The organism is Vibrio sp. 1-1(7) (assembly GCF_013048485.1).
GTDB classification, from domain to species: Bacteria; Pseudomonadota; Gammaproteobacteria; order Enterobacterales; family Vibrionaceae; genus Vibrio; species Vibrio fujianensis.
Genome location: NZ_VHSP01000003.1, coordinates 115,343 through 173,013, shown reverse-complemented (window position 1 = coordinate 173,013; position 57,671 = coordinate 115,343). Strand labels below are relative to the sequence as shown.

The 57,671-nt window shown below is 42.1% G+C and carries 45 protein-coding genes (2 of these 45 running past the window's edge); 10 read left to right on the top strand and 35 right to left on the bottom strand.

Annotated features, from left to right (window positions below):
- The 4 genes from uhpT to FKN05_RS12290 form a co-directional block, all read left to right on the top strand.
- Nucleotides 1-480, top strand: the 3' end of a protein-coding gene (uhpT, locus tag FKN05_RS12305; protein WP_099610766.1) for a hexose-6-phosphate:phosphate antiporter UhpT. The gene continues 921 nt to the left of window position 1, outside the view; 480 of the gene's 1,401 nt are visible here — the last part of the coding sequence; the start codon falls outside the window, past its left edge; its stop codon occupies nucleotides 478-480.
- Between the two features lie 188 nt (nucleotides 481-668).
- Nucleotides 669-1,277, top strand: a complete 609-nt coding sequence (gene uhpA, locus FKN05_RS12300) for a response regulator transcription factor UhpA (RefSeq protein WP_099610767.1) — start codon at nucleotides 669-671, stop codon at nucleotides 1,275-1,277.
- Nucleotides 1,277-2,776 carry a signal transduction histidine-protein kinase/phosphatase UhpB gene (gene uhpB, locus FKN05_RS12295; RefSeq protein WP_170887661.1) on the top strand — a complete coding sequence of 500 codons (1,500 nt, stop codon included), beginning with the start codon at nucleotides 1,277-1,279 and terminating at the stop codon, nucleotides 2,774-2,776. The genes uhpA and uhpB overlap by 1 nt, the downstream gene beginning before the upstream one ends.
- Nucleotides 2,777-2,784: 8 nt before the next feature.
- Complete coding sequence (locus FKN05_RS12290) at nucleotides 2,785-4,125, top strand: MFS transporter (protein ID WP_170887660.1); 1,341 nt, start codon at nucleotides 2,785-2,787, stop codon at nucleotides 4,123-4,125.
- A 192-nt stretch (nucleotides 4,126-4,317) separates the two neighbouring features.
- Here the strand turns inward: FKN05_RS12290 and FKN05_RS12285 are convergent, their stop codons facing one another.
- From FKN05_RS12285 to FKN05_RS12225, 13 genes are all read right to left on the bottom strand, one after another.
- Nucleotides 4,318-6,240 (bottom strand): methyl-accepting chemotaxis protein, encoded by a 1,923-nt coding sequence (locus tag FKN05_RS12285; RefSeq protein ID WP_170887659.1) that lies wholly within the window; start codon nucleotides 6,238-6,240, stop codon nucleotides 4,318-4,320.
- Between the two features lie 192 nt (nucleotides 6,241-6,432).
- Nucleotides 6,433-7,773 (bottom strand): transglycosylase SLT domain-containing protein, encoded by a 1,341-nt coding sequence (locus FKN05_RS12280; RefSeq protein ID WP_099610769.1) that lies wholly within the window; start codon nucleotides 7,771-7,773, stop codon nucleotides 6,433-6,435.
- A gap of 80 nt (nucleotides 7,774-7,853) precedes the next feature.
- Nucleotides 7,854-8,450 carry an LPP20 family lipoprotein gene (locus FKN05_RS12275; RefSeq protein ID WP_099610770.1) on the bottom strand — a complete coding sequence of 199 codons (597 nt, stop codon included), beginning with the start codon at nucleotides 8,448-8,450 and terminating at the stop codon, nucleotides 7,854-7,856.
- 35 nt (nucleotides 8,451-8,485) lie between these two features.
- Nucleotides 8,486-9,481, bottom strand: a complete 996-nt coding sequence (locus FKN05_RS12270) for a hypothetical protein (RefSeq protein WP_099610771.1) — start codon at nucleotides 9,479-9,481, stop codon at nucleotides 8,486-8,488.
- Between the two features lie 22 nt (nucleotides 9,482-9,503).
- Nucleotides 9,504-10,475 (bottom strand): LPP20 family lipoprotein, encoded by a 972-nt coding sequence (locus tag FKN05_RS12265; protein WP_170887657.1) that lies wholly within the window; start codon nucleotides 10,473-10,475, stop codon nucleotides 9,504-9,506.
- A gap of 126 nt (nucleotides 10,476-10,601) precedes the next feature.
- Nucleotides 10,602-11,675, bottom strand: a complete 1,074-nt coding sequence (locus tag FKN05_RS12260; RefSeq protein ID WP_099610773.1) for a hypothetical protein — start codon at nucleotides 11,673-11,675, stop codon at nucleotides 10,602-10,604.
- Nucleotides 11,676-11,734: 59 nt separating this feature from the next.
- On the bottom strand, nucleotides 11,735-14,050 hold the full coding sequence (locus tag FKN05_RS12255; protein WP_170887656.1) for a hypothetical protein: 2,316 nt from the start codon (nucleotides 14,048-14,050) through the stop codon (nucleotides 11,735-11,737).
- Between the two features lie 356 nt (nucleotides 14,051-14,406).
- Entirely contained in the window at nucleotides 14,407-18,408 is a 4,002-nt protein-coding gene (pulA, locus tag FKN05_RS12250) for a pullulanase-type alpha-1,6-glucosidase (RefSeq protein ID WP_170887655.1), read from the bottom strand.
- Nucleotides 18,409-18,914: 506 nt separating this feature from the next.
- Nucleotides 18,915-19,919 (bottom strand): NAD-dependent epimerase, encoded by a 1,005-nt coding sequence (locus tag FKN05_RS12245; protein WP_099610775.1) that lies wholly within the window; start codon nucleotides 19,917-19,919, stop codon nucleotides 18,915-18,917.
- 353 nt (nucleotides 19,920-20,272) lie between these two features.
- Complete coding sequence (locus FKN05_RS12240) at nucleotides 20,273-22,138, bottom strand: M48 family metallopeptidase (protein ID WP_170887654.1); 1,866 nt, start codon at nucleotides 22,136-22,138, stop codon at nucleotides 20,273-20,275.
- Nucleotides 22,139-22,394: 256 nt separating this feature from the next.
- Entirely contained in the window at nucleotides 22,395-22,994 is a 600-nt protein-coding gene (locus FKN05_RS12235) for a LemA family protein (RefSeq protein WP_170887653.1), read from the bottom strand.
- A 526-nt stretch (nucleotides 22,995-23,520) separates the two neighbouring features.
- The gene (locus tag FKN05_RS12230) at nucleotides 23,521-23,931 is read right to left on the bottom strand and encodes an endonuclease domain-containing protein (protein WP_212752284.1); all 411 of its coding nucleotides are present in this window, start codon (nucleotides 23,929-23,931) and stop codon (nucleotides 23,521-23,523) included.
- A 702-nt stretch (nucleotides 23,932-24,633) separates the two neighbouring features.
- On the bottom strand, nucleotides 24,634-25,332 hold the full coding sequence (locus tag FKN05_RS12225) for a GntR family transcriptional regulator (protein WP_170887652.1): 699 nt from the start codon (nucleotides 25,330-25,332) through the stop codon (nucleotides 24,634-24,636).
- Between the two features lie 302 nt (nucleotides 25,333-25,634).
- Between FKN05_RS12225 and FKN05_RS12220 the strand changes: the two genes are divergently transcribed.
- The 5 genes from FKN05_RS12220 to galE all read left to right on the top strand — a co-directional run bounded on the left by FKN05_RS12220 (nucleotide 25,635) and on the right by galE (nucleotide 33,812).
- Nucleotides 25,635-27,251, top strand: coding sequence for an alpha-glucoside-specific PTS transporter subunit IIBC (locus tag FKN05_RS12220; RefSeq protein ID WP_099610777.1), 1,617 nt, complete (start codon nucleotides 25,635-25,637; stop codon nucleotides 27,249-27,251).
- 159 nt (nucleotides 27,252-27,410) lie between these two features.
- Nucleotides 27,411-28,748, top strand: coding sequence for a 6-phospho-alpha-glucosidase (locus FKN05_RS12215; protein WP_161433921.1), 1,338 nt, complete (start codon nucleotides 27,411-27,413; stop codon nucleotides 28,746-28,748).
- 476 nt (nucleotides 28,749-29,224) lie between these two features.
- Nucleotides 29,225-31,741 carry an ExeM/NucH family extracellular endonuclease gene (locus FKN05_RS12210; RefSeq protein ID WP_170887651.1) on the top strand — a complete coding sequence of 839 codons (2,517 nt, stop codon included), beginning with the start codon at nucleotides 29,225-29,227 and terminating at the stop codon, nucleotides 31,739-31,741.
- Nucleotides 31,742-31,765: 24 nt separating this feature from the next.
- A complete protein-coding gene (locus tag FKN05_RS12205) occupies nucleotides 31,766-32,674 on the top strand; it encodes an endonuclease I family protein (RefSeq protein WP_170887650.1) in 909 nt (302 codons plus the stop codon).
- Between the two features lie 121 nt (nucleotides 32,675-32,795).
- Complete coding sequence (galE, locus tag FKN05_RS12200; protein WP_170887649.1) at nucleotides 32,796-33,812, top strand: UDP-glucose 4-epimerase GalE; 1,017 nt, start codon at nucleotides 32,796-32,798, stop codon at nucleotides 33,810-33,812.
- A gap of 594 nt (nucleotides 33,813-34,406) precedes the next feature.
- Here galE and FKN05_RS12195 read toward each other — a convergent pair.
- Complete coding sequence (locus tag FKN05_RS12195; protein ID WP_099610780.1) at nucleotides 34,407-34,847, bottom strand: TM2 domain-containing protein; 441 nt, start codon at nucleotides 34,845-34,847, stop codon at nucleotides 34,407-34,409.
- Between the two features lie 249 nt (nucleotides 34,848-35,096).
- Between FKN05_RS12195 and FKN05_RS12190 the strand changes: the two genes are divergently transcribed.
- The gene (locus tag FKN05_RS12190; RefSeq protein ID WP_170887648.1) at nucleotides 35,097-36,104 is read left to right on the top strand and encodes a sugar transferase; all 1,008 of its coding nucleotides are present in this window, start codon (nucleotides 35,097-35,099) and stop codon (nucleotides 36,102-36,104) included.
- A 24-nt stretch (nucleotides 36,105-36,128) separates the two neighbouring features.
- On the opposite strand, the gene FKN05_RS12185 is transcribed toward FKN05_RS12190, so the two are convergent.
- From FKN05_RS12185 to FKN05_RS12085, 21 genes are all read right to left on the bottom strand, one after another.
- On the bottom strand, nucleotides 36,129-37,460 hold the full coding sequence (locus FKN05_RS12185; RefSeq protein ID WP_170887647.1) for an MBL fold metallo-hydrolase: 1,332 nt from the start codon (nucleotides 37,458-37,460) through the stop codon (nucleotides 36,129-36,131).
- A gap of 293 nt (nucleotides 37,461-37,753) precedes the next feature.
- A complete protein-coding gene (locus tag FKN05_RS12180; RefSeq protein ID WP_170887646.1) occupies nucleotides 37,754-38,884 on the bottom strand; it encodes an ISAs1 family transposase in 1,131 nt (376 codons plus the stop codon).
- Nucleotides 38,885-39,171: 287 nt separating this feature from the next.
- The gene (locus tag FKN05_RS12175) at nucleotides 39,172-39,924 is read right to left on the bottom strand and encodes a glycosyltransferase family 2 protein (RefSeq protein WP_170887645.1); all 753 of its coding nucleotides are present in this window, start codon (nucleotides 39,922-39,924) and stop codon (nucleotides 39,172-39,174) included.
- Complete coding sequence (locus FKN05_RS12170) at nucleotides 39,921-41,138, bottom strand: glycosyltransferase (RefSeq protein WP_170887644.1); 1,218 nt, start codon at nucleotides 41,136-41,138, stop codon at nucleotides 39,921-39,923. The genes FKN05_RS12175 and FKN05_RS12170 overlap by 4 nt, the downstream gene beginning before the upstream one ends.
- 1 nt (nucleotide 41,139) lies before the next feature.
- Nucleotides 41,140-42,522 carry a hypothetical protein gene (locus FKN05_RS12165; RefSeq protein WP_170887643.1) on the bottom strand — a complete coding sequence of 461 codons (1,383 nt, stop codon included), beginning with the start codon at nucleotides 42,520-42,522 and terminating at the stop codon, nucleotides 41,140-41,142.
- Nucleotides 42,515-42,847 carry an ISAs1 family transposase gene (locus tag FKN05_RS12160; protein ID WP_346656359.1) on the bottom strand — a complete coding sequence of 111 codons (333 nt, stop codon included), beginning with the start codon at nucleotides 42,845-42,847 and terminating at the stop codon, nucleotides 42,515-42,517. The genes FKN05_RS12165 and FKN05_RS12160 overlap by 8 nt, the downstream gene beginning before the upstream one ends.
- Nucleotides 42,848-43,015: 168 nt before the next feature.
- A complete protein-coding gene (locus FKN05_RS12155; RefSeq protein WP_170887642.1) occupies nucleotides 43,016-44,116 on the bottom strand; it encodes a glycosyltransferase family 4 protein in 1,101 nt (366 codons plus the stop codon).
- Complete coding sequence (locus tag FKN05_RS12150; RefSeq protein WP_170887641.1) at nucleotides 44,113-45,147, bottom strand: polysaccharide pyruvyl transferase family protein; 1,035 nt, start codon at nucleotides 45,145-45,147, stop codon at nucleotides 44,113-44,115. The genes FKN05_RS12155 and FKN05_RS12150 overlap by 4 nt, the downstream gene beginning before the upstream one ends.
- 301 nt (nucleotides 45,148-45,448) lie before the next feature.
- Nucleotides 45,449-46,234 (bottom strand): glycosyltransferase, encoded by a 786-nt coding sequence (locus FKN05_RS12145; protein ID WP_170887640.1) that lies wholly within the window; start codon nucleotides 46,232-46,234, stop codon nucleotides 45,449-45,451.
- Nucleotides 46,235-46,236: 2 nt separating this feature from the next.
- Nucleotides 46,237-47,481, bottom strand: coding sequence for an O-antigen translocase (locus tag FKN05_RS12140; RefSeq protein ID WP_170887639.1), 1,245 nt, complete (start codon nucleotides 47,479-47,481; stop codon nucleotides 46,237-46,239).
- Nucleotides 47,478-48,047 carry a DapH/DapD/GlmU-related protein gene (locus FKN05_RS12135; protein ID WP_170887638.1) on the bottom strand — a complete coding sequence of 190 codons (570 nt, stop codon included), beginning with the start codon at nucleotides 48,045-48,047 and terminating at the stop codon, nucleotides 47,478-47,480. Before FKN05_RS12135 ends, FKN05_RS12140 begins: the two co-directional genes overlap by 4 nt.
- A complete protein-coding gene (locus tag FKN05_RS12130; protein ID WP_170887637.1) occupies nucleotides 48,044-49,147 on the bottom strand; it encodes a DegT/DnrJ/EryC1/StrS family aminotransferase in 1,104 nt (367 codons plus the stop codon). The genes FKN05_RS12135 and FKN05_RS12130 overlap by 4 nt, the downstream gene beginning before the upstream one ends.
- A complete protein-coding gene (locus tag FKN05_RS16835; protein WP_170887636.1) occupies nucleotides 49,140-50,081 on the bottom strand; it encodes a GNAT family N-acetyltransferase in 942 nt (313 codons plus the stop codon). Before FKN05_RS16835 ends, FKN05_RS12130 begins: the two co-directional genes overlap by 8 nt.
- Complete coding sequence (locus FKN05_RS12120) at nucleotides 50,078-50,914, bottom strand: formyltransferase family protein (RefSeq protein WP_170887635.1); 837 nt, start codon at nucleotides 50,912-50,914, stop codon at nucleotides 50,078-50,080. Before FKN05_RS12120 ends, FKN05_RS16835 begins: the two co-directional genes overlap by 4 nt.
- Complete coding sequence (locus FKN05_RS12115; protein WP_170887634.1) at nucleotides 50,907-51,320, bottom strand: sugar 3,4-ketoisomerase; 414 nt, start codon at nucleotides 51,318-51,320, stop codon at nucleotides 50,907-50,909. Before FKN05_RS12115 ends, FKN05_RS12120 begins: the two co-directional genes overlap by 8 nt.
- Nucleotides 51,317-52,243: a glucose-1-phosphate thymidylyltransferase RfbA gene (rfbA, locus tag FKN05_RS12110; RefSeq protein ID WP_170887633.1), complete on the bottom strand. Its 927-nt coding sequence runs from the start codon at nucleotides 52,241-52,243 to the stop codon at nucleotides 51,317-51,319. Before rfbA ends, FKN05_RS12115 begins: the two co-directional genes overlap by 4 nt.
- A 62-nt stretch (nucleotides 52,244-52,305) precedes the next feature.
- On the bottom strand, nucleotides 52,306-52,671 hold the full coding sequence (locus FKN05_RS12105) for a four helix bundle protein (RefSeq protein WP_170887632.1): 366 nt from the start codon (nucleotides 52,669-52,671) through the stop codon (nucleotides 52,306-52,308).
- 63 nt (nucleotides 52,672-52,734) lie between these two features.
- Nucleotides 52,735-53,883 (bottom strand): dTDP-glucose 4,6-dehydratase, encoded by a 1,149-nt coding sequence (locus tag FKN05_RS12100; RefSeq protein ID WP_170887631.1) that lies wholly within the window; start codon nucleotides 53,881-53,883, stop codon nucleotides 52,735-52,737.
- Between the two features lie 29 nt (nucleotides 53,884-53,912).
- A complete protein-coding gene (locus FKN05_RS12095) occupies nucleotides 53,913-54,908 on the bottom strand; it encodes a Wzz/FepE/Etk N-terminal domain-containing protein (RefSeq protein WP_170887630.1) in 996 nt (331 codons plus the stop codon).
- A 247-nt stretch (nucleotides 54,909-55,155) separates the two neighbouring features.
- A complete protein-coding gene (locus FKN05_RS12090; RefSeq protein ID WP_170887629.1) occupies nucleotides 55,156-55,554 on the bottom strand; it encodes a four helix bundle protein in 399 nt (132 codons plus the stop codon).
- An 85-nt stretch (nucleotides 55,555-55,639) separates the two neighbouring features.
- Nucleotides 55,640-57,671: the 3' portion of an SLBB domain-containing protein gene (locus FKN05_RS12085; RefSeq protein WP_170887628.1), read on the bottom strand. 533 nt of this gene lie beyond the right edge of the window; only the last 2,032 of its 2,565 coding nucleotides appear in the window; its start codon lies off the right edge, out of view; the stop codon is at nucleotides 55,640-55,642.

Genomic DNA, 57,671 nt, shown 5'->3' with positions numbered 1-57,671 from the left:
GCACTCATTGGCACCTTGATGTGGGGGTATTTATCTGATCTCGCCAATGGTCGCCGCGCATTAGTCGCCTGTGTATCACTTGCCTTAATCATTATGACGCTGGAGTTCTACCAACACGCCAGCAGCGAATTTATGTATCTGGCCTCCCTTTTTGCTCTTGGCTTCTTGGTGTTTGGCCCGCAACTTCTCATTGGTGTTGCTGCGGTTGGCTTCGTACCGAAAAAAGCCATCTCGGTCGCAGATGGGGTCAAAGGCACCTTCGCCTACTTAATCGGGGATAGTTTTGCGAAACTGGGCCTCGGCATGATTGCTGATGGAACACCAATTTTTGGTCTTACCGGTTGGAAAGGTACCTTTGCTGCGCTGGATACCTCTGCATTTCTTTGTATTACCTTACTCGCTTTTGTGGCGATAGCTGAAGAGCGAAAAATTCGTAAAGAGAAAAAACGCCTGCTGCAGCTTGCAAGCAATCAAGCTTAATGATTCTCTCCCCACCGAAGAGCGACCTCGTCGACCAGTAGGATGGGGATAGCTGCCAAGTGGCAGGCCTATCATGACCTAGCCTGCCACTATTGCCCTCATCAATATTGTATTTATCCAATTACTCATTGCCAGCATCCTATTTTGGCGTTAATTTACCCAATTGGTTCTTCTAATCGATTCTGCTCATGTATAACGTCGTCTTAGTTGATGATCATATGATTGTCCGCTCCGGTTTCGCTCAGCTACTAAACCTTGATCCCGAGATCCAAGTCGCGGGAGAATTTGGCACCATTGATGACGCCACACGAGGCCTACCAGGCTGTCATGCGGATGTGGTGATCTTAGATATTTCCATGACCAATGAGAGTGGTTTTACGCTATTAGAAGCATTACCTTCAGGTATTGCGGCCATCATGTTAAGCGTACATGACTCTCCAGCCATGGTAGAAAAAGCGTTCGAGTTAGGCGCGAAAGGTTATTTGAGTAAACGATGCAGTCCTGATGAATTGATTCAGGCGGTCAAAACCTGTGCTCAAGGTGGCTGTTACCTGACCCCCGAAATCGCGAGTCGTTTGGTTATGCCAAAACAAACCCACTCACCTTTAGCCTCTCTCACCCCTCGAGAACGCGAAGTGTGTCAATTATTAGCAGAAGGCATTGACGTAAAAGCCATCGCCCAACAACTTGGCCTAAGCCCAAAAACGGTGCATGTGCACCGCGCAAATGGTATGGATAAACTGGGAGTCACGAATAATGTCGCGTTAGCCAAACTGATCACGAACGAGCTTAACTAATGCGCCTGCACCCATTTACAGCGCTCTGCAGCATGATGGTCACTGCTTGTGCGTGGTTCTGCTTATGGGTCATTGGGGTCTATTTTGTCAACGACTCGGAACTGGCTATATTATTTTTTCCTTTTGCTTTGCGATTGGGAATTACTCTGCACTGCGCGCCTCGCTACTGGTTAATTATTTACCTTACCGAATGGGCACTGACCATCAGTTTGGCGTTATTACTGGCTCAGCCACAATGGTTAACCATTTTAATTGCCAGTGTATTAAGCCTTCCTATCACTGCCGTGGCCTATCATTATTATACTGGCGAGCAATGGCGCAGGCTGATGGTGATGGGCACACTGATTACCCTAAGTGCGACCCTCAATGCCGCTTCTGTCAGCCTGCACGTCCCCTCCATTTATCTCACTTGGTTGGTCAGCTTAACGGGGGGGCTGATGGTGGTTCCGACCTGCTATTTATTATGGAACTACCTGTTCCAGACCCATTGGATCCCGCTGTCAGTACAACTGATTCGGCGAACACCACGCTTTAATATCAAAGCGATCTCGCTGTGTAGCCTGCTATTTTTTATTAGCATTATCTTACAAACCAGCTTACCGGAAGAGTTACGCCGCTTTGCCCCTTTCTGCCTCGCGATTCCGATCATTTTATTAGCATTACGCTATGGCTGGCAGGGCGCGTTACTCGCGACTCTCCTTAATAGTATTGCCTTAATTGCCGCCCGAAGCGATGTCACGAACCTAGAAATCACCGACTTATTACTCTCTATCTCAGCACAAAGTTTAACCGGGCTATTTCTCGGGGTTGCCGTACAAAGACAGCAAGATCTCAACAGCCAATTACGCCAAGAATTGAGGCGTAATCAATCATTATCTCAGCAACTGGTCAAAGCAGAAGAGTCCGTTCGAAAAGAAGTCGCGCGCGAGTTACATGATGAGATAGGCCAGAGCATTACCGCCATTCGTACTCAAGCCAGTATCATTAAACGTGCAGAGCAAACCCAAATAAAAGAGGCTTGCGCTCATACCATTGAACAACTGTCACTGAATGTTTACGACACGACCAAACGGCTGCTGAGTAAATTACGGCCACGATCGTTAGATGATTTACGCCTCTTAGAAGCCATTCAGCAACTGATCCGAGAGATGGAGTTTGCCCGTAATGGCATTCAAGTCAACTTAACCGTGCAAGGTGAAGTGGAAACCCTCAGCGATACACTGCAAGTCACCCTATTTCGATTGTGTCAAGAGGCATTAAATAACGCACGTAAGTATGCTCAAGCGAACAATATTGACATTTCATTCGTGGTGGCAGAAAAAATCACTTTATGCATCCAAGACGATGGTATTGGTTTTAGCCAAATCGATAGCCTGCAAGGGATGGGGCTCAAAGGCATGAAAGAGCGAGTACAAGCATTAGGTGGGCGGTTTTCTCTCCAGTCACAAAGTTCATCACCGAGCGGCACACAATTGTATGCTCAATTACCCATAGTGTAGCAGTAGCCATGTTGAGTTTTTTATATCGTTCCCATACCCCTTCACCCTTGACCGATCCCGCAACGATCAATGCGACCTATCGCTACTGGCGTTTACACATCATGCTTGGTATGTATCTAGGCTACGCGGGGTTCTACTTTACACGGCGAACACTCAACTATGCGGCCCCTAGCTTGCTGACGGATTTAGGATTAGATAAAGGCGACTTTGGCTTATTAGGAACGTTATTTTACATCACGTACGGTTGCTCTAAATTTATTTCTGGGACAATTTCTGATCGCTCAAACCCGCGCTATTTTATGGGTATCGGCTTGATTGCTACTGGCTTTATCAACATTGCTTTTGGCTTTTCCAGTTCGATCAGCGCCTTTATTTTACTCTGGGTTCTTAATGCTTGGTTTCAAGGATGGGGTTGGCCGGCTTGCTCCAAATTATTAACGACTTGGTATTCTCGCTCTGAACGAGGTTGGTACTGGGCCATTTGGAACACGGCGCACAATGTTGGTGGGGCATTGATTCCGATCATGGTTGGCTACCTAACACTGCACTTTGGTTGGCGACATGGTTTTATTTGGCCGGGCGTGATTGGGGTACTTATTGGGTTGATTCTCTGCTGGCGATTGCGAGATAAACCCATTACTCAAGGTTTACCTAAAGTGGGTAACTGGAGGAACGATCCACTAGAACAGGCTCAAGAAAATGAAGGGCAAGGATTAAGTTACCAACAAATACTCGCCCAGTATGTCTTCACTAATCGCTATATTTGGTTACTCGCTGCCAGTTATATTTTAGTTTATATCGTACGCACCGCCATTAACGACTGGGGAAACTTGTACTTAACCGAGCAGCATCACTACAGCCTAATCAACGCCAATGCCGCGCTGTCTTTATTCGAAGTAGGTGGATTTATTGGCTCACTGGTAGCAGGTTGGGGATCGGATAAATTATTTGCTGGTAACCGCGGCCCGATGAACCTCCTATTCGCGATTGGTATCTTCTTATCGGTTGCCGCGTTATGGCTCATGCCTATGACGCACTTTATATTTCAGTCAGCGGCCTTATTTTGTATCGGTTTTTTTGTGTTTGGGCCACAAATGTTAATTGGTATGGCGGCGGCAGAATGCTCCCATAAAGACTCTGCAGGGGCGGCAACCGGCTTTGTTGGGCTTTTTGCCTACATGGGCGCAGCACTGGCAGGCTATCCGTTGGCCATCATTTTGGAACACTACCAGTGGAATGGTTTCTTTATCACCATTGCTCTCTGCGCTGGAGTCATCGGCTTACTGCTGTTGCCTTTTCTTTTGGCTCAATTGCCGATTAAAAGTCAGCGCCACATCACACACCATTGAGCAGCAATTTCGAACAAAATGTCATCGCGAAAGGTCAACAGCCCGTAATGACCTCTCACTATGCCCAAACAACTTGGAGTTGCAGGTAGGCGGCAAGTGAGTTCATCCCCATAAGCATAGACAGGCTATATGATTACGGTCAACGAACGTAGCCCCCGGCAGGTTCAAGTAAGAAGGGGATTATAAGCGGTGCTACTGATGCACTTTAAAATGGCTCATATGCTGGCTCAACTGTTGTGCCAACGCTTTCAACTCCAGGCTGGCATGTTCTGATTGCTCACAGGCATTGACCGTCTGGGCAACCGCATCATTAATATTAGCGATGTTGCGGTTAATTTCATCAGAAACAGAAACCTGCTCACTGGCGGCACTGGCGATCTGAATATTCATCGCGTTAATCGTTTCAACGGTGATGGTAATTTCATGCAACGCGGTACCGGCTTGTTCGGCCTGCTGAACAGAATGTCCCGAGCTATCAATACTATGCTGCATCACATTGACGGCCTGTTTTGAACCTTGCTGCAGCCGCTCGATCATGGTTTGGATTTCTTCGGTCGACTGCTGAGTTCGGCTTGCTAAAGCTCTGACTTCATCAGCAACCACAGCAAAACCTCGCCCTTGCTCACCGGCACGGGCCGCTTCAATCGCGGCATTTAACGCTAATAAGTTTGTCTGCTCGGCAATACTACGAATCACCTCAAGCACGGCATCAATATCACGACTCTGCTGCTCTAACTGTTGAAGTACTTGTCCGGTCTGTTCAATATCATTCGACAGCTGATTTATTCCCCCAACCACCAAAGCCACGATCGATTGTCCGTCGAATGTTGCTTTATTGGCTGCTTCGGTTGCCTCTGCTGCTTCAGCAGCATTCTTCGCGACTTCCTGCACCGTTGCGACCATTTCATTCATTGCCGTGGCCACTTGCTCGGTTTCCGAATGCTGCCGTTGAATGATACTCCCAGTTTGCTCAGTCACCTGAGAAAGCTGCTCTGCGGCAGAATTCAGCGATAGAGAAACTCGGTTTGCTTGCACGACGGTATCATGCACTTTGTTCACAAAGTGGTTAAATTGGCGCGCTAATTCTCCCACTTCGTCTTTAGCACGGTCATCCAACCTCAATGTGAGATCACCATCACCATGTGCAATATCAGCCATCGCTTTCGCCGCTCGATTAATTGGGCTGGTAATGCCCAGCGCAATCAAATACGCAGCAAGCAAACCTAATACCAGCGCCGCTAACGCTCCCCACATGGCTTGGTACAACAGCCCTTGTTCCGCTGCCACACTGTGGCTACGATCCATCGCAATTTCTATCACCGCGATCGGATGACCAGAATAATCAGGAATGGTGTGCAGATAGGTCGCTAACGGTTTCCCTTTTAACTCACTGCGACCCTGTTCGAATTCAGCTTGCCCTTTAAATACCGCCATGATTTGCTCGGGTGCGCTTAACATGACGCCATCTGTAGTAGAAGCAAAAGTGCTTACCTGACCATTTTCAACGGTATATAAATTAACATCCACACCAAAGGACTGTTTAAACTGGTCAAAAAAGGTCTGATCAAACGACATGCCGAACTCCACGGAGCCGACATGCTGCTTCTGGTAATAAACCGGAACAATGCCGCGAATGCCAATTCCTGCGACCCCTTTTTCCAATCCCATGATCGTGCGCTGAGACTGATTGGTGATCACAACAGTTTTACGAAACGAGGCGAGATCGTCGCCAAATTTCTCTGGCTTATGAGCACGAAGAAAGGAGATTGCCGGCGGAGTATGAAACTGAAATTGTCTCACACCATATTCTTGTGCCACGGTTTTAAACATCGGTATCACACGGCTTGCTAGCGCTTGGCGATCTCGATAGGCAAAATCCTGTTGGATTTCTGGCGTTAGAGCAACCACTTTGGCCAACCCAGTAGCTAAATTGCCACTGCTATCGATCCGCGCCAGAGCGATATCATAAAAGCCCCTCAATTCGCGCATCTCAGCCACCTTCACCGCCTCTCGCGACTTCGACAATGATAGTGCGATGGTTAACGCCGAAACTAACACCACCAGCAAGCTTATCGCGAACATCACGCGAGTCTGAATTTTAAACTGGTCAAACATACCGAATCCCTTGTTTTGCACTTTTATTTACTATCGGTGAAGTGCACGATTTGTGAACCTGCTAAACATCATCCAATTGATCTATCTCAATCTTCTTAACATAAATATTAGGATATTTAATACAGGTCACAAATCATTTGGGAACGCGATCCTCAATTGCGTCAGGCTGGGCTCACGGCTTTGTCTTTCTCGCTATTCTGGCTGATATAACGCCATCCGAGTCGAAACTTTTTGCAGATACTGTTTTGTCTCGTCGTAAGGTAAATGCTGGATCAACCGTTGATACACTTGTTCTGGTGTAAGTTGATTGATAATCACAGCAGCTTGACGAATATTGGTCGAGCGATCGGGGTTAAAAGTACGCGCCACATTACCGGCACCGGTATTGTAAGCGGCAATCGTACAATATAAACGGCTTTGATCATCGGTAATCGCTTTGAGATAACTACTATTGAGAATATGTAAATACGCCGCCCCCGTTTCAACATTAATCTCAGGCTGATATAAATCAGCTTCTGTCATCGGCGCATCAATCTGACGTATCCGTCGATTCACATCATGCCCTGCCGTCGTTGGGACGATTTGCATTAAACCAAATGCAGGCACATGCGATTTTGCTTGAGGACGAAACGCAGATTCACTGTGCATGATGGCCATCACCAGTGCTGGATCTAACGCCCATTTCCCGCTTTCTTCCAGCGCTAACGGTTGATAGGTTTTTGCCCTCGTCGCTAAACTATTGTTCGGTAAGTTGACTTTATAACTGATGATTTTTTTCGGCGCTTGTGGAGCCGTAACTTCCTGATCGGTCGCCTGCTCTGTGGAAGAATTTGTAAGCGGTTGGCGGTGAGCTTGATACTGCTGGCTAATGACCATTATTCGCGCTTTCGCTTCATCAAGTAACGCCATTTTTTTTCGATAGGCCCGCTGGTAAATAAAATCATCAGCCACCCCAATATTCGCCGCAATGAGTCGGTCGGCCTGAATATCATATTCATTCATTTGCGCGTAGGTTTGCTCAATGATAAATTTTTTCTCTTTTTGCTCTTGGGTCACCGAGTAGTCAAGGTTTGCGGTAGAGACTTCCGCTTGAGTCAAATCTAAAGTTTCACCATCGGAAAGTTGTGCTTGCGCTTCGATGAGCTGACTCACCTGAGCTTGATCCATTGAAGGGTCGACTAATACCGATACCACTGCGGTATTATTTTCATAATCGACGACCCTTTTGACCGCGTTGCTCTCACTGTAAGTCACTTCGGTGGACGAATCGGAGAGTTCTGCGCTTCCCCAACGATCAATTAACGCCAGACGCTGTTGATCAAGTTGAGTGGTATACGCGTCTCGCCACGCTTCATACTCATCTAGCCGTGCATCAACATACTTCTCAAATTCTTGATATTGCGCTTGTTTACTCTGTTTTACCTGCTCGGTTGCTTGAGTGAGTTCAGCAAACGCCGCCTCTGAATTGGCCACACTCACTGAAGATAACGTACTCAATAACAATACCAAGAGGGGCTTTTTTGTGCCTTTCATCATTTATTCCTGATAAAAAAGGCAGGGATAAACACCCTGCCTGATAAAAACCATCATTAACTCGTTTAATCCAAGTTAAATTATAACGCTTTCAATGAATTGAGTGCTTCTGTTAAATCTTGGGCCGCTTTTTCACTATTAAATTGGGCCCATAATTTTGACTCTTTACTCGCTTCATCCACCACTTGGTTGACGTTTTCTTGATAGGCTTCTTTATCCATTCCTACCAATACATAAAGGCCGCCCGCCGGGCTTACTTGGCTCACAATCAACTTACTGTTTGATAAACTGCGTGTGACTACGTTTTTGGTAACGTTCTCAAACGTTTCTACCACATTTTCTACTGCAGCCTCATTGCTGGTTTCTACTGAGCTTTGTACCGCTTGCTTAAACATATTGTTGACATCAGTTTGGAACTGAGAAGCAAGCTGTACTCGTGCGTCATTGATCGCGACTTTACGCATCACACTCATACCTGCAGCACTTTTCTTCGCATAGCCTGTGGCACCTGCGGCAAGATCTTTAGGCATGACATCACAGATCCACGCCGGCGCTTCAACAGACGGGGTATCAGGAAAAGTACATTGAGCAAACTGCTGCGCTTGTTCAACGGTTTGAGTACTGCTACATGCGGCAACAGAGAGCGCAAGCACACTCATTACTATTGTTTTTTTCATCATTCATTCCATATTATTGAACGGTCAAAACACCATTATAAGTTCTTAAATTTGCACTCAAGATCTAACCAACTTTTACAAGGATTAGGTACAACCTGAGCTTGATCCCCTTTGCGGATCTTCAGCGCAGTGTCCTCATCAATCGTCACCCATGAGAATTTCGCCTTAATACCATGCTCAGGGTTATTGACAATGGTTCCCTTGCCGACACCAAAAGTTTCTAGCTCGCCATCTTCACTTTTCATAATTTTAGAGAAGGCAATTTCATCTTTCGGTTGGATATTTTTATCTGACCCAACGCCAATTTTCACCATACTACCGCTTTCGCATTGACGCAATTCTAATACTGAAGCCTTAGCCGCAAGCAATGACTTTAACTCTGCGCTGTATTCAACGGCTTCAGCCGCCGCTTTACTCGCTAACCCTTGATAACCCGCATCACTGATTGGGCAACTTGAATTACGCGTCTCGGTAGAGGCATACTCATCACCTTTAATATCAATGCGTTTTACTAATGCCATGTCAGGCAGTGAGACAACTTTAACAATCCCTGCGACTTCCATTTTGTAGCTACATTTGGCTGGCACATGCACGGTTTCGCCTTTTTTATTTTTATAGCTGCGCGCTTCACTGAAAGACTTAGAAAAATCCAGATTGGTCACTTCAGTTAACACCGCATAATCGGCAATTGGCACACCTTTAGTATTATAACGACCACTTTGCTCGGCTAGCTTAATTTCACCTTTCAGTTTATTCGCCAATTTACGATCAACCAGCTCGGTACCGGTTTCAACGATTTGGCTTTCCAGTGAGTTACGAATCACCGATTGCACACGATCTTGCGCCACATCTCTAAAGTTGACGTCCACGGGTAACACAATCGCTTTAACATCTTGGCTCGCTTTCGCAGGAACCTCTGACTCCAAAAGAGGAACAGACGTATCCGGTGTACAAATAGGGACTGGCCCCATCGAAATACAGCCAGAAAGTAATGTAGACACACCTAGCGCCACTGCAGTTTGTTTAAACATTAAGATAACTCCATCGTTTTTTTTATTTGAATCCTAGTGAAGACCATAAACCTTGTTGTTCAATCAACTCCATCAAGTGACGCTGAGCGCCTTCTTGTGAAAGAGCATAATTGGATAAGGAGTTGCCACTAGAGATAATTTCATTACTGGCGAGAATAGTTCCGTTCTGCGCTTGGAGTGTAAGCGACGTGAACAGAGTGGAAATATAGGCATCGCCGACCCGACTTTGCCGAAGCTCTGAGGTCAGGATAAGAGAATGAGTTCGCTTGCTTGAGCGATTAAAGCTGGTTTTTAAACGTTGAGAAGAAAGCTTATCGGCTAATAACTCAGCACTTTTATGATTATTTGCAGCAGCCACCACTTGAATCAGGATAGATGATTGCGCCTGAGCAACTTGTTTCTCTAATTGCTCAATTTGCGGTGCCGCTGGAGCTGAGGCACCAAGCGAACGAAGCATTGCTTGGCGTACCGCAACATGATTCATCTCACTTAATAAATGACGGCTTTCTAACCACCAAGGAAGCACATCTTGATGGCCTCGTTTACTGATCTGCGCCTTTGCTTGGCGATCACTGTGTTGAATATCCGCTTGCAATTGAGCGATCACGGTGGCTCGGCTCACTTGAGCTTGCACATAATACGCAATGTCGTTTTTTTCTACTTTCGGATATTCAATCCCGGTTAATATTACCGTCGCCGTTTTACTATTGACTTTATTATCCACCAGAGAGCTACTGACGGTGTTGGCGTTTTGACTTTGAAAAACATCGCGAGAAGAGAAAGAGGAATCGATCTGAGTCCATAACTGAGCGTTGATCTGGCTCAGGGCCATTTGTTTCGCTTGTTCTAAACTGCGCCCTTGTCCAACCGCGACAAGATAGATCGGATCATTAGTTTCTGGTAACGAATACCAACTGGGTGGGTTCGTTGATTGGCAAGCAACTAAAAACAGCGCCAGCAAAGGCAGAAGGAAGTTTTTCTTGACAGTAAACATAAGGAGAGTTGGCCAAATCCTGACATAAAAGTAACATTTGCGTACTATAGCTTGATTTATTCTGACATGAATACCCTTTTTGGGAAAAATATCACTTTTTTATGAAACAGAGCAGACTTTTCCCGATTAAAAATCAACAGCTATACCCATCTGGATATTGAGTAATTTAGCTTGTTGATAATCTAACTTGTCACTTTGTATACCAAGCGTAAACCATCCCCACTGTCCTTCGACACCCAGCGCCCCAGTTTGCAAATTGTAGCTAAGTTTAGAGTAAAGACGATCCTGCCATTGCATACTCCATTCAAGGTCGGTTAACCAAAGCTTATCAACGTATAAACTTTTTACACTATAAGCTTGTTGTTGATAAACCATCCCCAAACGAGAATGATATTTCACTGGTAGTCGTTGTGTTTTATCCCGAAATCCTTCCACTCCATTAACCAAAGGTTTAATCGAAACAAAACCATGCTCATCCGTTTCAGCTGTCGCAGTATTGGCCGTCGCTGAGGTATAAGGCATATCCTGCCAATAAATAGCACTATAAATATCTTGCACTAGCAAAGAGGCAAAGCCATAGTCATAAAATTGCCAGCTGACCCCAACATCCGTGGTATAACCAAAATAACTCGAAGGAGCATCAACCTTTCTTTTTAGCAAGGCATCTTCGGTATAGGTGTAATCTAACTGGAGTAGCCCAGTATATTCCCCCTGACCTGTGTCACCCGCGTGTCCATGTAAACGGCCACTCATCATTTCACTGGCCTGTAAATAACTAGCAGATAGATGCCATATCCATGGCTGAGATACATCCGACGTCCACGCCAGTTTAATGCCTTGGCTGATTAAATGCTCAACGCGTAAGTCAACATCATAACGTTTACCCGTTTGCATATCTTGCCGATTGACCGATTCGCCATAAAGCCGCATGGTGTCAGGACTAAAACGTAGATACCATTCATAACGGCTCAATAAAGAAACCGAGAGATGCTGATAACGAACTCCCAATTCGGCTTGATTAAAAGTTAACGCATGCTTCGCTGGGGTATAAGCCATTTTCTTCCCCTTGACTAAAGGATAAATCGCGTTATCTTGCGAATACCCAAACGCCTGATTCTGACTGAAAAGTTGCCAATCGGTATTCGGTTCGGATAATGGAAACAGACTTAAGCTTGGCAATAACAAAAAAACACTCGACATGATGAGATCTCAATAAATAAGGAGCCCCAAATGGAGCTCCTTAGCGCAGGTAATAAAAATTAGAATAATGATTCAAACTGACCGTTGCTATAACGAACAATACTGGTATTTTTAACATACTCAATCGTCGCTACGGTTTTATTGCCAACCTTGATCTCACCTAAGATCTCACCTTTCTTATCGCCTTCACGCAACACCGCTGTCGCTTGCGCATTAGCCAGTTCAACGGTGAGTGTTTGATCCTCTGCAAGCGTGTTGATTTGAGTCTTAAGGTTTAATGTCTGATCGTTATAGACCACAGCACCATTAACATTGAGCAAATCAAATGCAGGCCGAGCAGCTTGTAGACTAACTTTAGCTAGCTGTGGTTTCGCAGGATTGACCTCTGTTTCTAAGCTGGCGGTTACTGAGCCACGTAAGAAATCCGTCGCGGTTTCCTCATCCAGTGACCAGTTTTCACCATCTTTACTGCACTTAGAACTGCCCAAATAGAGCCCATCTTCATGTTGGTTGCTCCAAGTATGATTGTCATCAATCCAAGATGCCGCATCACGCATACAAGATAAATACACCACCTTGTTCGCCGGATTATCCAAATTAATCGCTAGGTTTAATTTAGCCAACTGCTCGAGATAGTTCAGCTCGGTATTAAAAGTTAAGTTTAATTTCTCTGCCGCGATAGTTTGGCTTTCAAATTTGGTATGACTACCCTCATTCGGGCCATCCTTCCAGTTACTTTGATTATGATTCAGTTCCACCCCAGCGACTTTGGCTTTATCTGCACTAAAGGTGATCGTTCCACTTAACTCGATAGTCTTTTTATTTTGATCTTTGGCGGTTAACGTAACGCCTTCAAGCTTAAGCGCCAGTTTATCCGCCGTTAAAGCATACTCTTCTTCATAAGAATAAGCGTACTCTTGAGCCTCATCATCCCAAGGCTTATTATTTTCCAACCTTGCTTCTTGACTCTTAAACTCGATCACCTGTGCCAAACCACTTTCGGCCGTTAATGTTACCTCACCTGAAGTCACACTTAAGCGGGTGATCGTTAGTTCAATTTTTGGCGCATGATCTTGTTCACGCTGCCAACCATCCTCGCTAACCGTTGGCTCACCACCTTCAGGCCAGTTGACGCTAGCAACCACAGCCAGATCTAAAGTATCATCAATTTTCAGAGTATAAACACCATCCGCAGCGCTAATAGCTTCATCATACTCCCCTGCTTCACCTTTCAGCCGGTCATCAACTTGATGAGCAATCGACATCAAGCCGCTTTGTAGCGCTTCAAAGGCTTGTGCCATATCATCTTCAAATAACTCGCTAGGGATCGCCTGTAATGAATCCCCCCACTGAGTTAACCCCAAGCGTAGATCCCCTTCTTCACCAGCAGCGTTATACACAGTACGCACTTGCTTAACTAAGTCTTGCGCTTTGGTAACGTCGTTATTTGGGGTCGGCTTCGGAAGCTCGATTTTATCTGGGACACGATCCTCTTTGTTTAAACTATTACTTACATCACTTAAACTAACGGACGGTTCTACTTTTTTTAATTCCGTTTCTAAAAACGTTACCGCACCACTAGAATTACCTAACGTCCCTGTAATGACGGTTTTATCGTCATCTGTTAATCCAGCACCGTTATTAAATTTATCTGTGATAGCAAAGAATGACTGGATAGCACCTTCATCTTTCTCAAATAAAGCTAATGACAGAGCCGCCACTTCAATAGAGGCGGCGTTATTTTCATCAGCTAACGCGGCGGTTACTGCTGCTGGCTTGGTTAAGTCAACCGCACCAAGCTGTTCAATATTCGCACTCGCAGGAAGCCCCAAGGTTTGAGCAATAACACTACGGTTGCGAGTAATCGCTTCAGGAGACACCTGATCACCAACCATATTACGAGCAGTATACTGGGCAACAACATCGGTTAATTTGGTCATATGAGCGGTAATATTTTCCGCATCAGGAGCAAGAATCGAGATTAATTTGAAATTATTGTCAACCGGGAAAAACTCACCAAATTTCATGTCACCCTGAATACAAGCCTGATAATCACATTTCATTTGCGTCTCTTTTTCAGGATGTTTCTTCAACACAAATAATAATGCTTGGTTTTGCGGTAAGCCGGTAAAGGAATAACCGCCATCCTCTCCTGTGGTAGTGCTAGCCAGTGGTGTATCACATGCCTTATTTTGAACATTCGCTGCAGTGGCAGGGCACACCTCAACTAAACCATCTTTTACTAAGCCTTTATTCACCACGCCTGAAACGCTCGCTTTTGCTTCAGGGGTTACTTTATCTGAGCTACTGCTCCCACCACAGCCAACTAAGGCCAAAGAAGAGAGTATAGCTGTTGCCACTAACGTTTTTTTCATGAGCCGATTCCTGTTTAGCTACATAGTTCAACGATAAACGTAAAAAAGTGATTTTCTACGCAAAATTATTGTAGGAATCATACGGTGATGTTTTTATGATTCATAAAACAAATTTATTGTTATTATATAAAAGTGTGATCTATGCAATATATTGATTGGCAATGTGCATGCTTTTTTCAGATCCATTTAAGTGACAACTCAATCCCCCATTAATAACCACTTTAGGAAAAGCTTAACTGTGTCATTGTACGGACAAAAAGCACGTACAAAAAATCCTCGAACTTGCGCTCGAGGATTGATGACATAGGGCCATACTCATGGCCCTTTTCATTTACTCTTTTCAATAACAGATAAGCTTAGTTTTTCGTCACCGTAATAATAGGCGCACTGTTATCCGCCGCATTGAAGTCGAAATGGTAGCTGCCTGCTTCGGCTATTGTGATGCTGATATTACCACTGGCACCGCCAACTTCCATCGTCAAAGGTGTACCAAGTACCAGCGCACCTTGAGCACCAAAGTTAGTAGCATCAGCCCAGTCGGCACTGGCCACTTTCATCTCATAGCTTCCTACCGCTAGCGTAATATCGAGTGAGTAAATATCATTGGCAACATAACTAAACTTGGCAGCAGAATCTGGCGCTGGCGTCTCCCAACTTGTGATAGTGCCACGTAGGTACAACGCTGTTTCACCAAATGTAGGCGCATCGGCAGCTTTGGTGACAGAGACCACCGGTTTGGCTACGCTTTCATCTTGCTCGTTCACTGCGTTTAAGATGAAATTGTATTTACCTGTTTCAGCAACCGTAAGTTTACAATTTGCTTCTGTACCTAACTCAAGAGAGTCATTAGCTAAATCCGCAGCATCACAACCGATATTGGGATTTGCCCAGCCTGAATCCGCAAATTTGAACTCATGCTCACCGGCTTCAAGAACGCCAGTGACAGAGTACAGACCGTTACCAATAAAGGTCATCGCCCAATCACTGCTATCAGACCATTCGTTCATCGAGCCTTTGACATACACCACAGCATCACCATAGGGAGGTATGCTAGAGACATCTTTATTGTCTTTATTGACTGGCAAACCTACACCTTGCGCGCCGTTTTGTGGCTGAACAAATACCGCCGTAGTGAGCGCAGGAACGATAAAGGTTTCAGCTGAGAAGCTTGCACCTTGCACGATGTTATCCGCAGAGTTTTGTTGAACTGGATGCAGCTCGAAACCTGTTGCGCCAGCAACTTTGAAAGATTGCTCCGTTGATGTTGAGTTCACAACAGCCACAATCGCATCGTAGTTCGAATCCAAATCGGCACCTGCTGATGTACCATCGTCGATGGACATCACAATCAAGCCTTCCACTTGGTCTTGGCCCACGTTGCGGAAATCAACCCGATTCATCACCTCTTGCGCGGTGTCTAAGCGGAACAGTTCACTGGTACTACGAATTTTTAGTAACTCTAGGAATTGTTGCTTCGTCAGCTCGATGTCGGTTGAGTCTGGTTTCGCCGTGCTGTCACCGACGATGGTTTTGATTAGCTCCCAGTTTGCACCGTCTTTATCTTCACGCGGTAAACCAACGTTCCAGTTGTTATCGCGCCCATCAAAGAAGACTCGGTTAAACCAGTCACCCGAATCGTACGAGTCGCGCTGCATGGATTTCGAACGCAATAACTCAGATCCCATATGGATGAACGGAATACCTTGGCCTAGCATCACCGTTGATAACGAGACAGATTGCATGCGTGCACGCTCTGCTGACAAAGTACCGGTCGCGATCTTATAGGCGTTGTTGTCCCATAGCGTTTGGTTATCATGCTTAGAAACATACGAGATATTTTCTGATGGTGCTTTGGTGTAGCCCGCTGGCGCACCATTGTAATCGACGTTTTTACCTAGTTTAGTATCGCCTTTGTAATCCAGAAGAACATAATCGGCTAAGTTACCGGCCATGCCTAGACGAACCAGATCTTGGTTGTGTAAACGACCATTGATCGATTTTGCATCGGTTTTGGTTTCTTCGTTTGCATAAGCGGCATTACCGAAACCTTGGTTAAAGCGAAGTGGGTGCAGCCCCTCAGAATCAACACCGCCATCAAACGGGCTTCCGCCACGCACTGCATCACGCAGACGATCCGAGAAAGTACCAATTTCAGTGCCCGCCATGTTGACTTGTGTTGCCTGCTCAAAACGAGCGTTTTGCGCAACTTCACCGAAGTCCCAACCTTCACCGTAGAATAAGGTATTTGGATCGATCTTACGCACTTTTTGCAACGCATACACCATCACATCTTTCGGCTGGTGGCCCATAAGGTCAAAACGGAAACCATCGACTTTGTAGTCATCCGCCCAAATCAACAGCGAATCAACCATCAGTTTGCCCATCATAAGGTTTTCGGTGGCGGTGTTATCACAACAGGTTGAATTTTCGACACCGCCAGTGTTGACGTTTAGACGGTGGTAATACCCAGGGACAATTTTATCCAGTACTGATTTTTCGTTCACGCCAGAGGCATTGGTGTGGTTGTACACCACATCCATCACTAATTTCAGCCCCATTTTATGGGTTGCTTGCACCATTTCACGGAACTCAAGGATACGCGTAGCGCCGTTAGGATCAGTCGCATAACTGCCTTCTGGCACGGTGTAATGGTATGGATCGTAACCCCAGTTGAAGCTATCTAACATGCGAAGGTCGTTCATTAACGCTTGTGCTTTATCTGTCGCAGGATCGTAGCTGTTGAGTACCTCTTCAATGACTTTTGTCTCAGATTCGGTTTCGCAAACGGAAGCATCAGGTTTAATACCACATAGCTTGCCTACCGTATCGGTAATATCAACACGATTTGCCACATCTTCATCTACCGTAGCAATGTCGAAAGCGGGCAGAATGTGAAGGGTTGTTAAACCTGCATCTTTTAATGCTTGCAGGTGTGAAACCGATTCTCGGTTTGCTTCGGTGAGTGCTAAGTACTTACCGTTGTATGCTTTGGTACCTTGAGTGTCGCTAAAGCTAAAGTCGCGAAGGTGAGACTCGTAAAGGACGTGATCTTCGTCTTTGTTAACCGTTGGTCGTGCGTAGGTGTCCCAACCTTGAGGTTTTAGGCTAGAATCATTTTCAAGATCAACCACTTGAGAATAGCGTGAGTTTTTCGACAAGCTTAATGAATATGGATCTGTGACCAAACGCGTTTCGATGGCACCCGTTGTTGGGTGGTACACCTTCACTTGATAGCGATAGTATTTGTTAACAACGTTGCTTTGCACCTCAGAAGCCCAGATCCCTGTTGCTGGATCCTCTGTCATTGCAACGGTCGCTTCTTCTGCTAAATTTTCATCGTAGATAATCAGATCAACATCTTGCGCGGTGGGTGCCCATAGTTTGAAGGTCGCGGCACCGCCTTGCACAATCGCACCCAGTTTTTGGCTAATTGCGTCACCCGTCTTGGAATCGGCAAACACAGCATCTAATACACCGGCTTTTTGTACTTCCGTCGCTGCGATCACCTCATCATTGGCGTTATATGCCACCATCACGATTTGTGATTTTAAAATGGTACGTAATGTCTCATCATCTACATCAAGGCTTGCCGCTTGTAAACTCGCAAGATGGCGAAAACGCGCCTTCAGTTCAGCAGACAATTCACCCGTTTTAGTCAGCTCAAGTGCGGTACCGCCGGAGATTTGCTTATCTTCATCCATCTTGATGTCGTTGCTGAGGCTGTAAAAAAGCTTAACCGAATCAGCATTAGCGACCGCTTCCCATGCGATAATATCAGCATCTAACCAATGCGCTTTTTGACCATCGATCCCCACTGGTCGCTCTGCAATGGGCGCATAATAAAGTTCGCTGCTGCCATGAAAACCAAACAAGCCCTTTGACTCACCGAGTTGGGTGAGATCAACTTTAGAATTAGCGCTGCCAAACGCTTTCTCATCCCCTTTATGCAAAATAAAGTTCATACATTGATGAGGATCAGAAGCATCAGGATTAACTTTCAACACATAATAAGCACCATAAGTTTCACTGATCCCTGTAAATGGATAAGGTGATCCCCAATCGGTGCCTGTCGTGGCCAGCCCCATGGCAGCAAGATCGGTACTGGTACAACCTTCACCATTCCATAAATGGAGTCCCCAGCCATCATAGTCATTCGCGTTCGCACTGGCTCTTGCAGTAGAAGCAGCATCTCGTTTGTAATAGATGACAACTTCGTTCTCTCCTGCGCGGTATAAATCAACACTTGAGTCCGTGTTGTCATTACTACTATCACTGCCACAACCACTGATCGCCGCAACGGAAATCAAAGGCAGGACGATTTTAGCAATCGTTGATAAATTAAAGTTTTTATTGTCCACGTTTACAAATCCATTGTTATTGAAGTGAGATAATCGATGTGTTGATGTTTCAAAGTACCGTACCTGAAGCGCTGCACACCTGATTAAAGGCAACATGCCGAAAAGGAAATGTTCCGCTCAATGCTAGAGCACCGAAGCATCCACAAAACGTGAGAACCAATGGTTAAGTTTTTTACCAAGAAAAATTTTCTAATATCATTGAGGTTATTCACAAATCAGATAACAAAATGGCTGCAGAGTGAGATAAAGCCCACACCTTGGAAGGGAAAAGTTTGCTAGGAGGAGACGTTGGGGATGAGTTGCAAGGAGGAGATCTCAGCCTCAAAATGGTGAGTCGGATCACTCAAAAGTAACGCGATATTTTTCATTAAAAAGTAAGTCACCATCAAGAGGCTGCCAAACCGCCGATTCAATCAGTTGATCGTTCAACGGATACCATCACGCTGAACAAGCAACCATCTGCCATTCAGCGTGGGAAATATCACGGTACTGTTATTGATGAACTGTTATTGATGATAAAACTCACGATACCAAGCAATAAACTCAGCAACGCCTTCTTTGACCCCGACACGAGGACGATAACCTGTAGCCGTAAATAAATCTTCCGTGTCTGCATAGGTTTGATACACGTCACCAGGTTGCATACCGCGGAAGTTTTTGTTTGCCTCCATACCAAGTTCGTCTTCAATCGCTTTGACAAATTCCATCAGATTAATCGGACTACCGTGACCAATATTATAGATGGCATAAGGAGCAGAGCTGCTTGCGGGTGAACCTTTTTCGACCGTCCAATCCGGATTACGGGTAGGAACCACATCAGCAATCCGTACCACCCCTTGGACAATATCCTCAATATGGGTGAAATCACGCCACATATCACCATGATTATTAATATCGATTGTTTCCCCGGCTAAAATCTTCTTGGTGAAGATAAACGGAGCCATATCCGGCCGCCCCCATGAGCCATAAACCGTAAAAAAGCGTAAGCCAGTGGTGGGAATATCGTATAAATGCGCATAGCTGTGCGCCATCAACTCATTGGATTTTTTCGTCGCGGCATAGAGAGAAACCGGATGATCTACCGAATCGGAAGTCGAAAACGGCACTTTGGCATTTAACCCATAGACTGAACTGGATGAGGCATAAACCAAATGGCCAACCTGTTCTTGCCGACAACCTTCTAAAATATTTAAGTGCCCCACAAGGTTAGAATCGGCATAAGCGTGCGGATTTTCTAACGAATAACGCACCCCAGCTTGCGCCGCCAAATGAATCACTCGGTCAAACTGTTGCTGATGGAAAAGCGCTGCCATTTTTTGGCGATCAGCAATATCTAGCTCAATAAATTGGAATTGAGGATGCACAATACGTGCTAAACGAGCCTGTTTTAATGCGACATCGTAATAATCGTTAAGATTATCGATCCCAATCACTTGATGCCCCTGCGCCGTCAGTTTTTCTGCAACAGCGCTACCAATAAAGCCCGCCGCTCCCGTGACAAGATATTTCATAAAATAGGTACCTTTAATTAAGTCAAACAGGTCGTTACTCGGCCCAGATTCTTGTTTAAAAAAGCTTATCACGAGATGAAAAAGATGTTTATCGCTTTATCGAACCATTTTCTTGGTTTGATGGTGGCAAAAACCTCATCAACACCCAAACAACTTGGAGTTGCAGCTAGGCGGCCAGTGAGTGACAAATTTGTCTGTAACAGATCTGAACAGCCATAGGCTAGCCTTTGGTGAGAGCCACGGATGGCTCTTATCATCCCCATGAGCATAGACAGGCTATGTGATTAAGGTGAACGAACGTAGCCAACACCGCTGCAGCTTTAAGTCAGAAGGGGATAATCTCGAATTGGCTCCTATTCCGATAAATTAAGCGGCGGCTCGGGCACTTCTAAAAAACAAGCAATTACCCTGTATAACTCACGTTCAGCCACGGTCACTCGCCCATTAGACTCAATAATCCATCGGCAAGTTTGTGCAAATCGCGCCCTTTCCTTAACCTTGGCTTGAAGTAATAATTCCAAGGCATCACGGCTTCGAAACCAATTTTTCTGCGCAGGCAGTAAGGGGGCCACCGGCAACCCAAGACGAGATAGCGCCTGTTCAAAAGCGCCCCGAGCCTGTTCTGGTTCGGTATAACAGACCCAAGTAAGCTCGCCCAATAATCCCTGTACGCTTGGTTGAAGCTGGTGCAGTGTTTTGTGAAAACGAGGCCGATTCACCTCTGGAAGTAATTGTTTTTCAAGTAGATTAATGACACACCATTCAGCAAGAGAATAATGATGATCGGTCAGCGATAGCTCGCGTAACACTTCACATAACTGATACCGTTGCGGTTGGCTAAGAGTCTTCAAGGCTGGAACACTTAATTCAAGTAACGGCAAGCGTAAATGAGTCGGAATTGCATAATCCAACCAAGGCAAGAGCTTGTCATGTGATGCCTCTGGAATATGTTGCTTAATGATAGTGCGTTGAACCTCACTACCATCGAAAATAAGCGCAAAAGCCACAAAACGAGCGCTGTATGGCTCTCGTGCCATATTGATCAATAAGAGTGGTAACTGGTTAATCAAAGCCTGACCGATGATGTAAAGCTCACCTGGTATTATTATTTCATCCGCCGTTTCCATAGGAGGCGAACTTGCTCCTGCATCAACCCCACAAATAGACGAATGAGTAAAAACCATTGATGAGCCTGCTTCAGGCAGCGCGCTGTGGCCATCCCAATACGGCTCAATACGGCGAATTCGCTCTTTTAATGGTGGATGAGTGGCAAAAAGCGCCGCCAATCCCGACTTTCTGCTTTGACCAAACATCATATGGCTCACCTCATCACAAGCTTTCGCTTTTAAGGTTGACCCTTGCGTATGCGCCGCAATTTTTTTTAGTGCACTACTAATTCCTTGGTCATTACGAGTAAACTGCACAGCACTTGCATCAGCCAAATATTCACGCTGCCGAGAAATAGCTGCTTTAATTATCGCGCCAAATAAGGTACCGAACCACCCTAAGACAATACAAATCAGACCGAGGACAAACAACGCCGCCACACCTTTGTCTGAGTCGGATGTTCGCCTCGTTTGGCGACGTCGAGCTCGAGATAAATTATCCACGACCAAATGACCAAAATAAGCAATACAAGTGATCCCAAATAATAAACCAACTAGGCGTGTATTTAGGTGCATATCACCATTGAGGATATGGCTAAACTCATGAGCAATCACGCCTTGTAGTTCATCACGATTAAAATGGTCGAGGGCACCTTGAGTGATACCAATCACAGCATCATCGATACTCACTCCAGCGGCAAAGGCATTTATTCCTGGTTCATGCTCTAGTAGATAAACTTGTGGGACGGGTGTTCCTGATGCAATGGCCATTTCCTCAACCACATTGAGCAACTGACGGTGCTGGGGATAAGTGGTATCACTTGCTATTAACTGGCCGCCAAGGCTTTCAGCAATGCTAGATCCCCCTTGTTTTCGTAAATCGTACCACCGTAGCCAAGCACTTAAACCTATCACCACACTGACAACCACAAAACACAATAAAGTTAATCGCACAGCGGTTTGCCAGTCTAATGGTGCATGAGAAACACTCAAGTAAACCAACAAACTACTGAGGCTGAGTAACGTGGTAATGGTTAAAATAGCAAAAGCAAATAGCAGCACCAAGCGTCGAGTTTGTTGACGAGCGATATCTTGATGTTGGAAAAAATTCATTCGAAGCTAACCTTAGGATCTGCTGACCTTTCGTGATTAAATTTTGTTCAAGATAAAAGTGTTTTAATCGCGGAGAGATATTTGTCGCCTAGTAACTCTAAGCAAAACACCGCTCAACAAAGAGTAAGACACTTTTAGCCTACCCCTTCGGGCAGCGTTTGTGGCTCCTTTCTACAGTGTTATCGGCTTCTCAGGTAGAGTCACTACATTTCAAAGCCTCTGCCTTATATAAAAACACCACAAACTGCTGCAAAAATCAGCTCAAAAGGTCAGCAACCCTAGGTGCTTCTTGTATCGCCTCACTATCAGAAAACTCAAGCAACTGAGCATGTTGAAAACCAAACATATTGGCAAGTAACACGGGCGGAAAGGTTTGCTTATAGGTATTATAAACCGTGACCGAGTCATTGAACGCTTGGCGAGCAAAAGCGACTTTATTTTCAGTGCTCGCAAGCTCTTCTTGCAATTGCACCATAGTTTGGCTCGCTTTGAGATCAGGGTAAGCTTCAACAACGACATTCAGCTTGCTCAGTGCATTATTCAGCCCGCCCTCAGCTTGAGCTAGCTGCTCAATAGCAGATTCACTCTCCGGCGCAGCACTGGCGGCTTTTAAACCAGAAATCGCTTGATTACGCGCCTGAATAACCTGCTGCAAAGTTTCTTGTTCGTGTTGCATATAGCCTTTAGCGGTACTGATTAAATTAGGGATCAGGTCATAACGTCGCTTTAATTGAACTTCAATTTGGGCAAAGCTATTGGTAAAACGATTACGTAGCGTGACTAACCGGTTATAAATTGAAATTACATACACGATAATAAGCAATAAAAAACCAATCACGATGATCAAAGTAGCCATAGTAAAATCCTAGTCAGTAAAATCGCTAAAATAATATCCAACGATCGACGATTATTTGGCAGAAATACACCAGTTTCTAACCTAATATGTTTTGAGGTAAAAACATAACTTTATCTGCTTTTTAATGACATCACTTTGATGTTACTGCCATTTTATGTCATGCATATTTAATATAATTAAGTTTTTAGGTACTAGTTTTAGCGTTTGCCCTGCTTTTACTAGCACATACACTTCTCTAGAACCTTGGTTTAAGACCACCCCGTCAGGCTTCGCCTGCCACCCCTCCGAAGGAGGGGAATTTTAAAAAAACGTGCTCGCCTTTACTCCTCCTCGCTCGGAAATTTAAACCTGCGATGAAAGCCAACACAACATGCTCATTCCCCTCCTCCGAAGAGCGGATGGTTGCTGAAGCTAATGGTTAATTATTAATTGTTAATTGTTAATAATTAATGGTTAACGATACTAACGCATTCGCTTTTATTCCCCTCCCCCGGAGGGGTGCCCGTAGGGCGGGGTGGTTGCTGACTTAAAAATTCTCAGGTTGTATTGAATTAGAAGCACTTGATAATAACTGCGGATGATTTTCCAAAAATGCAATGACTTCTGCCAAATTTTGCAATACATCACTCGCTAAAATACGAATTACTGTCACCCCTAAGTTGTTCAGATAGTTATCTCGCTCGATGTCTTTTTCTGGCTGGATATTGTGAGAATAACCATCAACCTCAATCACAACCGATTTTTCTGCACAATAAAAATCGACAATGTAGTTACCAATAACTTTCTGACGGTCAAAATCCAATCCATTAAGCTGCCGCGATTTAAGCTGTTGCCATAATAAAACCTCATGCAAAATACCCGCCTTTCGTAGTAATTTTGCTTGTTTTCGCAACTGAGGGTTATAAGGTAAGGACTTATAAATTTGGGTTTTTCTCATCGTCTCTTTCCACTTCAAAGTGAATATTATCAATGCTAACGAAATTGTTATTCTTATATAGTAAATAAGCAAACAATAGCACATTGATTAAAGATGAATTTTTCACTAGAGAAAAATTTCGAGCCAATAGAAAAAATCAGTGGAATGGAATGGTGGCGAGCATAAACAAAAAAGCGAAGGCAACCACCCCGTCAGGCTTCGCCTGCCACCCCTCCGGAGGAGGGGAATTTTAAAAAACGTGCTCGCGTTTACTCCTCCTCGCTCGGAAATTTAAACCTGCGGTGAAAGCCAACGCAACATGCTCATCCCCCTCCTCAGAAGAGCGGATGGTTGCTGAAGCTAATGGTTAATTATTAATGGTTAATTATTAATGGTTAATTATTAATTGTTAATTGTTAATAATTAATGGTTAACGATACTAACGCATTCGCTTTTATTCCCCTCCCCCGGAGGGGTGCCCGTAGGGCGGGGTGGTTGCTGAGGTTAATGGAATGCGATTAAGTTTTTAGGTACTGGTTTTAGCGTTTGCCCTGCTTTTACTAGCACATACACTTCCCTAGAACCTAGGATCTTGGTTTAAGACCACCCCGTCAGGCTTCGCCTGCCACCCCTCCGGAAGAGGGGAATTTTAAAAAACCGAGTGTGCTCTTATTCCCCTCCTTCGGAGGGGTGCCCGAAGGGCGGGGTGGTTGATGCTCTTAATTAGCGCTTCAAGTAATGTTTATAAGAATAAGTATTGGGCTTACTGACAATTTCCGTATATTCAAATAACCGCCCATCAGTTAATTTTCCCACTGAAGTTAACTTGAGTAAGGGAGTCTCTGTTGTTACCCCTAAACATTTAGCAATATGCTCATCAGGTAAAATGGCGGCAAAATCTTGAATAGCACCATCGATTTTCAACCTTAGTACTTGCTCTAAATAATGATATTTAGACCCTTTTAAATGATTCAAACTCAGATCGGGAAATAAGCTGGCAGGCATGTAAGAGTCTTCATAAATTGATAAGACACCATTAATAAACATAAAGCGTCGAATAAAATAGACCTTCTCACCATCACTGATCGCAAGAGCTTGAGCAACATGCTCAGGAGGTGTCATCAGCGCGAATTGCTCAACGTCGTAACTCAATTCGGCTCCAGATTCAGCTAGGTATTCTCGGTTACTGCGTAAACTAGACATTGAACCCGTCATACTTTGACCGATCACCGTCGTTCCTGCACCTTGCCTTTTTTCCACCATACCCATTTTTACCAGTACATCGATCGCCTTACGTACAGTAATTCGACTGACGGCATATTCATCCATTAATTTACTTTCTGTTGGTAGGTTATCGCCGATCTGAAACTCTCCCGAATCAATGCGTCCTTTGAGTGCCAACATGACTTTTTTATACAACATAATTAACCTCTCTCACGATAAAAAACATCATACAACAATAAGTAACAAATCAAATACCTATTTATTGACTGAGTTCACTTTTTCGTAGCATATCGGCTAAAACAGAAAATTCATGCTAAAATTGTATCTTAATCACACAAAAAACAAGCAACTCATCCTTTTTAATACCAAGATCACATTAAATACATTATATATTTGTACTATATTGGATATACCAACTACATTAGTAGGGTCTTAAGGCGGAACCGTATTTCCCCCAAGATTACTTGGGATACATCAATGGACACTAGAAGGATTTTCCAATGTTAAGTGCAATACAACGCTTAGGCGGAGCCATGTTTACGCCCGTACTGCTCTTTCCCTTTGTTGGGATTATGGTTGGGCTGACTATCGTACTCAAAAACCCCATATTTGTAGGTGATTTAGCCAACCCAGACGGTTTGTACTATCAAGTCCTGTTTATTTTAGAAGAAGGCGCTTGGACTCTATTTCGTAATATGCCCTTGCTTTTTGCGGTAGGCTTACCGATTGGTTTAGCAAAAACCGCACATGCACGGGCCGTATTAGTAGTGATGGTCTCTTACCTTACTTTTAACTATTTTATCTGTGCGATGGGGACTCAATGGGGTACCTTCTTCGATGTTGACTTTAATCAAGCCATCGGTGGAACCTCCGGGTTAACCGATATTGCAGGCATAAAAACATTAGATACCGGTATTTTTGGTGCCATCATTATCTCAGCCATCGTTACCGGACTGCATAACCGTTTTTTTGATAAACCCCTACCGGCTTATTTAGGCATTTTCCAAGGAACAGCATTCGTTGCTATTGTTGCTTTCTTTACCATGCTTCCTGCTGCATGGGCCACTTTATATATCTGGCCTTCTATTCAACATAGCATTTTAGATTTACAAGGGTTTTTGGTCAGTTCTGGATCTTTTGGTGTGTGGCTTTATACCTTTTTAGAACGCATTTTAATCCCGACGGGCCTGCACCATTTTATCTATGCCCCTTTTGTCTTTGGTAATGTCGCAACCCCCAACGGCATTTATGTCGACTGGTTTGCCGGGTTAGAAACCTTTACTCATTCGACACAAGCCATTAAAGATCTTTTCCCCGCTGGTGGTTTCGCTTTGCATGGTAACTCCAAAGTGTTCGGTTGCAGCGGTATCGCTCTCGCGATGTATCATACGGCTAAGCCAGAAAACCGTAAAAAAGTAGCAGCGTTACTGATTCCCGCGACACTGACTGCCGTCTTTGTTGGCATTACCGAACCGTTAGAGTTTACTTTCCTCTTTATCGCACCTTGGCTATTTGCCGTCCATGCTTTGCTGGCAGGTACCATGTCAATGGTGATGTATATGTTTGGTGTCGTCGGCAATATGGGTGGAGGATTAATTGAAATTATCACCGGCAATTGGGTTCCACTACTCGGTAGCCACACTTATATGATGATCACACAAACCGTCATCGGGTTATGTTTCACGGTAATTTATTACGTTACCTTTAAATTTCTTATTATCAAATTTAACGTCGCACTCCCCGGCCGAGATGGTGCCGAACTCAAGCTACGCACTAAGCAAGACTTTAACGAAAAACACGGCATCAGTAATAAAGCAGCCGCCTCCACCACGCCATTACATATTCAAGCCATTGAAACCATTGAAGGGCTTGGTGGGATAGACAATATTACCGAACTCAGTAACTGTGCCACTCGCTTACGCGTGACCGTGCAAGACCCCCAGCTAGTCGCTAACGCTGATTATTTTATGGAAGCTGGAGCGGTCAATGTCGTGAAAAATGGCTGCGCAATTCAAGTCATTATCGGTTTACATGTACCGCAACTGAGAGAAGCGTGCGAACAAATCATCCAACAAACACATAAGCATAGCGAACAAAGCCCAATAGCAAGCTGTTAACGTAATGGTGATTCTCTTGTCATTCATTTGCGGCAGAGAATCCCACTCATTTTGATTTTATTGCAGGGCGTGCTTAACACCCTGCCTCCTGGAACGATTTGCCGTGATCGCAGCCAATCGCACAGGAATAGACACTGATTAACTAACGTGAGGTTTAACATGAACAAAGCATTCTCTATCGTAATCGCAGGTGGTGGCTCAACATTTACGCCAGGTATCGTCATGATGTTATTAGAAAATCAAGCACGCTTTCCCATCCGTCAGTTGAAGTTTTACGATAACTTTGCCGAGCGCCAAGAAGTGGTTGCAAAAGCCTGCGAAATACTGCTAAAGGAACGCGCTCCACACATCCAATTTTCCTACACTACCGATCCTAAAGAAGCTTTTACTGATGTCGACTTCTGCATGGCACACATTCGTGCGGGTTTGTATGCGATGCGTGAGCAAGACGAAAAAATCCCACTCAAACATGGCTGTGTCGGCCAAGAAACGTGTGGAGCCGGAGGTGTAGCTTATGGGCTGCGCTCTATTCCAGCCGTTATCGAGCTGATCGATTACATGGAAAAATATTCACCTAATGCTTGGATGCTTAACTACTCAAACCCAGCAGCGATCGTTGCCGAGGCTTGTCGTGTCATGCGTCCAAACTCAAAAGTATTGAATATCTGTGATATGCCAATTGGTATCGAGACCCGTATCGCGGAAATTCTCGGCTATCAAGATCGTAAACAGTTTGATGTGATGTATTACGGACTCAATCACTTTGGTTGGTGGAAAGAATTTAAGGATGGAAAAACTGGGGAAGATTTATTGCCTCGCATCAAAGCATACATTAAAGAACATGGTTATTTGCCGCCTAGTGCGCTTAGTGGTGCTCAACATACCGATGAATCTTGGAAAGAGACCTTCATCAAAGTGCGCGATGTATACGCACTTGATCCAGAAACCATTCCGAACACCTATTTAAAATATTATCTCTTCCCTGATTATGTGGTAGAGCATTCCAATAAAGAATACACCCGAGCCAATGAAGTCATGGATGGTCGTGAAAAAGAAGTCTTTACTGAATGTCGGCGCATTATTAAAAATGGCACAGCTGTCGACACCAGCATTGAAGTGGAAGAGCATGCTTCTTATATCGTCGACCTTGCTACCGCGATCGCGTTTAATACCAAAGAGCGCATGTTACTTATTGTTCAAAATAATGGTGCCATCAGTAACTTTGATCCAACGGCAATGGTTGAAATTCCGTGTATCGTCGATAGTACGGGAGCAAAACCACTACAAATTGGAGCTATCCCCGAATTCCAAAAAGGTATGATGAACCAACAAGTCTCGGTCGAAAAACTCGCCGTACAGGCCCATGTCGAAGGTTCGTATCAAAAACTATGGCAAGCGCTAACCCTGTCAGCCACCATCCCCAGTGCTGCGGTTGCCAAAGCGATTCTCGACGATTTAATGGAGGCTAATAAAGATTACTGGACAGCTCTAAACTAACCCCCCATTTTTTCTGATTAAGCATCCCTTCTCTATTTGAGAAGGGATTTGTTTTTTAATTTGTAAAGAAAAAATACAACCAGCCAAACGATACCATTCACATATTTAAAATAAAATAATTTAATACTACCAATTGTGTTTAATCATCGATCTTGATTATAAAAATAAAGACCCAATTTATTCCATTTTAAATAACCCACGTCCATCACAGCCAAAAATAATAATTTAATTTAGAGTTTACAGTATTATTTTTATCAATAACCATTTAGGTCGAGTTTTAAAATAATCAAAATCCAACGATTATATTTAAAAACAAATATACCCAAACAACTTGGAGTTGCAGGTAGGCGGCAAGTGAGTGAATCCCCATGAGCATAGACAGGCTATGTGATTGGGGTGAAAGAACGTAGCCAACACTCCTGCGGCTTCAAGTAAGAAGGGTATAACAACCTAATGGACAAAACGATGAGCCTAACATGCATAAAATAAAACTCGTGGCACTATCAGTGCTGTGCGCCCTGCCCGCCCATGGGCAAATCATTATCTCTGAAACAACCGAAGGTTCTGGGCTCAATAAAGCCATCGAACTGACCAATATTGGTTCAGAATCGATTAACCTCAGTACTTACAGCATCAAACTTGCTTCGAATGGAGCCAGTGACTGGACAAGTTCGCCTTTAGTACTGGAAGATCACAATCTATCACCCAGACATACCTACGTCATTGCTCATCCTGATGCCGACGCCGCACTCGTCAGCAAGGCAAACCTGACAAATAATCAGGTCACCGCTTTTAATGGCGATGACATTATCGGATTGTTTAAAGAACAACAGCTGATTGATATTGTAGGTACTCTCGGCATTCGTGAAAACTTTAACCAAGACACGTCATTACAAAGAATCGATGTCACACCGAATACCACATTTAATCCTGCACAATGGCATAGTACGGGCGTGAATAATGATTGGCAGCATATTGGGATAGCCCCCGATTACGATGATGATTTTACGCCAAGCGAGCCACCAGTGCAGGCCATTCGCAAGACCATTATGGAACTACAAGGAGATGGCTGGGCCTCACCTTATACCGATCCCGCAAAAGGGCAATATCAATCAGAACAAACCTTCCAAGTGAGTGGCGTGATCACTCATATACAAGATAATGCCGACCTTGGGGAAGATTTGCCCCAAGGCTTTTTTATCCAAGATCCACAAGGGGACGACAACCCGAACACTTCAGATGGCCTCTTTATTCAAGGCCCAACTCAAGGCGGTGTGGTCGGTGACCTGATCGAAGTAACAGGAAACGTAATTGAGCACTATGGCTCAACCCAGTTTATCCCTAGCGCAGAAAGCCGCATTCTTGATCACGGATACTCTATTCAGCCGACTGTCGTAACACGATTAAACTCAGATCGATATTATGCGCAAACGCTGGAACGGCATGAAGGCATGCTGGTACGCTTCACGGCAGAATCAGACATGCATGTTTCTCGAAGCTTTGCCTTCGACCCTGGCCCACAACGTTACAATATGGTTTTGGCTTATCAACAACCAAACGAGCACCCTCATCACCGTAACCAACCCGGTAGCCAAGCGGCAATCAAACAAGCCGATTGTAATCAGGATCAACAGTTAATTGTTGAAGCCACCCAAGCAGGCACCCCAGAAACCCCGATTGCTTGGTACCCTGATATAAGCCAATCGAGCGATGGACACTCTGACAATCACCTCACGATCGGTGATCAGGTAGCCAATTTGCAAGGCATCATTGGCTATTCCCACTCCGACTACCGCTTGTTCATCACTGAAGAGGCCACATCAGCATCATTTAATCCGGTCGCCAAACAAAATAGCCCAGGTTTGATCGAAGGCAATGTCAAAGTCGCCACCTTTAACACACAAGGGGTATTTACCTCTCGCGTTAATGGCCCGCGTAACCCGGCGATAGATAACGACAGCCCCAGTGGTTTTGTCACTGGTGGAGCCAATAATCAAGAGGAATTGGATTTACAAGTCACAAAAATTACCGCCGCGATTAAGCAGCTCAACCCAGATATCGTCGCCCTTTTACAAGTCGAAAATAACGGTTACAGCGCTCACTCAGCGATCGGCTATTTACTCAACCGCCTCAACCAAAACCAAGACCCACACCACACTTATCAAGTCGCTAAGTTAAGTGACACCTCAAGTGACTTTGTGGGAGAAAATGCTACTGCTAGCTTTATTCTCTACCGCCCTGCACTGTTTAAGTTCAAGCAGCTTGAGTTATTGGCCATGCCCGGAGATGATGATTTGGCGATCGCCATGAACGATACCTTACTCGCGACATTTGACCTCAACGCCAAAGACCAACCGACCACGTTCACGCTCGCAGTTGCTGATTTAGTGGATAGAAATCAACACTGTTCTCAACCCACAGAAACACAAGGTGGCTGCTCAACACTACGTGAGCAAGCGAGTGAAAAAATTGCCCAAGCACTCGAGCAACACTCCGGACATAAAATCCTGTTAGGCAGTTTCCACGCTTATCCGAAAGAAGATGCGATTACCAGGCTCACTGGGCTCAATAACATGGCAAGCGCACCGTCTAGCGCTCATTACCTTGATAGCACGACCATTCGCGATACGTCTAATCCACACTATTCGGTTGAAAACCATGCGGCATCCGGTCGAGTGGATTACATCTTCATCTCGCCATCACTGACCTCACAATTTATCGACTCCGCGCCTTGGGCCATCAACGCCAATGAATCTGAGCTTTGGGACTACCAACACAAAACCGCCAATACCAGTTGGCACCGATCCTCTCGCCATGATCCGGTTCTATTAAATCTGAATTTTGAATTAGATGAACGCCAAAGTCCGGAAGATAACTCATCCGAGAATCCCTCTGCGGAAACCGAGCAGAGCAGTGGTGGTAGCCTTGGCTTAATAAGCCTGCTGTTATTCGCTTTAATGACCATCCGCCGTACTCGTGGCACACAAGCCTAATTGGATAGATAGAGATCAATGAACATGAAAAAACTCGCATACGTTGCCTTACTTATCAGTTGCCATGCAACGGCTAACTATATCCAAGCGGATCACCCCCATGTGATTACCCCGTTTTTCTCAACCTGCATCACCGATAGCGGAACCGTAACTCCGCCCCCTGTTCCCTCTGACGTTTACAACCCGAACGGTTATTATGATGCAGCACTCGACCAAACCGGCCAAACATTGAAACAGGCATTAAATGGCATCATTTCTCAAGGCCATATTAAACTGAGCTATACCAACAATAGCCCTGATGCCATGGATGTATGGAAAGCATTAATGATTACAGATGAGGACCCTTATCAATCAGATCATGTCATTTTACTGTATACCGGACGCTCGCAGCTAAAAACTGAGCGCTCAGGCCAAGGCTCCCTCGGACAAGACAATTGGAACCGAGAACATCTATGGCCAAAATCTCATGGCGGCTTTAATAACAGCTCCGCGTATGCTTACACCGATATCCACCACCTTCGCCCTAGTGATGAGTCGATCAACAGTGAACGCGGTAGTTTAGAATTTAATGAGGGCGGAGTGCCCACTAAAGAGTCTCCAGAAGCTGGCAACAAAAAAGATCCACAACGAGGCACGTTTGAACCCCGTGATGCTGTAAAAGGAGATATCGCGCGAAGCATGTTTTATATGGCCACGCGTTATGAAGGCAAAGACCCTATCACGCCAGATCTAGAAATCAACGTTGGCAATCATTCACCCACTTCTCACCTTGGTGATTTATGTATCTTGCTTAAATGGCATAAGCAAGATCCGGTGGATGATTTTGAAAAACAACGCCACGAGAAAATTTATTCCATACAAAACAACCGCAATCCTTTTATTGATAACCCATTCTGGGTTGAAGAAATTTTTTCTAGCCCTGAATGCCCTTAAGTGCGTTTGTCGTTCTCCTTTCATCCCCGCGCAAGCGGGGACCCTCGCCACCCCCCTTTCCCTAGCTCCTGAATAATCTTTGCGTTATGATTGCAAAGCTAACAACATCAGAGGCTTAAACATGAATATCCTAGTCACCGGAGGCATGGGCTACATCGGTAGCCACACCTGTATTCAACTCCTTCAAGCCGGTATCACACCGATTATTCTCGACAACCTATACAACAGCAAAAAATTGGTGCTTGACCGCATTACCCAAGTTACTGGTATTACCCCTAAATTTTATCAAGGCGATATCCGCGACAGCGCACTGCTCGAACAAGTTTTTACCGAACATACTATTGATAGCGTGATCCATTTTGCCGGTCTCAAAGCTGTGGGAGAATCGGTCGAAAAACCACTGATGTATTACGAAAATAACGTTGCAGGTACCTTAAGCTTAGTCCGTAGCATGGCAAAAGCAGGGGTTAAAAGTTTAATTTTCAGCTCTTCTGCCACCGTTTATGGTGATCCCGCCAGCGTCCCGATCCGCGAAAACTTCCCCACATCGGCAACCAACCCTTATGGACGCAGTAAATTGATGGTGGAAGAATGTTTAACCGATTTTCAACACGCCAATCCAGACTGGAGTATCACGCTACTGCGTTACTTTAACCCGGTTGGCGCACATGAATCTGGCTTACTCGGTGAAGACCCACAAGGCACGCCAAATAACCTCCTTCCCTTTGTCGCCCAAGTTGCTGTAGGCCGACGCGAACAAGTCGGTGTTTTTGGCAATGACTACCCAACACCGGATGGCACCGGTGTCCGCGATTACATTCACGTGGTCGATTTGGCTGATGGCCATTTAGCCGCGCTGAATAAAGTAAGCCAACGTGCTGGAGTGCATATTTTTAACCTCGGCACCGGAAGTGGCCATAGTGTGCTTGATATGATTGCCGCCTTTAGCAAAACCGTCGGCAAACCGATTGCTTATCAAATTCAAGCACGCCGCGCAGGTGATATCGCAGAATGCTGGGCAGACCCAAGCTATGCAGAACAAACGTTAGGTTGGAAAGCAACGCGCAGCTTAGCAACCATGGTCGAAGACACCTGGCGCTGGCAGTCAAAAAACCCGAATGGGTATGAAGGCGAGTAAGGTTAATGGTTAATGATTAATGATTAATGATTAATGATACTAACGTATTCGCTCTTATTCCCCTCCCTCGGAGGGGTGCCCGAAGGGCGGGGTGGTTGCTAAAGCTAATGAAATACGATTAACTTTTCAGGTACTGGTTTTTAAGACCTGCGCTACTTTTCCTAGAATCTACTCTTCTCTAGAATCTGAGTTTAAAACCACCCCGTCAGGCTCTGCCTGCCACCCCTCCAAGGGAGGGGAATTTAAAAAACATGCTCGCCTCTACTCCCCTGCGGAGGGAATTTAAAAAAACATGCTCGCCTCTACTCCCCTGCGGAGGAAATTTAAAAAAACATGCTCGCCTCTACTCCCCTGCGGAGGGAATTTAAAAAACATGCTCGCCTTTGCTCCCCTGCGGAGGGAATTTAAAAAAACATGCTCGCCTTTGCTCCCCTGCGGAGGGAATTTAAAAAAACGTGCTCGTGAGAACTAACGCAACAAATAACACATTCGCTCTTATTCCCCTCCCCCGGAGGGGTGCCCGTAGGGCGGGGTGGTTACTGAAGCTAATGAAATTAATCAGAATAACCACAAGCCAAAGTCACAACTGAGCCATCAGAACCAAGGTTTAGAGCCATTAACATAAATGTTTTCAAAATCTTCATCTGATTTAGTGAGATAAATAATAAACTCAACAAACGCAATGATACCAATGATCATTGACGGAATACCCAGCAGAATAAACCCAAAAATAAACCCTAGCAGCATAATCCAACCTTGCTTTTTATAGCCAAGGTAAAATTTATGCACGCCGAACGCACCAAAGAAAAAGGCCAATAAAGCTGCAGCGATTTTTTTTGAAGAGCCAGAGGAGACAGAAAGTGGGTAAACAGAAATAGATTGATCCCCCTCGACAGAAAAGTCGACCGCTGCCCCAACCTTAGGAAACTGGCTACCTTTCCATTCAGACATCGCTAATTGATAACGCTGTCCATCTTCACCCGAAATCAGCCCTAAACGCTGCGATTCATTAAAGTCGATGATAGTGCCTTTCATTTACGTGATACCTCAAATAAGAATAAAGATGCGTATTTTTACCAATTAAACCAAATATGTCTATAAAATCAGTGCGCTTTGTTGAATTTAGATGATTATCACTCTATTTTTAGGTGCACCAAGTTGGTGAGCACTCTAACATAGCAAAAATAGAATTCACCAATGACAGCCGTGTATTTATTGCGCTATACTCATTTTCATATTGATTCGCAGGCTTTATCTCTTCCATTCTTATTAAAATAATTTCCTATGACTGATACGTTAAATGGCTCAATACAAAATCGGCAGAATAGCACAACTGTCATAACCTTATCTGAATCAGAAGTGGATTCTGCTCAAAAAATTGAAGAACAATTAGCAAAAGACACACTCCTTATCTATTGTCCGGATGAAGATGTTGCAAAACTAAGTAACCTAGTTTCACGCCATGCCGAGCTTAATGTTGAAATCAACAACTATAGAATTAGAGATTTCAAAAATAAAACACTTTGCCATTTTAGAAGCTCTCACCTCACAAAAGATCAGCAAGCCTTTTTGATTGCAGCAACTGAGCTAGGAGGTTGGGTCGAACCCTTAGTCAGCTTTTTAGACCGTAAACTCGGTTATACCGAAACAGAACTGCTGCACAGTGGTTACTTCCTCCATCAAAAAGCTTTTTCAATATTAACTAATCGAAAAAATAGTTGGGAAAAACGTTTTATTGATCTGTTATTTGTATTTGCTCTTGCATGGGTCGCAATACCAATTGGGCTGTTGACCGCACTGTTCATCAAACTTGAATCACCCGGACCTGTTTTTTTTAAACAACGTCGAACGGGTCAATACAATAAAGAATTTGATGTAATTAAATTCCGCTCAATGCGCAATGATGCAGAAAAAGATGGCGCTAAATGGGCGACAAAAAATGATGCTCGAGTGACAAAAGTAGGAAAATTTATCAGGAAAACACGAATTGATGAACTACCGCAACTCATCAATGTGTTAAAAGGTGAGATGTCGATGGTGGGCCCTCGACCAGAGCGCGAGGTTTTTATCAGTGAATTAGAAAAAGAGATTCCATATTACCGGTTTCGCCATGCAGTAAAACCCGGTGTCACAGGCTTGGCACAAGTCAAATACCCTTATGGAGCATCTATTGAAGATGCGATTTGGAAACATAAATACGATATTTACTACATTAAACATCAAAACTGGAAGATGGAAATAAAAATTCTCTTGCTTACCGTTAAGACTGTATTGTTTGGGATGGGGAGGTAACATGCTCCAACCATACCGCTAAGGCTAAGTGATGACGACACCATTAAACCCAGCCACTTCTAAAGCACCAGCAAAAGTTTGCTTTGTCGCAACCTCACCATGAATCAAATGGATTTCTTGTGGCGGCTCCGCAATTCCTTTAATAAACGCGAGTAATTCAGATTGATCCGCGTGGGCGGAATAGCCGGACATGACATGAATACTGGCTTTCACTTCGATCTCTTCTCCATCAATACAAATCGATTTTTCACCCTGGGTAATGGTTCGACCTAAGGTTCCCTCCGCTTGAAAGCCGGCAAAAATCACATCGGTACGCTCATCTCCCAGCAAGGCTTTTAAATATTCAACAATTCGCCCGCCTTGGCACATTCCTGATGCGGCCACCACAATCGCGGGTGCACCGGTTGAGGCGAGACGATTGACTAGCGCCTGATGAGTACGATAATCAGTAATTTGTATGCACTGATCGAAAGCCAGCGGATGACGATGCATCTCTAAACGCTGCTTTGCCTCCTCTCCCCATAGGGTTTTAAAGCGGCGATACGATTGGGTGACTTGTTGAGCCATGGGTGAATCAAGAATAATCGGAAGATCGGCATCAATTTTGTGCTCAAAGATCAAGCGTTCAATATCAAACAGTAATTCTTGGGTACGGCCAACACTAAAGGCAGGAATTAGGATGGTGCCACCATTTTCTAATGAGCGCTGAATAATCTCGCGTAACTTCTCAACTCGGCCAGCCACATCATCGTGATTTCGGTTGCCGTAAGTGGTTTCAATGATCAGATAATCTGCCCGCTGCGGCGATTGTGGATCAGGCAATAATGGCGTATTACTCGGCCCTAAATCGCCTGAAAACACCACCACTTCACCGTTAGCTAAACGCAGCTCGACATAAGCGGAACCAAGAATATGCCCGGCTGGTTGAAAGCGAAGTTGCAGTGAAGCCTGAGCCTGACGATGAGCTGAAATGGTGGCCCATTCGCCATAGCAACATGGTTGTAAACGCTGTTTTATGATGTCTAATATTTGCTGAATTTGCTGGCGATTTAGGCCTAATTGCAATTTAAGTCCATCTTCTAACATTAACGGGATCAGTTCTGCACTGGCTGGCGTACAATAAATTGGCCCGGTAAAGCCTGCGGCAAGCAACCACGGCAGGCGACCGATATGATCAATATGCGCATGCGTCACAATCAGCGCATCAATATGCTCCACTGGAAAGTCCAACTCAATATCTCGGGCATCTTTACCTTGAAACATGCCACAATCGATCAACACTGCCACACCATCGGCGCGCAACTCATGACAAGAACCGGTGACCGTATGTTTACCGCCATGATGAAGTATTTGCATATCCTTTGCCTTATTCTGAAAATGAATACGCAAACACTAGCATAATGCATGTAAAACAAGATGGGGAGGAAAAGAAAATTCGAGCCAGTTGGCAGGAAATCCACCCTACTTTGTGCAACTTATAAGTCGCCAAGACCACCCCGTCAGGCTCTGCCTGCCACCCCTCCAAAGGAGGGGAATTTTGTGCAGTACCAGATGGTGAGGTGATCGATTTATTCACTACCAACGTTGTGTTTTTAATTCCCCTCCCTCGGAGGGGTGCCCAAAGGGCGGGGTGGTCGGCAGCGTCCCCGTCATTCAAGGGCTCCGAGAACCTTGCTTAAGTACTTCACATCCATCGCGCACTTCATTCGTTTGCGTTGAATGCCGCCCTTAAAGCTCGTTTCTTGCTTTAAAAGGTTCAAACATACCTGTCTGATCCTTGAAAAAGCCTCTGCGCGATCATCGACTCGAATGCGACATGCATCTTCTCTAAAAGTAACATCAAGTTGCCAGTGCATCGACTCAATTCCCCAGTGAGAACGCGTTGCATCATGCAACTCTTTCGCACTGAGTTTCTTCGAGCTGATGTAGAAGCGAACAGACATGTCTTGCTCTGTCGCACGCTCTTCTGTTTTACGCATGTTGACCATGATGCCAACACTTTTCAGATTTGGCCATTCAAGCTCTAAATCACCTAAAAATGACAACTCATTCGTGACTAATGCACAGCGTGTTTCCTCACGGCCATGCCCTTTTTCTTGGCTCGCATAACTGTCGCCCTCTGCAAACTCCTGCAACATCGAAGGGCGATAAAACTCACCTATCGCTTTCTCTAACGAGCCTTGGTTTCCCTTTACAGCAAGTAAGTAATCGGCATTTTTATCGATTATCTTTTGCGCTATTTTTCTCTGACAACCCACAGCATCAATCGTCACTAAGCAACCAGAAATATTTAGCAATTCCAATAACTTCGGTATTTCTTTGATTTCATTGGTTTTTTCATTCACCTTAGATTGGCCAAGACAAAGCCCTTGCGCGGTTGCAAATGCATTGACCATATGAATTGCAGAGCGTTCTTCAGATTTGTTATAAGAGCCGCGTACCGTTTTTCCATCAATGGCAATGACTTCACCATCTGTGATTTGATGGCAATCTTTCATCCAACTAATGAACGCTTTTTGCATCGCTGACGGGCTCACCATGCCCATAACGCGCGCGATAGTATCTGACGACGGAATACCATTCTCAAAATCACCCAATGATTTAAGAAAATCGATTCGGCTTTCACCAAAATCACAGATACCTTCCCAGGTATCAAAACCGGAGAGCACACCACAGATCGTCAACAAAATAATGTCTGACAATTTGTGTTCTACCTTAGCGGCTTGACGGTAATCTTTTATTACTTCGAAATGCATAAATGGGTTCGTTAAAGTGGTCATAATTTGGCTCCGTTTAAGTACAGAACCATTAAAAAACACTCAAAATGATCTACAAATTGATCCTTAATGAGTTTCCAATATTGTGATGAATGCTAAAGAAATACCTTGTAAATTAGAAAATACTAATTTGACGAAAGCCCTTTAAAAATGGGCATGTTCATGCGATTTCCCTGATGGGCATATTCATGCGATTTCCCTGAATAGAAAAAGTATAATTAGTGATGAAAAATATTTATTAATTTTTATAAATACTTAGAATACTGGATGACAGTGATCATCGCACTTCACTAGTATTTTTTACTTCTCGAACGCAAAACTCCATTAATTGCATAGTGAGAGAAGTAATACACTGATTTAAACAAGCTTAACTTCTCTACTTCACGATATAACTTCCAATTATACTGCGCAGCCTTAAGTTTATTTGATGAAATGGAATCTTTTCGTATACGGTATTTAGCTAGAGGAATATTTAAGCCATATGCCGAATCACATTTTTTTAGAATACGTAACCACAAACCAAAATCTTGTCTCTTTCTTATCAATGGCATATATACTTTACCCAGCTTCTGGGTATCATAGATTGCCGTTAAGCAACCAATCACACAGCATTTTAGTAATTTTTGGTATGTCACTTTTTCAGGGACATCAACCTTACCGATATTGACCCCTTGCTCATCAACTTTATGATATGCAGAAAAAGAAAATGCTATATCGTTCTTTTGCATAAAACTTATTTGTGTAGCTAACTTCTCTGGCTCCCAAAGATCATCACTGTCTAAAAATGCGATATAACGCCCTTGAGCAGCCTCAATAGCCGTATTACGCGCTATCGCAGCTCCTGAATTTTCATTTAACTGTATTAACTTAATTCGTGAATCTTTTTCTATATGGGATTTGATGACGGAAACAGAGTTATCAGTAGAACAGTCATCAACGATAATCATTTCCCATTCTGAATACGTTTGAGATAAAACAGAGCTAATAGTTTCAAAAATATAGTTGGCGCAATTATAAGAAGGAGTAATAATAGAAACCATCATGGTGTTTTTTTCCTTTTTAAAGACATACTCCATAAATCAATATACATTTGCATGGATTTTTTTACATCAAACCGGTCTTGAATAATTGACTTTGCTTGAAATATGATTTTTTGAGAGTGTTTTTTATTATTTAAACAATTCATGATTAAATCTATTCCAGACGAAAAATCTCCCTTATCTACAACATAACCAGATATATTTGATTCTATTAACTCGTTAATCCCTTCAGTTTGAGTAGTCAAAACAATACACATTTGATACATAGCTTCTTTAACAACATTTGGCAAACGTTCAGAGGGATAACGTGACATAAGCAAAAAAAAATGAGAGTTTGACATAAGTTTAATTAACGTTATTTGGTTAATGTGACCTAAAAAAACAACATTTTTACCACAGCCTAAGCTATCAGCAAGTTTAATCAGCTCGCTTTTGTATGGTCCATCACCTGCGATATTTAAAGTAGCATTGGGATAAAATTTAGTTATATGATTAAATATTTTTATTACATCATCTACCCCCTTTTCTTCAATCAAGCGTGATGCTGATAAAAATCTTGGTGCATCTGATGAATTAAACTTATCTAGAGTTCCCTCGTATGGAAAATCAAGCCTCGTTCCGCGTAAAATAACCTTTACACTTTCGGAGTCGATTCCCATCTCTTCAAGTATTTCTAAATTAGCTTTTGAGTGTGTAAATAAAACATCGGCATTTTTTGCTAAGGCAGCACTACCAGGATAGTTAGTTACTAAATCATGAGCGCCTAAGAATTGAGACACAACCGTATCTGGCATATAGCGTTTAACCAAATATCCAATCATAGAAGGATAGTGCCCCCAAAAAAGGTGAACAACATCAGGATTTTCTTTATACAGTTTATTAAAAATAGATAATGCTGATGGTAATAAAATAAAACTCTTTAATAGATGTTTAGGCTTATTTAGACAATTTGACAAGATCCACCAGCAAAGAGAAAATAACACTGCTGGGTGTATAAAAAAAAATCCAAGTGACGATAAAAAATTTGATAATGAAAAATGTGATACTTCTAAGTCTTTATGCCCTCTTTCCTCCATTAGTTTATTAAATTGAGGGGGTTTAAATCTCATGCAGTGAACAGAAACTTTCTCCCCCTTGGTGCGTAACGTTTCCACATCCAAAGAAGCAAAAGTCTCAGATGGTACGGGAAATTGCATTGTAATGTATGAAATTTTCAAGTTAATTACCCTTTTTTATCACTATTTGATAGTAAGATGCAGCCACCAAACCTAAAAGCATGTAGTAAAAGAATGAGGTTCTAGCCTGCTCAGTAAAGTTATTACCTATAGATAAAAGTGGGATGGTCATAAGCCATAAAAATATTGCCATAAATAATGCATAAGATTTTGATTGATAGCCTAAAGATTTTATAATTTTAAAACAGAAAAACAACGTCAGGAGAAGCAAGTGAAAATATAATATAACACCAATCAAACCATACCTATAAAAAAAATAGTTATATATCGATTCAACAAATTCCATTTCATCTTTTGCTGGGCCATTACCAAACAACATAATAAATGGGTTAACTATTGCTTTATCTAACGCGAACAAGAATTGCTCTAATCTCGTACCTGCAGAACCACCAACCTCTCCACTCTCCAGCAATCTAATAAATTGACCAGTCAAGTAACTAAAGTTTTCAATTAAATAAGGTATAGAGACAATAAAAGATATAACAAGAAAAATAAAGAAAAGGTAAAAAAACAGTAACCTAGAATTAATTCTAAACGTTTTTAACTTGAAGCCAGAGTAAGTCAAGAACAAGGGCATTATTAGAAAAAAACCAACAATAAATCCAGCAGCAACCGATCTAGATTGTGGGAGTACAAACATAACAACGGATAACAAAAAAAATGGTAAATACACTAATCTATCATATAAGAACTTTATGAAAAAATAATAGATAAAAAATGTCATAAAAAAAGCATAGTCATACGGATTAACAAAAGGCACCGAGACTCGTCTTGTCCGAATGTTATGTGACTTAGTATACAACTCACTGATCGAATCAAATATTCTAAAAAAATGATTCAAGCCAAAAAGCACTATAATTACAAATATAGCCAAAATAAGCTTCTCAAAGTATTCAACACTGTCTTTTTTTGAAAAATACATATAACCAAATAGAAAAACTAATATATAAAGTATTGGTCGATATAATTCAAAAAAGTCTCTCTCAATTATAGTTATCCCACCAAAAAGTAGCCCAAACACCATCGATACTGGAATCAAAAAAAGAAAAAAAAGAAGGGGATAGAGATATAGTAGTCCTATTTTTTTATGTACACTATTTTCAAATGAGAAGGTAAACCTCTTGCACATCAGCAAAAAAGAAGCAATAAATAATATTAACGCTCCATTTACAACCAAAATACCAGCACTACCAATTTTGTTATGAAAAAATGGCATCGCTATTGCGTAAAAAAATAGAAGTGAGAAAAAAGCATTTATACTTAGCGACATACGCATAAACCAAAAGCTCTCATTAATAAACAAGAAACGGAAAGAAGAAAACCATGGACATTCCACGGAAATCGCATGAACATCCCCGTCATTCAAGGGCTCCAAGAACCTTACTTAAGTAGTTTACATCCATCGCACACTTCATTCGTTTGCGCTGAATGCCTCCCTTAAAGCTCGTTTCTTGCTTTAAAAGGTTCAAACATACCTGCCTGATCCTTGAAAAAGCCTCTGCGCGATCATCGACTCGAATGCGACATGCATCTTCTCTAAAAGTAACATCAAGTTGCCAATGCATCGACTCAATTCCCCAGTGAGAACGCGTTGCATCATGCAACTCTTCCGCACTGAGTTTTTTCGAGCTTGGGTTCGTTATTGTCGTCATAATTTGGCTCCGTTTAAGTACAGAACCATTAAAAAACACTCAAAATGATCTACAAATTGATCCTTAATGAGTTTCCAATAATGTGATGAATGCTAAAGAAACATTTTGTAAATTAGAAGATACTAATTTGACGAAAGCTCTTTGAAAATGGGAGTATTCGTACGATTTCCCTGTGGACCCTGACCATACTATTGCCAATATTTTTAACTATAAATTATTTATAAATTTTACTAATTTGTCACTATGAAAGTTTGATGAAAAATTCACAATCTTATTAATATCAAGCTTTTTAAAATTATTTAGTACAAACAACTCTATTATTTCATCTTCAGAATTTACTAGATAACCATTTTCATCATTAATTATTGCCTCTCTTACACCTGAAGAATTCCAGCCAAGTGCAGGGCAGCCACATGCCTGCGCTTCTATATAAACTAAACCTAAGGACTCTTCATAATTAGATAGCAACCAAAAAAGGTTAGAGTTCGAATAAATTCTAGGAAGCTTATTTCTTGGCACAGCACCTAAAAAAATAATTCTCTTAGTTAGTTTTTTTTCACTAACTACATTTTTCAAATACTCTAAATCTTCACCGTCTCCAACTATTAACCAATATATATCCCTTTTAAAGTTATTTACTAGATTTTCAAATATATTTATTTTTTCTAAATAACCTTTCCCAAATACTATTCTGCTAACAGAAACCAGTAAAAATGCGTCATCTGGAAGACCCACATCAGTGCGAAATGATTTATCAATGCTGGGTTTAAACAATTCTTGATCAATAAAGTTATGTATTACAACAATTTTACTCTCTAAGCTAAATAAACCCGTATAGTTAACGAACTTATCTTTCATAAAATCACTAACAGAAATAATTTTTTTACACTTATTCAAAGCACGTAAATATGTGAGCTTAAATAAGCTTAACTTTCTTATCAAAGTTGGATTTATAAAAACTGTCTCAGGCTCACTTCCATGTAATAACATTACACACTTAGTTAATAATTCGCTATTAAAGAATAAACCTGCTGTATATGCCGCTCCAACATCATTTAATATAATCAAATCAAATGAATCCCAGTTAGCAGCATAACGATAAGATAAAAACCAAAATCGATTTTTTGCTTTAACCCTAACCACATGAAATATTTTGGAATCGGAACGCAAGTTATCTTCTTCCGTTAACTGTGTTAACACAGTTATGTCATGACCAGCCGCTGATAAGCAATGTGCATACTCTTGAGCAACAATACCAGCCCCTCCTATTTTAGGTGGGTATTCATGAGAAAATATTAATATTTTCATAGTATTTCATCTCTTAAGATGTCAAGCACATGTTTGTGAGTAGATGCATCTGCTTTTAAATAAAAGTTCTCGAACGCACTGATTTTTTTAGAGATCTTATAAGGCACTATTTTCAATCCTAAGCAATGGCAAAGTATAAGTGCGTGCATTCTCCCTGACATGACACTATCGCAATTCTTTGCAATATCAATGAATTCATACCAGTTTTCTGTTTTAACCAGTTCAACTCTGCCAACATGCTTAGCACTCAACAGCTTAAAAATACTCACAGCAAATTGATAATCGGCTAATGTAGTTGCAGTGATAATAACCCCATCGTCTGGATTATCAAATATGATACTTTCAATCTCGTCTATCCACTTATTTTCATATTTTTTATAATCAACAAAATTATATCCCATTTCCTTGTAGTACCGCTTAAATACCTCATATTCAACTGGACATATTAAGTGTTTACTCGATGTGCTTTTGCATATCTTTCCTGACATAAAGTACGCTATATCTGGTGAATATTCAGCTTTCTTACCAAAAATAGCTCTCAAGTTTTCTTGGCTTTTAATATCTCTTAAAAAAAACTCATCAACAAAATAAAATGCAAAACGATAAATGATTTTATCTACTAATGAAAACCTCTCTCCAACACCTACAGATACTATCTTAACCTTCGTTCCATAAAGTTTAAAGAATAAGGCATATAAAAACATTGAGGCAGAAAAAGATCCGTTAGACAAAATTAATTGCCCACCTCCAATAATAGCCAAGTCATATTTATTTTTTGCTATAGCATTAGCTTTACCTGCGTTTTTTAAAATAAGTAAAAACGGCTTTAAATAAATCGGCAATCTAATCAGTTTTTTTTCATTAACTTTAACTACATTTTGTTTTTTCAATGATGTTCTAAAAGAAAAATCAGCTTTATCAACTAGATAGTTGTCACCTTTTTTGCAGAAATGTTCCATTTGATCGGAAATCGCTTGATCACCAATATTATCGGAGAACATTTCATTTACTGTAATTATTTTCTTTATCAAAAAGTACCTCTATCTTCAGTATGGGCAACGATGATTGATTTAATAAATTCTACACGACATTCCCGTAAATAAAAGCTTCCTAATCACGGAAATCGCATGAACATCCCCGTCATTCAAGGGCTCCAAGAATCTTGCTTAAGTAGTTTACATCCATCGCACACTTCATTCGTTTGCGTTGAATGCTAAAAAAATACCTTGTAGATTAGAAGATTCTAATTTTACGAAAGCCCTTTAAAAATGGGCATATTCATGCGATTTCCCTGCCCTTTAAACACGCGCATGTTCATGATTTTTCACTCCCCTATGAAACAAACACCTTAATAAATTGTTTATTTCTGTTGAAGTAGTATTTAATATTTTCAATAAACGTATTTGCATTTTTTTTATGAGCTAATTTTCGGCATGTATTTTTATAAGTATTTAACTTTTTAATTACATTTTTATCTTTGAAAGTATTTGTAATATTAGTATCATGACGCCTGTAGTAAGCATAAGTATTCGTAGTGTACTTTATCTTTCCATGTTCTAATGCTTTAATATAATATAGCCACTCCCCAAAATTCCTATACGTTTCATCCCAACCTTTAGTTGCTTTAAAAATACTAGTCCTGTGAATCATGCCACAACTACTTATAAAGTTGTCTAGCGATAATTCAAATAAACAATTTTCTGTTTTTTTCTCTTGAATTATATCATTGCGAGAGAAACCGTTTTCATTACCTATACTGTCTATCAATATACTGTTACAATGAACGCCTACAATATCGTCGTTAAACTCTGAAATCATTAATTCTACATGGTTTTTTGGTAATACATCATCATGCCCAAGTAGTATAAAGAACTCACTATTTATTTCATTAACACCTTTGTTAACATTTTTTGCAATACCTACATTTTTCTCATTAAAGATAAGTTTCACTCTGTCTTTATAAGATAAAAGTAAGTCTCTAGTCCCATCCGTGGAGCCGTCATCTATGATGATGACTTGCAAATTTTTGTGGGTCTGCTGAAGGCAGGAATTAATTGTTTCTTCAATATAATGCCGACCATTAAAAGCAGAAATTATAATACTCACACTATTAAGCATATCTAGTTAACCTTAAATTTATATACTAAAAACATAGCGATACTATGCAACAAAGCGTTAATAGTAAAGGCATAAATGGCCCCTATCAATCCATATATATCAATTAAATATGAAGATAAAAAACACCAGATTAATGCAAATATAATTTCTGTTGAAACGGTATATTTAACCATTCCCTTTGCTACAAGTACGTAGCCATATAACCACCCACAAACCTTAATAGAGTTCCCTATCATTTGCCAAAAAAACAAGTCCCTCATAGCGGTGAACTCTGTTGTATATAGGATCATGATAATAACATCTCTTAAGACGTATATAACTGAAGAGATTATTAATGTAATTGGCATTATAATTTTAATTGCTGCTTGCAACTCTTTGTTAATTAGAACCTTACTTTTCAAATGAGAGAGTGTTGGTAATAAATACGTAGCCAAAGACATTGTGATTAACGACAATGAGATCTGTGATAACGACCACATCGCTTGCCAATTACCAGCTAGTGCTGGTGAAAGGTTTTCTATCAAATAACTCCTAATATAAAAAACCGAACCATTAGATGCTATTATCGATGTAAACGTTATTAATGCGAAACCAAATAATTTTTTATATTGTGACAGTTCAGTCTTATAAAAAAAATATTTAACTTTGAACCAAGGTTGATTCTTAACTACAAAAATAGTAATGAAAAATACTATAGACTGATTTGTTGCATAAGCAATTAAAGATCCTGTTATCCCGTAAAAATAACTGAGTAAACAAACTAGTAATAAAGATACGATGCTCAAGGTTATGTTTAAGAAAATGTAACGCTTGATATCCTTTTGACCATTGATAATTGCCAATAAAAAAGAATTAAGCACAAAAAATGGCAAACTAATTGAAAATACTTTAAACACATATGAAAACTCTGTACTTTTTAGAAAGTAAGTTGAAATTTCATCTGAAAAAAAATAAAAAACAAAAAAAACCACAACATTTAAAAATATGATGATTTTTAAAGCACTTGACCAAATCTTATATTTATTCTGCTCTTGTTCTTTGTACTCAGCAGTATATTTTGTTGTCGCTGTTTTTAAAAAGTCACCCGTTAGCAACATAGCAAGACTTATAATATTTTGTAATTGACCTATAACTGCCAAGCCCGCCGGCCCCGTAAAAGTTGCAACAACTTTCGTAATGATAACGCCGCTTATTATTCTTATTAAAGTAGAAATACCAGAGAGTATTGATGTTTTTAATAGGTTCATATACTTCTTAAAACTTTAGCAGGTACACCTGCCGCAATGACATTGTTCGGTATTGAATTAGAGACAATCGATCCATTGGCAATAACTGAGTTTTCCCCAATAGTAACCCCTTTTAATATGCTCACGTTGTTACCAACAAAAACATTATTCTCGATCGTTATATCTGACATTAGCACATTTCCGCCACCAAAACGTCTTTGAGGTTTTAAATCATGGAAATCTGAATCAATAATTTGTGTATTCAATCCAAATAAACAATTTTGTCCAATTTTAATTTTACAGCCATCAGAAATAATACTGCAATTATTGTTTATGTGCGTATTCTCTCCAACTATAATTTGACTCGTGACTTTTCTAGCTTCAATATAAATGTAACTAGAAAAAAAACCAGGTGATTTCTCTACACCTAATTTAACGCTTTTTGCCATTTCAATTACACCTGATCCTTTAGCTAAAACAGGCTGATTTTTTATTGCTTGAATATTGTGATCAGAAATAAAATTGTAAAAGCCAATCCTTAGATTCTTACAAACAAAAAGTATCAACTTAATAATTATCTTTTTCAAAGTTTAAATCCATTAATTGTTTCAACAATTTTATAAACATCAGTTTCGTTTAAAGTAGGATCTATTGGTAAAGATAGAACTTGCTCATGAATCAATTCAGTTACAGGTAAAGATAACTTTTCATAGTTTGAGTAAGCTTGCTGCTTATGTGGCGGTATTGGATAATGCACAAGCGTTTGAATACCATTTTTTTGCAAGCAATCACACAATTCCTGTCTATTTTCTGTTCTTACTACAAATAGGTGCCACACATGTGACCTTTCTATTTTTACCTCTGGTAGCGTTACAAGTTTATTTTTAATGTTATTTAAATAATACAATGCGATTTTTTGTCGAACTTGCGTCTCATTATCTAAATGGCACAACTTCACGCGTAACATCGCGGCTTGTATTTCATCTAAACGACTATTAACACCTTGGTAAAGGTTCTCATACTTTTTATGTGAGCCATAATTACGCAGCGCTTTTAACGTATCAGCTAACTGATCATTATTGGTGGTAATCGCTCCCGCATCCCCTAGTGCTCCTAGGTTTTTACCTGGGTAGAAACTAAACCCCGCCGCATGTCCCCAATTACCCGCGCGCTGACCATTAATTTCTGCGCCATGCGCTTGCGCGCAATCTTCTAACACTAATAAATCGTATTCTTGAGCAATTTGCATAATCTCAGCCATCGGTGAAATTAAACCATACAGATGCACCGGAAGAATCGCTTTGGTCTTTGGCGTGATCGCCGCTTGAATACCTTCTGGGCTCAAGTTATAGGTATTGATATCTGGCTCAACCAGTACTGGCGTTAAGCGGTTTTCAGTAATAGCTAAAATGCTGGCAATGTAGGTGTTCGCAGGGACAATCACTTCATCCCCTTCTTGCAATTTTCCTAACTCTTTCCACGCGCGCAGCACTAAGATTAACGCATCAAGGCCATTTGCTACGCCAATCGCGTGTTTAGTGCCGCAATAGGCAGCAAATTCGGCTTCAAACTGCTGTAACTCTTGGCCTTGAATATACCAGCCAGAATCAATGACTCGAGAACAAGCTTCTTTTAACTCAGTTTTGTAATGTTTGTTGATTTCTTTCAAATCCAAAAACTTAATCATGAATTAATATCTCATATTGTTTGTGAACTACAGCTCTTGCACCAAAACCTTCTTTTTGGGTAATAAGACCTTGATTTAAATACCTACCTTCATTCTCATTTGATATACCGAAATCAAAGTACTTTTTGTTTTTATAAACATCTGAGATTAGTGTATCAATTACAATATCAAGCGCTCCGCATGCTTTTCCCCGTTCAGAATTAGCAAGATACTGTGTGTGAGCCACAAACTCGCTTTCAAAAATAATAGTTCCAGCCAAAACAACACTATTTTGTTTTGCTACATATAATTTTATGTTATCAGGAAACTTACTCATTAAGTACTTCATTTCTTCCACAGTATGTACAGATTGAGCATTATGCTTTGAGTTTAAAACTTGATTTAGAATTTCCCAATACTCTTCTATTTCATACTCTCTTTCGACAACCAAATCAGATTTTAATGCTTTTTTTATAGATCTTTTTCTTTGACTTCCGTATGGAAGAGGGTGAGATAGATTAATACTCGTTGTGACATCACATCTAATTAAGCTTGCATTACACATAAATAATGCATACAACTCTTCTTGCGATGGTATAGCGCTATATATATAAGGAACACATTTATAAATAATTTTGCTTACACCGTATTCTTTCAAACCACATTTAAGCAGGGTGAATATATCTAAAACTGACTTAACAGTTGAATGACTATTTACGACCAAACCACCGAAAGTTAAACCTTGATGACTATATACTATTTCACCTGAAATATTGGCAGGGAAAACTGCTTTAATTTTCCCCTTGTCATCAGCAATCATAAATGAAAAATCAACAAATCGATCACTGTGATACTCCATAAACTCTCTTTGATACATAAAAAGGCCATTCTTAGAGGTTTTAATAAATTCATCCCACTTGGCCTTATACGATGAATCATACTTTATTAATTTCACAACCTCTCTCCTAACTTAAGTATATCACCCGGATAAGCCGTAATATTCTCATCAAGTACCCTTAGCTCTTTAACGACAAGTATGCCGTTAGAAACCTTTATATAAACATCCCGATTTTCGATGTTTAAAACCCTACCGATATCAGTATAGTAATCCGTTTTGATAAAACTAGCTGATGTGATCTCATAAACATTCCCTCTCAATTCAATCATCGGCAATGGATAGGGTCTAACTAGAACCTTAAACATTCGTTCGATATATTCAATTGTATACTCATACTTAATTAGACAATCTCGCAAGTTACGTCTAGCTACCCAAGTAGCAGCCATTCTATCTTGCTCTTTAGGAAGTATCTTACCTTCACAGAAATCTTTAACCACACGCCCAAGTCTAGTTTCAACATAATTTTCAAACTTTAAAGAAATTTCCTTTGATGTTTCGTCATTATATTCTATCTCAAACTGTTCTAAAATCGGGCCGTCATCGATGTTCTCATTCATCAAATGAATAGTAAATCCAAGTTTTTTTTCAAAATTCAACATGGCCCAAGCCAAACTATGAATACCTCGATATTTGGGGAGCAAAGAAGGATGAGTATTTATAAAAGTCTTAGATTCTAGATCTTTACTTTTGATAATTTTCATATATCCTGCACACACTACAATCTTTGTATCAACATCCATAAAGTCTTTTATTTTTCTATCAGAAGAACGCAATATAGAGTTGATAATCTCATCATCACTTAGTACGTAAATTTTTTCAAATTCGGCTTGTAGTGATTTTAATGCCACGATGCCGCCTTTCCCTGAACCAGCAAAGATTAATTCATTCAAATGCTTCACCTTTAATTCTATTCACAAACTCATCGTAATTTCTTATATAATCACTTTCATCATAACGTTCGCTGGCTAACACCATCAGCACGCAATCTTGACTAAAATTGCTCATTTCATGCCATTGCATCACATCAATCAATAAACCTTTGACTGGTGAATCTAAAGTGACAATTTGTTTCTCTTTTCCATTGTCCATCAAGATATCACAAGAGCCTTTAACGCAAACTGCATATTGTACGATTGCTTTATGAGCATGAAAACCACGTGGTATATTGGGCTGCATACCAAATAAATAATAAACTCGCTTGATCTCAAACGGTATATTCTTCATCCCTTCTAACACGACGAGGTTTCCTCGCTCATCCCCTAAGCAAGGAAACTCAATCCATTTAATTAAACTCATGCCTGACCTTCTAAAAGTGATGAAAGATACTGCCCATAACCATTTTTAGCCATTAACTCTGCACGTGCTGCCACTTGCTCAGTGGTTAACCACTGTTGGCTATAGCCGATTTCTTCTAGGCAAGCGACTTTATAGCCTTGGCGTTTTTCTATCGTTTCTACAAACTGTGCGGCCTCTAATAAACTTTCATGAGTACCGGTATCCAGCCACGCATAGCCACGACCAAGTAGTTCAACATTGAGTTGATTACGCTTTAAGTACATCTCATTCAGGCAGGTAATTTCTAGTTCACCACGCGCTGAAGGCTGCACTTCTTTGGCCAGTTTTACGACTTGATTATCGTAAAAATACAGCCCAGTGACAGCAAAATTGCTTTTTGGTTGGCTGGGTTTTTCTTCAATTGAAATGGCGTGTTTATTATCATCAAACTCGACCACACCAAAGCGCTCAGGATCTTTGACTTGGTAACCAAATACCGTTGCCCCTTGGCCGCTATTGGCATTAGCAACCGCTTGTTGCAATTTAGGTCGAAAACCTTGCCCCCAAAAAATATTATCGCCCAATACTAAACAGACTGAGGAATCGCCAATAAAGGCTTCACCAATAATAAAGGCCTGCGCAAGGCCATCAGGTGACTCTTGCACGGCGTATTCAAGGGCAATACCAAACTGGCTGCCATCACCCAATAAACGTTGAAAACTGGTTTGATCTTCTGGAGTGGTAATGATCAAAATCTCACGAATACCCGCCAGCATTAATACTGACAACGGATAGTAAATCATCGGTTTGTCGTAAACCGGTAGCAGCTGTTTAGAGACTCCCATGGTGATGGGATAAAGGCGCGTGCCGGAGCCGCCGGCCAACACAATCCCCTTGGTATTGTGTTGAGTGTTTAATGTTGATTGTTGAATGTTTAATTCCATGATTAATACTTAATAATTTTAATGTTACTTGGTTAATATTGAATGGAATGAAATAGCTTGGTTTACTGCTTTTGAGTTTGCTGGGCGGTTTTAACAATGCTGGTAAGCATTTTTATCAGCTCTTCACTCTGAGTGAGTAAGGTTACAACATGTTCATCTTTCTGGTTTAAGTAATCAGTTTCACACAACAGCTTTAACCAATAATGGGTTTCTCTGGCTTCTTTACTAGCAATCGACATTTTTGCAATAAAGTCTGCATGACTTTGTGCGGCTTGCGCTTCATTGATATTGGCACCAATTGATGTACCCGATCGTAATAGTTGTTTAGTCAGCACATATTCTTTATGTGTTTTAACTAAATATTGGTTTAGCTTGACGATTCGAACCGCAAATTGAAACGCTTTGTCCAACACCAGATTCGAGCTCATCCACTCCCCCAACATTCAGCATTATCAGCTAACCATTACCAATTAAACATTCACCATTAATCATTAACAACTACCGAGCCGTTCACGTTGGTAGCTACCATCTTGCACATTTTGGCACCATTCTTGGTTATCCAAATACCACTGAACCGTCTTTTTTAAGCCTGTTTCAAAGGTTTCGATGGGTGTCCAACCAAGTTCTTTTTGCATCTTACTTGAGTCAATCGCATAGCGTCTGTCATGGCCAGGGCGATCTTTAACATGAGTGATTAATGATGCATGTTGCGTGTTGACTGGGTAGCCACGCTGCTCCATCGGCACGAGTTGATCCATAATCGCACAAATGGTTTTTACCACTTCGATGTTCTGCTTCTCATTATGGCCGCCGATATTGTAGGTTTCCCCCACTTTGCCTTCCGTGACCACTTTGTACAGTGCACGGGCGTGGTCTTCGACATACAGCCAATCACGAATTTGATCACCATTACCATAAATGGGTAATGGCTTACCCTCTAAAGCATTTAAGATCACCAGCGGAATAAGCTTCTCAGGGAAATGATACGGGCCATAGTTATTTGAGCAGTTAGTAACTATGGTGGGTAAACCATAAGTGCGTAGCCATGCTCGAACTAAATGATCGCTCGATGCTTTAGATGCGGAGTAAGGACTTGATGGCGCATAAGCGGTGGTTTCAGTAAACAAGGGTAAATGGTTAATGTTTAATGTTGAATTATTTTGAGTTAATTCACCATTCACCATTAAACATTCATCATTATAAATATCAGCCGGGTGTGGCAAGTCGCCATACACTTCATCGGTTGAAATATGATGAAAACGAAACGCGGCTTTGCGCTCATCGTCTAAGCGATTCCAGTAGCTACGGGTGGCTTCTAATAGCGTATAAGTGCCAACAATATTAGTTTCAATGAAAGCAGCAGGGCCATCGATAGAACGGTCAACATGAGATTCAGCGGCCAAGTGCATCACTGCATCCGGTTGATGCTGAGCAAAGACGCGATCCAGTTCAGTACGGTTACAAATATCCACTTGCTCAAAGGCATAGCGTTCACTGTCTGCAACCAAGGCTAACGATTCTAAATTACCTGCATAAGTCAGCTTATCCAGGTTGACCACGCTATCTTGGGTGTTTTGAATAATATGGCGAATAACTGCGGAGCCAATAAAGCCCGCGCCACCGGTGACAAGAATTTTCATGATTATTTCCTGAAAAAGGTTTTTGGGTCCTAGGTGCTAGGTCCTAGGTCCTCAGTATCTTCTCTTCTAAACGCAAACCTAACCAAAACCATCGCTACGCCCAGCATGCCGCCGAGTAAGGTGCCTAGCACACAAATCAGCGCGCGTTTCGGTTTATCTTTTAGCTCTGGTACTACGGCTGGGTCAACCACTTTAAAGACAAACTCATCTTGCACTTCAGCCAGCATCAGGCTCTTGGTTTGTTCTTCAATCAGTTTATAGAAGGTGGCTTGCATATCGGCCACTGAGGTTTTTTGTAGCTGCTCTTGCAGGTAATTGAGGTTTTGGGTGGTTTCGGCAATGGTGCGCTCACGCATCACTTGGTTAATTTCTGCCACTAACCAGGTCGCCCACTGCTGAGCAATATAAGGAGAATAATGAGAAACACTCACGGTATACAGGCCGCTGGTTTTATCGCTAGTAACGGTGAGTATATTTTTAACAAACATTTCATGCGCTTCTTGCGCGGTCGGTTTTGCACCGCGTAGCCCTTGTGGTTCACGCAACCAAGTTTGGGTTTGTTCATCATACACGGCATCATTAATAATCAATTGATTGGTGGTCAAATCCCAGCCTTTAGTTGCCATGAGCGGAACCAAAATATGGTACTTTTCAATAAAGTGTTGAATAAATTGGCGAGATTTAATCACTTGCGCGGCAAGCTCGGTTTGGCTACCTTCCCCACTGCCAAGGTTTACCCCCGCTAGGGCAGCTAAGCCTCCCAACTGGCCAGCCATTTTTGCCAAACCGCCACCGCCACTACTTTCCGCAGGAGCCAAAAGTATATCGGCTTTATAAATATTGGGTTGGCTAAGAGCGTAAAACACGGCACCCACGGCAAAGATGAAGGTGGTGGCGATGATGATCCATTTGCCTTTCCAGAGGGCGATGAAGAGTTCGCGTAAGTCGATTTCGTCATCGGCAATCGCTGCGGGTTGTGGTGGATAGGTTAAGTAATTAGGTGGTGTTAGTTTCTGTTGTTCCATTGGGTTTTTAGGTCCTAGGATCCTAGGTTCTAGGGCCTAGGAAAACACCCGGCGCTAGGGGTAGGATCGGTGAAATTAATTAATAGGTTTTTAGGTTCTAGGTCTTTAAGTTCCTAGGTGCTAGGTCCTAGGTTCTTTGATTCTTTAAGTTCGGAGTTTTCGGTTTTGGTCTTGTTTTTCCCTAGGACCCAGGACCTGCTCTTCCCTAGGACCTTGATCTTGGTCTTGCTTTTCCTAGGACCTGCTTTTACCTAGGCCCTGCTTTTCCTAAATATTCCGCAGAATCTTCTCGAACATAGCCTTTTCGAATTTTTATCAAAGAAGCTAACATTGCCGATATTTCTTTCGCTTCATTGAGTAACGCTAAACCTTTTTGTTTATCTAAAAATCCAGCTTCGATACCAATATAAAGTTGAGTTATCGCTTCTCCGGCAGAACCTTTAGCAATATAGAGAAAACGAGCTGACTCCTTAGCCGTTTCACGTTCCTCACCTTCAGCAATATTTGAAGCAATTGATAAGGCACTACGTGTTATCTGATCTTTAAAACCGTAATTTTTACAGGTATCGAGTAACAGATATAAGTCACAAGATAAACGGCAACTTCGTTTCCAAACCTCTAGTTTTTCAAAGTTCAGTTGGCGCATGATGGGATTCCGGTTTTTAGGTTTTTAGGTTTTTAGGTTCTAGGTTCTAGGTCCTAGGGCCTGCTTCACCCTAGGATCTGCATCCCTACTTCAACGCATTCACTGCTACACCGGTTTGATAAAGGATTTGTGTGGCGGCGGTCCAGACGTTAAGTGCGTCGCGGTAGTCGGTATCGACTGGGACGACGATGGTATCGCCGGGTTTTAATGCTTCATTACGGCGGCCAAACCAAAAACCGGTGTTAGGTTTAAATACCGAACCATCGGCACGTACGACAAAAATGCGCTCATCATCGGCTTGTTTTTTCATGCCGCCGGCTCTGTTGATGTAATCATCGACCGTTAAACTTGGGTCAAGTAAGTAAGTAATTCCCACTTGTACTTCACCCATAATAGAAACGGTATTGCGATAGGTCGGAACAAATAAAAAGTCACCATCTTCGAGCATAAAGTTAGCGCCCGCGTAGCCATCAATAATTTGATCCAATTGAACGACCATGCGGCCTAATGCTCGCTGTTTGGTTGCCTCTTCAATAAAGGCGAGGGTTTTATCTGGATCATTAATTACATTCGAGACTCGGCTATCGGCATTGAAGGTTTTTTTCGCCACTTCACGACGCATATCAGCAGCATATTGGCTGAGCAGTTTTTGCTCTTGCTGGCGCAACGCTTCACGGGTAAAAATGGCCCCTTGTGGGTGAGCAAACTCGGTTAATCCTCCGGCTCGCTGTAATAGCTGCGCTAGGGTTTCACCACGACGGATGGTATAGATTCCAGGGAATTTAACTTCGCCTTGCAAGGTGATCGTGTATTGATGTTGTATCTCTGGACGCTCAAAAACGCTAAGTCGATCTCGCGGCTGAACGATGACTTGTGCCTCACCACTGAGCACCGCATTTAAGTTAATTTGTTCAATATTTGCATGGTAATCAGTTTGGTTAATGGCTGCACGGGTCAACTCAGCACGATCAGTATATGCATTTGAAGTCAATCCACCTGCGGCGATTAATAAGCTATTTAAATCTTGTTTTTGGGTTATCGGATAACGACCTGGATAACGAAGCTCACCAACTAACTCAACAATAGCGGCAGGCTCTCCGTAACGGGCTTGTTGTTGCAAACGCAACAGTATCGGAGCTAACAGAGCGCGACGAGAGTTCGATGAGCGATCTGCACCTAGTGCTAATTGTTTGTCGGTCGCTTGTTTATCTTTCTGCGCCTGACGTTCTGCTTCATCAAGTGATTGCACGATTTCAACTGCAGTACCGTTATCTCGATCAACCCCACGACGACTAAATACAACCAGTTGATCACCATTAGATAAAACGAGATTGTTTGATGACGATGGATTAAGTAGGGCATCAGCTAAATTAAACTGTAAAACCTTTATATCCCTTTGATGATTAACTTCTCGAACTAATAAAGCATAATCTAAATCTGCACTCGGATTAAATGCGCTGTCTTGAGATTGAAAGATATCACTCACGGTCATGCCTTCTTGCCACTCAACTACTCCTGGGTGAGTCACATCACCGGTGATCTGCACGACATTCGTTAGTGGATTTGTTCGTGTTGCGACGGTTAGTACGTCACCATGATGTACAGGCTGATTAAGTGTGTTGATCTCTGTTAAATTGACATCGCGTAATTCAACACTTTCTCCAGGTAATAAACGTTTTAATTGGCTACGTTCAGCAAAGGCATTGACACGTAAGCCACCCGCCATAGTGATAAGATCTTGATAGGTGCTACCTGGCTTTATTTCATAAATAGCTGGGCGTTGTATTTGTCCCTCAATGACAGCAACGTCAGCCACCGGCGCAATCCATACAACATCGCCCGGCATCAAACGGACATCTGCACTGGTATCGCCTTTTAATAGTAGATCGTACATATCTAACGTTTGCACGACTTGACCATGACGTTTTAGTTGAATGTTGCGTAATGCACCGCTTTTGCTAAACCCACCGCTGTGGTAAATCGCTTGTGATATGGTGGTTAATGCACTAACGGTATAGGCACCCGGCTTATAGGACTCGCCCATAACAAAAATTTGCATACTGCGTAGCTCACCAAGAGTGATGTCGCTACGAACCCCGATCATCTGCTCTTGAACG

Excerpts from the sequence above, each read along its gene's own strand:
- uhpA (WP_099610767.1), top strand. The coding sequence starts at position 669 with ATGTATAACGTCGTCTTAGTTGATGATCATATGATTGTCCGCTCCGGT.
- uhpB (WP_170887661.1), top strand. The coding sequence starts at position 1,277 with ATGCGCCTGCACCCATTTACAGCGCTCTGCAGCATGATGGTCACTGCT.
- FKN05_RS12290 (WP_170887660.1), top strand. The coding sequence starts at position 2,785 with ATGTTGAGTTTTTTATATCGTTCCCATACCCCTTCACCCTTGACCGAT.
- FKN05_RS12285 (WP_170887659.1), bottom strand. The coding sequence starts at position 6,240 with ATGTTTGACCAGTTTAAAATTCAGACTCGCGTGATGTTCGCGATAAGC.
- FKN05_RS12280 (WP_099610769.1), bottom strand. The coding sequence starts at position 7,773 with ATGAAAGGCACAAAAAAGCCCCTCTTGGTATTGTTATTGAGTACGTTA.
- FKN05_RS12275 (WP_099610770.1), bottom strand. The coding sequence starts at position 8,450 with ATGAAAAAAACAATAGTAATGAGTGTGCTTGCGCTCTCTGTTGCCGCA.
- FKN05_RS12270 (WP_099610771.1), bottom strand. The coding sequence starts at position 9,481 with ATGTTTAAACAAACTGCAGTGGCGCTAGGTGTGTCTACATTACTTTCT.
- FKN05_RS12265 (WP_170887657.1), bottom strand. The coding sequence starts at position 10,475 with ATGTTTACTGTCAAGAAAAACTTCCTTCTGCCTTTGCTGGCGCTGTTT.
- FKN05_RS12260 (WP_099610773.1), bottom strand. The coding sequence starts at position 11,675 with ATGTCGAGTGTTTTTTTGTTATTGCCAAGCTTAAGTCTGTTTCCATTA.
- FKN05_RS12255 (WP_170887656.1), bottom strand. The coding sequence starts at position 14,050 with ATGAAAAAAACGTTAGTGGCAACAGCTATACTCTCTTCTTTGGCCTTA.
- FKN05_RS12245 (WP_099610775.1), bottom strand. The coding sequence starts at position 19,919 with ATGAAATATCTTGTCACGGGAGCGGCGGGCTTTATTGGTAGCGCTGTT.
- FKN05_RS12240 (WP_170887654.1), bottom strand. The coding sequence starts at position 22,138 with ATGAATTTTTTCCAACATCAAGATATCGCTCGTCAACAAACTCGACGC.
- FKN05_RS12235 (WP_170887653.1), bottom strand. The coding sequence starts at position 22,994 with ATGGCTACTTTGATCATCGTGATTGGTTTTTTATTGCTTATTATCGTG.
- FKN05_RS12230 (WP_212752284.1), bottom strand. The coding sequence starts at position 23,931 with ATGAGAAAAACCCAAATTTATAAGTCCTTACCTTATAACCCTCAGTTG.
- FKN05_RS12225 (WP_170887652.1), bottom strand. The coding sequence starts at position 25,332 with ATGTTGTATAAAAAAGTCATGTTGGCACTCAAAGGACGCATTGATTCG.
- FKN05_RS12220 (WP_099610777.1), top strand. The coding sequence starts at position 25,635 with ATGTTAAGTGCAATACAACGCTTAGGCGGAGCCATGTTTACGCCCGTA.
- FKN05_RS12215 (WP_161433921.1), top strand. The coding sequence starts at position 27,411 with ATGAACAAAGCATTCTCTATCGTAATCGCAGGTGGTGGCTCAACATTT.
- FKN05_RS12210 (WP_170887651.1), top strand. The coding sequence starts at position 29,225 with ATGCATAAAATAAAACTCGTGGCACTATCAGTGCTGTGCGCCCTGCCC.
- FKN05_RS12205 (WP_170887650.1), top strand. The coding sequence starts at position 31,766 with ATGAAAAAACTCGCATACGTTGCCTTACTTATCAGTTGCCATGCAACG.
- galE (WP_170887649.1), top strand. The coding sequence starts at position 32,796 with ATGAATATCCTAGTCACCGGAGGCATGGGCTACATCGGTAGCCACACC.
- FKN05_RS12195 (WP_099610780.1), bottom strand. The coding sequence starts at position 34,847 with ATGAAAGGCACTATCATCGACTTTAATGAATCGCAGCGTTTAGGGCTG.
- FKN05_RS12190 (WP_170887648.1), top strand. The coding sequence starts at position 35,097 with ATGACTGATACGTTAAATGGCTCAATACAAAATCGGCAGAATAGCACA.
- FKN05_RS12185 (WP_170887647.1), bottom strand. The coding sequence starts at position 37,460 with ATGCAAATACTTCATCATGGCGGTAAACATACGGTCACCGGTTCTTGT.
- FKN05_RS12180 (WP_170887646.1), bottom strand. The coding sequence starts at position 38,884 with ATGACCACTTTAACGAACCCATTTATGCATTTCGAAGTAATAAAAGAT.
- FKN05_RS12175 (WP_170887645.1), bottom strand. The coding sequence starts at position 39,924 with ATGATGGTTTCTATTATTACTCCTTCTTATAATTGCGCCAACTATATT.
- FKN05_RS12155 (WP_170887642.1), bottom strand. The coding sequence starts at position 44,116 with ATGAAAATATTAATATTTTCTCATGAATACCCACCTAAAATAGGAGGG.
- FKN05_RS12145 (WP_170887640.1), bottom strand. The coding sequence starts at position 46,234 with ATGCTTAATAGTGTGAGTATTATAATTTCTGCTTTTAATGGTCGGCAT.
- FKN05_RS12140 (WP_170887639.1), bottom strand. The coding sequence starts at position 47,481 with ATGAACCTATTAAAAACATCAATACTCTCTGGTATTTCTACTTTAATA.
- FKN05_RS12130 (WP_170887637.1), bottom strand. The coding sequence starts at position 49,147 with ATGATTAAGTTTTTGGATTTGAAAGAAATCAACAAACATTACAAAACT.
- FKN05_RS12115 (WP_170887634.1), bottom strand. The coding sequence starts at position 51,320 with ATGAGTTTAATTAAATGGATTGAGTTTCCTTGCTTAGGGGATGAGCGA.
- rfbA (WP_170887633.1), bottom strand. The coding sequence starts at position 52,243 with ATGGAATTAAACATTCAACAATCAACATTAAACACTCAACACAATACC.
- FKN05_RS12105 (WP_170887632.1), bottom strand. The coding sequence starts at position 52,671 with ATGAGCTCGAATCTGGTGTTGGACAAAGCGTTTCAATTTGCGGTTCGA.
- FKN05_RS12100 (WP_170887631.1), bottom strand. The coding sequence starts at position 53,883 with ATGAAAATTCTTGTCACCGGTGGCGCGGGCTTTATTGGCTCCGCAGTT.
- FKN05_RS12095 (WP_170887630.1), bottom strand. The coding sequence starts at position 54,908 with ATGGAACAACAGAAACTAACACCACCTAATTACTTAACCTATCCACCA.
- FKN05_RS12090 (WP_170887629.1), bottom strand. The coding sequence starts at position 55,554 with ATGCGCCAACTGAACTTTGAAAAACTAGAGGTTTGGAAACGAAGTTGC.